This is a genomic window from Streptomyces sp. NPDC001594 (genome assembly GCF_042893675.1).
In the GTDB taxonomy this organism is placed as follows: Bacteria; Actinomycetota; Actinomycetes; order Streptomycetales; family Streptomycetaceae; genus Streptomyces.
Map to the genome: position 1 here is coordinate 281,057 of NZ_JBIAVB010000009.1, position 57,671 is coordinate 338,727.

The 57,671-nt window shown below is 76.8% G+C and carries 13 protein-coding genes (2 of these 13 running past the window's edge); 3 read left to right on the forward strand and 10 right to left on the reverse strand.

Annotated elements, in window-relative coordinates:
- The 9 genes from ACFY0O_RS20180 to ACFY0O_RS20220 all read right to left on the reverse strand — a co-directional run.
- Window positions 1-6,418, reverse strand: the 5' portion of a protein-coding gene (locus tag ACFY0O_RS20180; RefSeq protein WP_388948157.1) for a type I polyketide synthase. Its footprint begins 9,200 nt before the window's first position; only the first 6,418 of its 15,618 coding nucleotides appear in the window; the start codon lies at window positions 6,416-6,418; its stop codon lies off the left edge, out of view.
- Between the two features lie 45 nt (window positions 6,419-6,463).
- Window positions 6,464-17,344, reverse strand: coding sequence for a type I polyketide synthase (locus ACFY0O_RS20185; RefSeq protein ID WP_388948159.1), 10,881 nt, complete (start codon window positions 17,342-17,344; stop codon window positions 6,464-6,466).
- A 196-nt stretch (window positions 17,345-17,540) separates the two neighbouring features.
- Window positions 17,541-40,919: a type I polyketide synthase gene (locus ACFY0O_RS20190; RefSeq protein ID WP_388948161.1), complete on the reverse strand. Its 23,379-nt coding sequence runs from the start codon at window positions 40,917-40,919 to the stop codon at window positions 17,541-17,543.
- Window positions 40,920-41,053: 134 nt separating this feature from the next.
- Window positions 41,054-42,682: a GMC oxidoreductase gene (locus ACFY0O_RS20195; protein ID WP_388948163.1), complete on the reverse strand. Its 1,629-nt coding sequence runs from the start codon at window positions 42,680-42,682 to the stop codon at window positions 41,054-41,056.
- A gap of 122 nt (window positions 42,683-42,804) precedes the next feature.
- Window positions 42,805-43,017 carry a ferredoxin gene (locus ACFY0O_RS20200; protein ID WP_388948165.1) on the reverse strand — a complete coding sequence of 71 codons (213 nt, stop codon included), beginning with the start codon at window positions 43,015-43,017 and terminating at the stop codon, window positions 42,805-42,807.
- The gene (locus ACFY0O_RS20205) at window positions 43,014-44,192 is read right to left on the reverse strand and encodes a cytochrome P450 (RefSeq protein WP_388948167.1); all 1,179 of its coding nucleotides are present in this window, start codon (window positions 44,190-44,192) and stop codon (window positions 43,014-43,016) included. The genes ACFY0O_RS20200 and ACFY0O_RS20205 overlap by 4 nt, the downstream gene beginning before the upstream one ends.
- A gap of 322 nt (window positions 44,193-44,514) precedes the next feature.
- Window positions 44,515-47,490, reverse strand: coding sequence for an AAA family ATPase (locus ACFY0O_RS20210; RefSeq protein WP_388948169.1), 2,976 nt, complete (start codon window positions 47,488-47,490; stop codon window positions 44,515-44,517).
- The gene (locus ACFY0O_RS20215; RefSeq protein ID WP_388948170.1) at window positions 47,487-50,360 is read right to left on the reverse strand and encodes an AAA family ATPase; all 2,874 of its coding nucleotides are present in this window, start codon (window positions 50,358-50,360) and stop codon (window positions 47,487-47,489) included. Before ACFY0O_RS20215 ends, ACFY0O_RS20210 begins: the two co-directional genes overlap by 4 nt.
- 712 nt (window positions 50,361-51,072) lie before the next feature.
- On the reverse strand, window positions 51,073-53,892 hold the full coding sequence (locus tag ACFY0O_RS20220; RefSeq protein ID WP_388948172.1) for a LuxR C-terminal-related transcriptional regulator: 2,820 nt from the start codon (window positions 53,890-53,892) through the stop codon (window positions 51,073-51,075).
- 367 nt (window positions 53,893-54,259) lie between these two features.
- Here ACFY0O_RS20220 and ACFY0O_RS20225 point away from each other — a divergent pair, with 367 nt between their 5' ends.
- From ACFY0O_RS20225 to ACFY0O_RS20235, 3 genes are all read left to right on the forward strand, one after another.
- Window positions 54,260-55,069, forward strand: a complete 810-nt coding sequence (locus ACFY0O_RS20225) for a 4'-phosphopantetheinyl transferase family protein (protein WP_388948174.1) — start codon at window positions 54,260-54,262, stop codon at window positions 55,067-55,069.
- Between the two features lie 82 nt (window positions 55,070-55,151).
- Entirely contained in the window at window positions 55,152-56,009 is an 858-nt protein-coding gene (locus ACFY0O_RS20230; RefSeq protein WP_388948176.1) for a DUF3626 domain-containing protein, read from the forward strand.
- Window positions 56,010-56,184: 175 nt separating this feature from the next.
- Complete coding sequence (locus tag ACFY0O_RS20235; protein ID WP_388948178.1) at window positions 56,185-57,606, forward strand: oxygenase MpaB family protein; 1,422 nt, start codon at window positions 56,185-56,187, stop codon at window positions 57,604-57,606.
- A 62-nt stretch (window positions 57,607-57,668) separates the two neighbouring features.
- Here ACFY0O_RS20235 and ACFY0O_RS20240 read toward each other — a convergent pair whose 3' ends face one another.
- Window positions 57,669-57,671, reverse strand: the end of a protein-coding gene (locus ACFY0O_RS20240) for a GNAT family N-acetyltransferase (protein ID WP_388948180.1). 1,074 nt of this gene lie beyond the right edge of the window; 3 of the gene's 1,077 nt are visible here — the last part of the coding sequence; its start codon lies beyond the right edge, outside the window; its stop codon occupies window positions 57,669-57,671.

Consider the following 57,671-nt stretch of genomic DNA (forward strand, 5'->3'; position numbering starts at 1 on the left):
GGGGGGAGATCCCGAAGAACTCGGGGTCGAACCCGTCCGCGTCGTGCAGGAACCCGCCTTCCCTGACGTAGCTGGTGCCGGGATGGTCGGGGTCGGGGTGGTAGAGCGCGTCGAGGTCCCAGCCCCGGTTGACGGGCAGGCCGGTGATGGCGTCGGTGCCTTCGGCGAGGAGGTTCCAGAGGTCCTCGGGACCGCGGACCTCGCCGGGCAGCCGGCAGCTCATGGCGACGATGGCGACGGGTTCCTCGGCGCCGGTGGCGGGGGTGCGGCCGGGCGTGGCGGGCGCGGCGGTGACGACGGCCGTGCCGGGGTGGCCGCCGGGGATCTCGTCCAGGAGGTGGGCGGCGAGGGCGGCGGGGGTGGGGTGGTCGAAGACGGCGGTGGCGGGCAGGCGGACGCCGGTGGCGGCGGACAGCCGGTTGCGCAGTTCCATCGCGGCCAGCGAGTCGAAGCCCAGCTCGCGGAAGGCCCGGCCGGGGTCGACGGCCTCGGGGGTGGTGTGGCCGAGGACGGCGGCCACCTGGTTGCGTACGAGGGTGAGCACGGTGTCCTCGCGCTCGGCGGGCGGCAGCGACGCCAGCCGGGACAGCTCGGCGGAGAGGCCGCCGGGGCCGGGAGCGCCGCTCAGGGCGGCACGGCGGGCGGGGGTCCGCACGAGTGCGCGCAGCAGGGCGGGCACGGGGCTCGCCGACTGGCGGCGCAGTGCGGGCAGGTCGAGGCGTACGGGGGCCAGGGCCGCGTCGTCCAGGGTGCGGGCGGTGTCGAGGAGGCGCAGGCCCTCGTCGGCGGTGAGCGGGACGAGTCCGGCGCGGGCCATGCGCCGCAGGTCCTCGTCGGCGAGCTGGGTCTGGTCGCCGCGTTCGTCCCAGACGCCCCAGGCGAGGGCGGAGGCCGGCAGGCCCTGGGCGCGGCGCTGGTGGGCGAGGGCGTCGAGGAAGGCGTTGCCCGCGGCGTAGGCGCCCTGTCCAGCGCCGCCGAGGGTGCCGGCGAGGGAGGAGAAGAGGACGAAGGCGGCGAGGTCCAGGCCGCGGGTCAGTTCGTGGAGGTTGAGTGCGGCGTCGACCTTGGGGCGCAGGACCAGGTCGAGGTCGTGCGGGGTGAGGGTGTCGACGAGTCCGCCGGCGACGACGGCGGCGGCGTGGACGACGGCGGTGAGCGGGCGGTCTGCGGGGATGGCCGTGAGGAGGGCGGCGAGGGCGTCCCGGTCGGCGGCGTCGCAAGCGGCGACGGTGACGGTCGCACCGAGTGCGGTGAGCTCCTCCTGGAGTGCGGCCGCTCCTTCGGTGTCGGGGCCGCGGCGGCTGGTGAGGAGGATGTGGCGGACGCCGTGGGTGGTGATGAAGTGGGCGGCGACGAGGCGGCCGAGGGCTCCGGTACCGCCGGTGATCAGTACGGTGCCCTGCGGGTCGAGGGCGGGGGTGGTGGCGGGCTCGGCCGCGACGGGGACGCGCGCCAGCCGGGGGACGGTCATCCGGCCCTCCCGCAGGGCCAGTTGGGGTTCGCCGGTGGCGAGGGCGGCGGGCAGGCGGCGCAGGGAGTCCGGGGTGCCGTCGGTGTCGGCGAGGACGAGCCGGTCGGCGTGTTCGGACTGGGCGGAGCGGACCAGGCCCCAGACGGGGGCGTGGTCGGGTCGGGTGTCCGGGGTGCCGTCGGGGTCCTCGCCGGGGGCGGCGACGGCGTCGCGGGTGAGGAACACCAGCCGGGAGGCGGCGAACCGGTCGTCGGCCAGCCAGTCCCGCAGCAGGGCCAGGGCGTGCCGGGCGGTCTCGCGGACGGTGTCGGCACCGGCCCCGCCGGCGGTCGTGGGCAGGACGGCGGTCACGGTCGCGGGGACGGGAGCGCCGGCGGTGACGGCCGCGGCCAGGGCGGCGAGGTCGGGGTGGACGTCGGGCCCGGCGCCGCCGCTCGCCAGGGCGTCGGCGGTCTCCCGGAGGGCCGTCTCGGCGAGGGCCGTCTCGGCGAAGGCCGTCTCGGCGAAGGCCGTCTCGGCGAGGGCCGTCTCCCCGGGTCCGGCTCCGGGGGTGCTGCCGATGAGGGCCCAGGGCCCGGCGGGGGGCGCGGTGTCGGCGAGGGGGTGCGCCGGCCAGTCCACCCGGTAGAGGGAGGGGTGGTGGTCGGTGAGCGCGGCCCGCAGGTGTTCCTCGTGGACCTCCCGGAAGGCGAGGGCGCCGATGGCGGCCACGGCCCGGCCGGTGTCGTCCGAGGCGGTCAGGGTCACGGTGTCGGTGCCGGCCGGGGCCAGCCGGATCCGCAGCCGGGTGGCTCCGGTGGCGTGCAGGCGTACGTCCTCCCAGGAGAAGGCCATCCGTCCGGTGCCCATGTCGCCGAGCGGGCCGAAGCCGACGGCGTGCAGGGCGGCGTCCAGCAGGGCCGGGTGCAGCCCGTACCGGCCGGCGTCGGCGCGGGCGTCCTCGGGGAGGGCGACCTCGGCGAACACCTCGTCGCCGAGGCGCCAGGCGGCCCGCAGGCCCTGGAAGAGGGGGCCGTAGGCGAAGGAGCGGGCGGCGAGTCCGGCGTAGAAGCCGCCGAGGTCGACGGGGGCCGCGCCGGCGGGCGGCCAGTCGGCGTCCGGTCCGGGGGGCGGGGTGCCGGGGGCGGAGTTCAGCACGCCGGTGCCGTGGCAGGTCCAGGCCTCTTCGACGGCCGCCGTGTCGGGGCGGGAGTGGACGGCGAAGCGCCGGTCGCCGGACCCGTCGTCCGGGCCGACCGCCACCTGGACGAGGACGCCGCCCTGCTCGGGCAGGACCAGCGGTGCCTGGAGGGTGAGTTCGGCGAGGTGGTCGCAGCCGAGGTGGTCGCCCGCCCGGACGGCGAGCTCGACGAAGGCGGTGCCGGGCAGGACGACCGCGCCCAGCACCTCGTGTTCGGCCAGCCAGGGGTGGGTGTGCGTGGACAGCCGGCCGGTCAGCAGCAGGCCGTCGGCGTCGGCGAGGGTGGTGACGGCGCCCAGCAGGGGGTGGTCCGCCGGGGCGAGGCCCAGGCCGGCCGCGTCCGCCGGGGTGCGCGGGGCGTCCAGCCAGTAGCGCTCGTGCTGGAACGCGTACGTGGGCAGCGGGATCCGGCGGGCGTCCGGGGCGGCCAGGACCGCCGGCCAGTCGAGGGCGACGCCGTGGGCGTGGGCCTCGGCGGCGGAGCGCAGGAAGCGGGCGGTGCCGCCTTCGCCGCGGCGCAGGGTGGCGAGGGCGACGGCGGAGCCGCCCAGGTCGTCGAGGGTCTCCTGGATGCCGACGGTCAGCACCGGGTGGGCGCTGACCTCGATGAGGGCGCCGTGTCCGTCGCGGACGAGGGCGCGGGTGGCCTCGTCGAAGCGGACGGTGTGGCGCAGGCTGCGGTACCAGTAGTCGGCGTCGAGCCGGTCGGTGTCGAGGGCGCCGCCGGTGACGGTGGAGTAGAACGGCACCTCGCAGGCGCGGGGGGTGATGTCGGCGAGCGCTTCGAGGACCTGTTCGCGGACCTCTTCGACGTGCGCGGAGTGGGAGGCGTAATCCACGGCGATCAGCCGGGCCCGGATCCCGTCGGCGTGCAGGGCGTCGCGGAGCTCGGCGAGGGCGTCGCCGTCACCGGAGACGACGATGGAGGACGGGCTGTTGACGGCGGCGACGGACAGCCGCTCGCCCCAGGCGGCCATGCGGGGGGTGAGCCGGTCCAGGGGCAGGGAGACGGAGAGCATGCCGCCCCGGCCGGACAGGACGGTCAGGGCGCGGCTGCGCAGGGCGACGACCTTGGCGGCGTCCTCCAGGCTGAGCGCGCCGACGACGGCCGCGGCGGCGATCTCGCCCTGGCTGTGTCCGGCGACGGCCGAGGCCTCGACCCCGTAGGAGCGCCAGAGTTCGGCCAGCGAGACCATCACCGCGAACAGGACGGGCTGGACGACGTCGACCCGGTCGAAGCCGGGGGCGCCGGGGGCGCCGCGCAGGACCTCGGTCAGCGACCAGTCGACGTGCGGGGCGAGGGCTTCCTCGCACGCGCGGACGCGGGCGGCGAAGACGGGGGCGGTGTCGAGGAGTTCGACGGCCATGCCGGCCCACTGGGAGCCCTGGCCGGGGAAGACGAACGCGGGCCGGAGGGTGTCGGTGGCGGCGGCGCGCACCACGTCGGTGCCCTCGGGGGCGGGTGCGCCGGGTTCGGCGGCCGCGTCGGCGAGGAAGTCCAGGGCCCGGTCCAGGCCCGCCCGGTCGGCCGCGAGGAGGACGGCGCGGTGGGCGAAGGCGGTGCGGGTGGTGGCGAGGGAGTGGGCGATGTCGACGGCCGCCGGGGCGGTGGGCAGGGCGGCCAGGTGGGCACGGAGCCGGGCGGCCTGCGCGGCGAGGGCAGCCGGGGTCTTGGCGGAGAGCGGCCAGGCGATGAGCGGGGGACGCCGTCCGCCGTCCGGCGAGCCGCCGCTGCCGACGAGGGCCGCCGCGCGGTCGGCGATGGCGGAGCCGAGGGTGCCGGCGCGGTCGGCGATGGCATGGCCGAGGGTCGTGGCACGGCCGGCGATGGCCGTGACGGCGGCACTGCCGACGGTGGCGGCCGCGGCGGTGGCCCGGTCGGCGATGGCGGCGGCACCATCGGCGAAGCCCGGGGCGTGCGCGGCGCTGCCCGTGGCTTGCCCGGCGGTGGACTCGCCGGCGGAGCCCGGGGCCTGCGCGGCGCCGGCGCCCTCGGCCGTAGCCGGGGCTCGTTCGGCGGGGGCGGCGGCCTGATCGGTGGCGGCCGAGTCGTGCGCGGTGCCCGCGCCCTCGGCCGTAGCCGGGGCTCGTTCGGCGGGGGCGGCGGCCTGATCGGTGGCGGCCGAGTCGTGCGCGGTGCCCGCGCCCTGAGCCGTGGCCGGGGGCCGCCCGGCGGGGGCGGCGGCCTGATCGGCGGTGGCCGGGGCGTGCGCGGTGTCGGCGCGCTCGGGCCGCTCGGTGGTGGCCGGGGGGTGCTCCGTCGGGGCGCCGTCGGCTGTCGCCGGGGCTCGCCCGGTGGTGCCGTCGGCCGTCGCCGTGGCGGGTGCCGTGGCGGTGGGGGTGCTCGGGCTGGCGGGGGGCGGGGTGTCGGTGGGGAGGTGTTGTTCGAGGACTACGTGGGCGTTCGTCCCGCTCACGCCGAAGGCGGAGACGGCCGCGCGGCGGGGGCGGCCCGGTTCCGTCTCGGGCCAGGCGGCGTTCTCCGTGACCAGCGAGACGGCCCCCGAGGACCAGTCGACGTGCGGGGTCGGCTCCTGCGCGTGCAGGGTCTTCGGCAGGATGCCGTGGCGCAGGGCCTGCACCGTCTTGATGACGCCCGCGACACCGGCCGCGGCCTGGGTGTGCCCCAGGTTGGACTTGACGGAGCCCAGCCACAGGGGCCGGTCGCCGGGCCGTTCCCGGCCGTAGGCGGCGAGCAGGGCCTGGGCCTCGATCGGGTCGCCGAGGGTGGTGCCGGTGCCGTGCGCCTCGACGAGGTCCACGTCGGACGGGGACAGCAGGCCGTTGGCCAGGGCCTGCTGGATGACCCGTTGCTGGGCGGGCCCGTTGGGGGCGGTGAGGCCGTTGCTGGCGCCGTCCTGGTTGACGGCGGAGCCGCGGACCACGGCCAGTACCGGGTGGCCGAGCCGGACCGCGTCGGAGAGGCGCTCGACGAGCAGCATGCCGACGCCCTCGGACCAGCCGGTGCCGTCGGCCGCCGCGGAGAACGCCCGGCAGCGGCCGTCGGGCGAGAGCCCGCGCTGGCGGCTGAACTCCACGAAGGTGGTGGGGCCGGCCATCACGGTGACGCCGCCCGCGAGGGCGAGGTCGCATTCGCCCTGCCGCAGGGCCTGGACGGCCAGGTGGAGCGCCACCAGGGAGGAGGAGCAGGCCGTGTCGATCGTGACGGCCGGCCCCTCCAGGCCGAGGGTGTAGGCGATGCGGCCGGAGACCACGCTGCCGGTGTTGCCGGTGCTGACGTACCCCTCGATGCCCTCGGGCATGGCGGGCAGGCGGGAGACGTAGTCGTGGTACATGACTCCGGCGAACACGCCGGTGCGGCTGCCGCGCAGGGACTGCGGGTCCAGTTCGGCGCGCTCGACCGCCTCCCAGGAGGCTTCGAGGATCAGCCGCTGCTGGGGGTCCATGGCGAGGGCCTCGCGCGGGCCGATCCCGAAGAAGGCGGCGTCGAACCCGGCCGCCCCGTGCAGGAATCCGCCTTCGCGGGTGTAGGTGGTGCCGGGGTTCTCGGGGTCCGGGTCGTACAGCGCGTCGAGGTCCCAGCCCCGGTCGGTGGGGAAGCCGGATATCGCGTCGCGGCCCGCCTCGACCAGGTCCCACAGGTCCTCGGGGGACTCGACGCCGCCGGGGAAGCGGCAGCTCATGCCCACGATCGCGATCGGCTCGCGGTTCCTGCCCTCGGCCTCGCGCAGTCGCCGGCGCGCGTGCCGCAGGTCGACGGTGGCGCGCTTGAGGTAGTCGCGGAGCTTGTTCACATCGGTCGTCATCTGGGTTTCTGTTCCTCAACGCGAAGGGATGGGCGTGCTGGTCGATCAGTGGGTGTCGAGCTCGCCGTCGAGCAGGTCGAAGAGTTCCTCGTCGGAGGCCTCGGCCACCTCGGCCTCGGCGCCGTCCCCGGCATCGGTTCCGGGGGCCGTCGCGCCGGGAGCGGAGCCGGGACCGGCGGAGGCCTCGCGCCATTTCGCGAGGAGCACCTCCAGCCGCAGGGCGGCGGTGGCGCGCGCGGCCCGGTCCTGCGGGGCGCGGGCGAACGCGGCCTCCAGGCGGTCGATCTCGGCGAGCAGCGAGGGGGCCGCCGCCTCGCCGTCCGGCCCGTCGGCGGGCAGCGCGGCCGCCAGGTGGCCGGCGAGGGCCTCCGGGGTGGGGTGGTCGAACAGCAGGCTCGCCGGGAGGCCGAGCCCGGTGGCGGCGCCCAGGTGGTTGCGGAGTTCGACGGCGGTCAGCGAGTCGAAGCCGAGGTCCCGGAAGGCCTGGGAGGCGCCGACGGCCTCGGCGGAGGTGTGGCCCAGCACGGCGGCCACCTGGGTCCGGACCAGTCCGAGGAGGATCCGCCGGCGCTTCTCGTCCGAGGCGCCCGCCAGCTGTGCGGCCAGCCGGCCGGTCCCGTCCGCGGGGTCGGCCGCCGGGCGGGCCGGGGTGCGGACCAGGCCGCGCAGCAGGGCCGGGACGGGCCGGGTGGCGGCGTCGCGGCGCAGGGCGGGCAGGTTCAGCCGTACGGGCAGCAGCACGGCCCCGGCGCCGTCGTCGGCGGCCGTCGTGTCCGCCGCCACGGCGACGGCCGCGTCGAAGAGGGCGAGGCCCTCGTCCGCGGCGAGCGGCGGGACGCCCGCCCGGGCCATGCGGGCGAGTGCCCCCGTACCGGCCGCGCCCAGCATTCCGTGCGGGCCCCCGGCGTCCGCCCAGGGGCCCCAGGCCAGGGAGAGGGCCGGGAGTCCCGCCGCCCGCCGGGAGCGGGCCAGGGCGTCCAGGCAGGCGTTGGCGGCGGCGTAGTTGGCCTGGCCGGCGGTGCCGAAGGTGCCGGCGAGCGAGGAGAACAGCACGAAGGCCGCGAGGTCCCGGTCCCGGGTCAGTTCGTGCAGGTGGAAGGCCGCGTCCGTCTTGGGGGCGAGGACCCGGTCGAGGCGTTCGGGGGTGAGCGAGCCGACGAGGGCGTCGTCGAGGACCCCGGCCGCGTGCACCACGGCGGTCAGCGGGTGTGCGGCGGGGACCGTGTCGAGCAGGGCGGCGAGCGCGGTCCGGTCGGCCGCGTCGCAGGCGGCCAGGGTCACCTCGGCGCCCAGCGCGCCCAGTTCGGCGGCCAGGTCGGCCGCGCCGTCGGCGTCGGGCCCGCGGCGGCTGGTCAGCAGGAGGTGCCGGGCGCCGTGGGCGGAGACCAGGTGCCGGGACACCAGCCGGCCCAGGGCGCCCGTCGCGCCGGTCACCAGGACCGTGCCGTCCGGGTCCAGGCCCAGGGGGGCGGCGGGGGCGGCGGGCACGCGTGCCAGGCGGGGCACGAGCACCGCGCCGTCCCGGACGGCGCACTGCGGCTCCCCGGTGGCCAGGGCCGCGGCCACCCGGGCGGGCGGCGTCCCGTCCGGTGCGGAGCCGGTCTCCGGGTCCGCGTCGAGGTCCACGAGGACGAAGCGTCCGGGGTGTTCGGACTGGGCGGACCGGACCAGACCCCACACGGCGGCGTGGGCCGGGTCCACCCGGGCCGCGTCCCCGGCGCCCGCGGAAACCGCGTTGCGGGTGACGAGGACCAGCGTCGAGGGCTCCTGCTCCCCCGCCGCGTCGGCCGCCGCCCACCGCTGTACGAGGGCCAGCGCGCGGGCCGTCGCGTACCGCACGGCGGCGGGCGTCCGCGCCGGGCGGTCCGGGAGCTCGGCGTCCAGGAGGACGACGTGCCCGGCGGCCGGGGTCAGGGGCGGGACCTCGGCCGTGGGTGCCTCGGTCCACTCGACGCGGAAGAGGGCGTCGCGGAAGCGTCCGGCCCGTGCGGCGGCGAGCTGCTCGGCGGAGACCGGCCGCAGGACCAGGGAGTCGACCCGGGCCACGGTCCGGCCGCCGGGGTCGGCTGCCAGCAGGGACACGGCGTCCGGGCCCGCGGGGGCGAGGCGGACCCGCAGGGCGGTGGGGCCGGCGGACGGGGCGGCGGTGACGCGGACCCCGGCCCACGAGAAGGGGACCCGCGCCTGGCCGGCGGAGGAGCCGGCCTCCGCGCCGAGCAGGCCCTCGTCGAGGGCGACGGCGTGCAGGGCCGCGTCGAGCAGGGCCGGGTGCAGCCCGAATCCGGAGACGTCGGTCCCCTCGGGCAGGGCCAGTTCGGCGAAGACCTCCCCGTCCCGGCTCCAGGCGGCGCGCACGCCCCGGAACAGCGGACCGTAGTCCAGCCCGAGGCCGGCCATCCGCTCGTACAGGGCGTCCGGGGACCCTTCGGGGAGGGGGACCGCCCCCGCCGGGGGCCACTCGGCCGGGGCGTCGCCGCCGTCGGGGGCCGGGGCGGCGGACAGGGTGCCGACCGCGTGGCCGGTCCACGGCTCGTCGGCGGGCGCGCCCTGCACCCGCGAGTGGATCTCCAGGGCGCGGCGGCCGTCGGCGTCGGGGGCCGCGACCCGGACCTGGAGCTGCACGGCCCCGTCCTCGGGGATGACGAGCGGCGCCCCCAGCGTGAGCTCGTCCAGCCGGTCGCAGCCGACGCCCTCGGCGCGGGCGGCGTGCAGGGCGAGGTCCACGAAGGCGGTGCCGGGGAGGAGCACGGCGCCCAGGACGGTGTGGTCGCCGAGCCAGGGGTGCGTCGCGAGCGAGAGCCGGCCGGTCAGGACGAGCCCTTCGCCGTCGGCGAGCGGAACGGCCGCGCCCAGCAGCCGGTGGTCCGCCTCGGCCAGCCCGGCGGCGCTGACGTCACCGGGGGCGGGGGCCGCCGCGAGCCAGTGGCGGGTGCGCTGGAAGGGGTAGGTGGGCAGGTCGGTGCGACGGGCGCCGCGGCCGGCGAAGTAGGCGTCCCAGTCGACGGGCGTGCCGTGGACGTGGAGCCGGGCCAGGGCGGCGGCGACGGCCGGGGCTTCGGCCCGGTCGGAGCGGAGCAGGGCGACGGCCACCGCGTCCTCGCCCCCGGCCTCCTGGGCGAGGGCGGTCAGGGCGCCCGCGGGGCCGACCTCCAGGTAGGTGCGGACCCCTTCGGCGGCCAGGGTGGTGAGGGCGTCGGCGAAGCGGACGGCCTCACGGACGTGGCGGACCCAGTACGCGGCCGAGCCGAACTCCTCGGCCGGGACGATCCCGCCGGTGAGGGTGGAGACGACCGGCAGGGCGGGGACGCCGAAGGAGAGAGACTCGGCCACGGTGCGGAACTCGGCCAGCACGGGGTCCATCAGCGGCGAGTGGAAGGCGTGGGAGACGGTCAGCGACTTGGTCCTGCGGCCTTCCGCCGCCAGCTGCCCGGCCAGCTCCGCGACCGCGTCCTCCGCGCCTGAGAGCACCACCGAGGCGGGCCCGTTGACGGCGGCGATCCCGGCCCGGTCCTCGAACCCGGGGAGCAGGGCCCGCACTTCCTCCTCCGAGGCCTCGACCGCCACCATGACCCCGCCGGGGAGCAGAGCCTGCATCAGCCGGCCACGGGCGGCCACCAGCTTCGCCGCGTCCTCCAGCGAGAACACACCCGCGACGTGCGCCGCCGCGAACTCCCCGACGGAGTGCCCGGCCAGGAAGTCCGGACGCACGCCCCAGGACTCCACCAGCCGGAACAGGGCCACCTCCACCGCGAACAACGCCGGCTGGGCGTACCGCGTCTCGTTCAACGTCTCCGCGTCCTCGCCGAACACCACCTCCCGCAGCGGGAGTCCGAGGTGCGGCTCCAGGGCCGCGCACACGGCGTCGAAGGCCTCCGCGAACACCGGGAAGGCGGCGTGCAGTTCGCGGCCCATACCGAGGCGCTGGCTGCCCTGGCCGGAGAACAGGACGGCGAGCTTCCCGCCACCGGGGGCGGCCACGGCCCGGACCAGCGCGTGCGAGGGGGTGCCCTGCGCCAGAGCGGTCAGGGCCTCCAGCCGTCCGGCCGGATCCGGTGCGAGGACGGCCGCCCGGTGGTCCAGGGCGGCCCGGCCGGTGGCCAGGGACCAGGCCACGTCCACCGGCGCCCGGTCGGGGTCCTGGGCGTACGGCAGGAGTGCGCGGGCCTGGGCGCGCAGGGCCTCGGGGGCCTTGGCGGACAGCAGCCACGGCGCCGCGAAGGGTGCGGCGCCGCCGGGCCGGGCGGCCTGTTCCCGGGCCTCTTCCGGGGCCCGCTCCGGGGCCTGTTCCAGGATGACGTGGGCGTTGGTGCCGCTGAAGCCGAACGAGGAGACGGCCGCCCTCCGGGGACGCGGGCCGTCCGTCCACGCGACGGGCCCGGTGAGGAGGCGCAGGGCGCCGGAGCTCCAGTCGACGTGCGGGGAGGGCTCGTCGGCGTGCAGGGTCGGGGGCAGGATGCCGTGGCGCATCGCCTCGACCATCTTGATGACTCCGCCGACGCCGGCGGCGGCCTGGGTGTGGCCGATGTTGGACTTCAGGGAGCCCAGCCACAGCGGCCGGTCCGCCTCGCGGTCCTGGCCGTAGGTGGCGAGGAGGGCCTGGGCCTCGATCGGGTCGCCGAGCCGGGTGCCCGTGCCGTGCGCCTCCACGGCGTCCACGTCCGCGGTCGCGAGCCTGGCGTTCGCCAGGGCCTGCTCGATGACCCGTTCCTGCGCCGGCCCGTTGGGGGCGGTCAGGCCGTTGGAGGCGCCGTCCTGGTTGACCGCGCTGCCCCGGACCACCGCGAGGACCGGGTGTCCGTCACGCAGGGCGTCCGAGAGCCGTTCCACCAGCAGTACGCCCACGCCTTCCGCCCAGCCGGTGCCGTCGGCGCCGGCGGAGAAGGCCTTGCAGCGGCCGTCGGCGGCCAGCCCGCGCTGGCGGCTGAACTCCACGAAGGCGCCGGGGCCGGCCATCACGGTGACGCCGCCCGCGAGGGCGAGGTCGCATTCCCCCTGCCGCAGGGCCTGGACGGCCAGGTGCAGGGCGACCAGGGAGGAGGAGCAGGCGGTGTCGACGGTGACGGCGGGTCCCTCCAGACCGAAGGTGTAGGAGAGCCGGCCCGAGATGACGCTGCCCGCGTTGCCGGTGCCGAGGAAGCCCTCCACCCCGTCGGGCACCGTCTGGAGGGAGGAGGCGTAGTCGTGGTACATGACGCCGGTGAACACCCCGGTGCGGGAGCCGCGCAGGGTGGCGGGGGCGATGCCGGCGCGTTCGAAGGCCTCCCAGGAGGTCTCCAGGAGGAGCCGCTGCTGGGGGTCCATGGCGAGGGCTTCGCGCGGGGAGATGCCGAAGAAGGCGGCGTCGAAGTCGCCCGCGTCGTACAGGAATCCGCCGCGCAGGGTGCTGCTGGATCCGGTGGCGCCGCCGCTCGCGGAGAGCAGGTCGAGGTCCCAGCCCCGGTCTTCGGGGAAGCCGCCGATGGCGTCGGTGCCGGCGGTGAGCAGCCGCCACAGGTCTTCGGGGGACCGCACGCCGCCGGGGTAGCGGCAGCCCATGGCGACGATGGCGACGGGTTCGTCCGTGGCCGTCCCGGTGGCGGCGGCCGGGCGGGTGCCGGCTTCGGGCCGCGGGGCGTCCGTCAGCCGGTGGAGGAGGTGGCGGGCGAGGGCGTCCGGGGTGGGGTGGTCGAAGACCAGGCCGGCGGGCAGTCGTACGCCGGTCGCGGAGGCGAGGCGGTTGCGCAGTTCGACGGCGGTCAGCGAGTCGAAGCCGAGCTCGCGGAAGGCCTGGCCGGGCGGGACGGATTCGGGGCGGTCGTGGCCCAGTACGGCGGCGGCGTGGGTACGGACGAGGTCGGACAGCAGGGCGGTGCGGCCGGCTTCGGGGAGCGAGTCCAGCCGGTCTGCCAGCGCGCCGCGGACCCGGTCGGGCGCGGTGGCCGCGGCGGCCTGCGTGCGGCGCACGGGGGCGGGGACGAGGGTGCGCAGCAGGGCGGGCAGGGTGCCCGTGCGGGCCTGCTCGCGCAGGACGGGCAGGTCCCAGCGGACGGGTACGAGGAGGGGGTGGGCGCTGTCCAGTGCGCGGTCGAGGAGCGCGAGGCCCTCGTCCGTCTCCAGGGCGAGGAGTCCGGAACGGCCGATGCGGCGCCGGTCGGCCTCGGCGAGGGCGGCGGTGAGCGTGCTGCTGCTCTCCCACAGGCCCCAGGCCAGGGAGAGCGCGGGCAGTCCGGCCGCGCGGCGGTGCTGGGCGAGGGCGTCGAGGGCGGCGTTGGCGGCGGCGTAGTTGCTCTGGCCGGGGTTGCCGAAGACTCCGGCGGCGGAGGAGAACAGGACGAAGGCGGAGAGGTCCAGGTCGCGGGTGAGGTCGTGGAGGTGGAGCGCGCCCTCGACCTTGGGGGCGAACACGCGCCGGATCCGCTGCGGGGTGAGGGCCGGGAGCACGCCGTCGTCGGTGGTGCCCGCCGCGTGGACGACGGCGGTCAGCGGGTGGGCGGCGGGGAGGTCCGCCAGCAGGGCGGCGAGCGCCGGCCGGTCGGTGACGTCGCAGGCCGCGGTGGACACCACGGCTCCGTGGGCGGTGAGTTCGGCCGCGAGCTCGCGCGCCCCGGGGGCGTCGGGGCCGCGGCGGCTGACCAGCAGGAGCCTGCGGACGCCGTGCCGGGTGACGAGGTGGTGCGCGACCAGGCGGCCGAGCGTGCCGGAGGCGCCGGTGACCAGGACGGTGCCGTGCGGGGGGAACACCGGGGCGGGGGTGTCCTCCGGCGGGGCTTCGGCGCGTACCAGGCGGGGCGCGAGGAGAGTTCCCGCGCGCAGGGCCAGCTGCGGTTCGCCCGTGGCGGCGGCGGAGGCGAGCAGGGCGGGGTCCGCGTCCGCGCCGCCGGGTTCGGTGTCGAGGAGGAGGAAGCGGCCGGGGTTCTCGGACTGCGCCGAGCGGACCAGCCCCCAGACGGCGGCCTGTGCGGGGTCGGCGCCCTCCGCCGGCCCGGTGGAGACGGCGCCCCGGGTGAGGACCAGCAGCCGGGAGTCGGTGAAGCGGGCGTCGGCGAGCCACTCCTGGACGAGGGCGAGGGCGGCCTGCGCGGCCTCGGCGGGCCGGTCGGCCTGGGGAACGCCGGCCCCGGCCGGCGCCGTGACGGCCACCGCCACGGTGGCGGGGACCGGCGCGTCCTCGGCGGGCAGGGCGGCGAGCGAGTCGAGCACGGCGACCGGGGTGGGCCCGGTGCCTTCCGCGGCGGGGGCCGCGGGGGTCCACTCCGGCCGGAACAGCCCGTCGCCGCCGGTGCCCGCCGCGGCGGCCAGCTGCCCGGCCGTCACGGGGCGCAGCGCGAGGGAGTCCACGGAGAGCACGGGGCGCCCCGTGCCGTCCGCGAGGAGCAGGGTGACGGCGCCCTCCGCGTCCGGTGCGGGTGCCAGGCGGAGCCTGAGCGTGCCCGCTCCGGTCGCGTGCAGGGTGACCCCGTTCCATTCGAAGGGGATACGGGGGCCGTCGTGCGGGCCGGTGCCGGCGAGGCCGGCGGTGTGGAGGGCGGCGTCGAAGAGTGCGGGGTGCAGTCCGAAGCCGGTGGTGGGGGTGCCGTCCGGCAGGGCGATCTCGGCGAACAGTTCCGCGCCGCGCCGCCAGCCCGCGCGGACGCCGCGGAAGAGGGGCCCGTACTCCAGGCCGAGGGCGGCCATCCGGTCGTAGAGGGCCTCGGGGTCGGCGGGTTCGGCGTCGGCCGGGGGCCAGGGGGTGAGCGCGGAGGGGTCCGGGAGGGCGGCGGGGGCGGTGGTGAGCAGACCGGAGGCGTGGCGGGTCCAGGTGTCGGCGGCGAGGGTCTCGTCGGGCTGGGAGTAGAGCCGTACGGCGCGCCGGCCGTGGGCGTCGGCGGCGTCCACGACGGCCTGGAGCCGCACGCCGCCCTGCGGGGGCAGCGGGAGCGGTGCCTCCAGGGTGAGGTGCTCGATCCGGCCGCAGCCGACCTGGTCCCCGGCGCGGACGGCCAGTTCGACCAGGGCGGTGCCCGGCAGCAGGGGGGTGCCCAGGACGCGGTGGTCGGCGAGCCAGGGGTGGGTGGCGAGGGAGACGCGGCCGGTCAGCAGGACGCCCTCGCCGTCGGTGAGGGTGAGGACGGCGCCGAGGAGGGGGTGGTCGGCGGGGCGCAGGCCCGCGCCGGAGAGGTCGCCGGTGGCGGGCCGGGTCTCGAGCCGGTACTCCTCGCGCTGGAAGGCGTAGGTGGGCAGGTCCACGGGGCGGGCGCCGCGGCCCGCGAAGACGGCCGGCCAGTCGACGGGGGTGCCGTGGACGTGGAGGCGGGCGAGGGCGGCGGTGACGGCCAGGCCGTCGGGCCGGTCGGCGCGCAGGGCGGGGACCACGACCGCGTCCTGGTCGAGGAGGTCGGCGGCCAGGGCGGTCAGGACGCCGCCGGGGCCGATCTCCAGGAAGGTGCCGGCCCCTTCGGCGGCCAGGGAGGCGACCGCGTCGGCGAAGCGCACGGCCTCGCGGGCGTGCCGCACCCAGTACCCGGCGGAGCCCAGCTCCTCGGCCGGCACGGGACGGCCGGTCAGGGTGGAGACGACGGGCAGGGCCGGGGCGGCGCAGGACACGCCGTCGAAGGCCCGGCGGAACCCGTCCAGCATCGGCTCCATCAGCGGCGAGTGGAAGGCGTGGGAGACCGGCAGTTCCCGGCTCTTGCGGCCCTGGGCGACGAGCGGTGCGACGACCGCGGCGACGGCCTCGGCGGTGCCCGAGACCACCACGGACGAGGGCCCGTTGACGGCGGCGACGCCCGCCCGGTCCGCATACCCGTCCAGCAGCTCCCGTACCTCCTCCTCGGAGGCCTCCACGGCGGTCATCACCCCGCCGGCGGGCAGGGCCTGCATGAGCCGGGCCCGGGCGGCCACCAGCCGGGCCGCGTCCTCGAGGGTGAACACCCCGGCGACATGGGCGGCGGCGAGCTCGCCCACCGAGTGTCCGGCCAGCAGGTCCGGGCGGACGCCCCAGGACTCCACCAGCCGGAACAGCGCGACCTGGAGGGCGAAGAGGGCCGGCTGGGCGTTGACCGTGCGGTCGAGCGCGCCGGGGCCGGGCGCGAACACCGCCTCCTTGACGGGGTGTTCGAGGTGCGGGTCCAGGGCTGCGCAGACGGCGTCGAAGGCCTCGGCGAACACGGGGAACGCCGCGTACAGTTCGCGGCCCATGCCGGGGCGCTGGCTGCCCTGGCCGGAGAAGAGGAACGCGGTGCGGGCGCGGGGCAGGACCACGCCCGTGGCCGTGCTGCCGTCCGCCGTGTCGGCGGGGGTCTCGCCGCGGGCCAGCAGGTCCAGGGCGCGGCGCAGGCCTTCGGGGTCCGCGGCGACGATCGCGGCGCGGTGGTCCAGTGCGGCCCGGGTGGTGGCCGTGGCCAGGCCGAGGTCGGCGAGGGCCTGTCCGGGGTGGTCGGCGGTGTGGCGCAGGAGGCGGGCGGCCTGCCCGCGCAGGGCGGCCGCGGTCTTCCCGGACAGCAGCACGGGCGTGTACCCGGACCCGGTGGCCGACGGCGCGTGCGCCTCGGGGGCGGGCTCGGCGTGCGGGGGTTCCTCCAGGACGACGTGGGCGTTGGTGCCGCTGAACCCGAACGAGGAGACGGCGGCCCGGCGGGGCCGCTCGCCCTCCGTCCACGGGACGGGCTCGGTGAGCAGGCGTACGGCGCCCGAGGACCAGTCGACGTGCGGGGACGGGGAGTCCACGTGCAGGGTCCTGGGGAGCAGGCCGTGGCGCATGGCCTCGACCATCTTGATCACTCCGCCGACTCCGGCGGCGGCCTGGGTGTGGCCGATGTTCGACTTGAGGGAGCCGAGCCACAGGGGGCGTTCGGCCGGGCGGCCCTGTCCGTAGGTGGCGAGGAGGGCCTGGGCCTCGATCGGGTCGCCGAGGGTGGTGCCCGTTCCGTGGGCCTCCACGGCGTCGACGTCGTCGGGGGTCAGCCGGGCGTCGGCGAGGGCGTGGCGGATGACGCGCTGCTGGGAGGGGCCGTTGGGGGCGGTGAGGCCGTTGGAGGCGCCGTCCTGGTTGACGGCGGAGCCGCGGACGAGGGCGAGGACGGGGTGGCCGTTGCGGCGGGCGTCGGAGAGGCGTTCCACCAGGAGCATGCCGAGGCCCTCGCCCCAGCCGGTGCCGTCGGCGGCGGCCGCGAAGGGCTTGCAGCGGCCGTCGGCGGCGAGGCCGCGCTGGCGGCTGAAGTCCACGAAGGAGGTGGGGGTGAGCATGGTGGTGACGCCGCCGGCGAGGGCCAGGTCGCATTCGCCCTGGCGCAGGGCCCGGACCGCCAGGTGCAGGGCGACGAGGGAGGAGGAGCAGGCGGTGTCGACGGTGACGGCGGGGCCTTCGAGGCCGAAGGTGTAGGACACGCGGCCGGAGACCACGCTGGCGGCGCTGCCGGTGCCGATGTGGCCGTCGACGTCCTCGACGGCCTGCTGGAGCAGGGCGGAGTGGTCGTGGTACATCACGCCGGTGAACACGCCCGTCCGGCTGCCCTTGAGGGAGGTCGGGTCGATGCCGGCCCGTTCGAAGGCCTCCCAGCAGGATTCCAGCAGGAGGCGCTGCTGGGGGTCCATGGTGAGGGCCTCGCGGGGCGAGATCTCGAAGAGGCCGGCGTCGAAGAGGCCGATGCCGTCGAGGAATCCGCCCTCGCGGACGTGGCTGGTGCCCCGGGTGTCCGGGTCGGGGTCGTAGAGCGCTTCCAGGTCCCAGCCCCGGTCCGCGGGGAAGGCGGTGATGGCGTCGCCGTCCTCGGCCAGGAGCCGCCAGAGTTCCTCGGGGGTGGTGATGCCGCCGGGGAAGCGGCAGCTCGTCGCGACGATGGCGATCGGTTCGTGCCGGGCCTCGTCGAGGTCGCGCAGCCGCTCGCGGGCGTCGTGGAGGTCCGCGGACACCCGCTTGAGGAAGTAGCGGAGTTTTTCCTCGTTGTTGTTCGCCTGAAGGTCAGTCACCTTGGGTCACCTTTTGCATCGAGCCCGAGCTGGCCGTGGGCCGTGGGCGGTGGGGCCGTGGGGCCGTGGGGCCCGGACGGTCGGGGGCCGGGGCCGGGGCCGGGGCCGCGGGGGCCGCGTCGGCGGGGGGAGGGATGGGGGCCGGAGCCGGCCGGGAGGGGCGGGTGCGGGGCGCGCGGCCCAGCACCCGGGCGGGTCAGGAGATCCCGAACTCCTTGCCGATGAAGTCGAACATCTCGTCGTCCGTCGCGGTGTGGAGGCCGTCCGCGACGCCGGCGGCGCCGTCCGCCTCCTCCGGGCCGGCGGGCGCGGCCCACCGGTCCAGCAGCCGGCGCAGGTGCGCCGTGACGGTTTCGCGCAGGTCCGCGTCGGCGGTCTCCGTGCCCCGCAACCGCGCGTCGACCCGGTCGAGTTCGGCGAGCAGCCCGGTGACGTCCGCGTCGGCCGGTGCGGCCTCGGCCTCCAGGTGGCCGGCGAGTTCGGCGGGGGTGGGGTAGTCGAAGACGAGCGTGGACGACAGCCGCAGCCCGGTGTCCCTGCCCAGCCGGTTGCGCAGCTCGACCGCGGTCAGCGAGTCGAAGCCGAGGTCGCGGAGCGCCTGGCCGGGCCGCACCTCCCGGGCCGAGGCGAGGCCCAGGACCGCGGCCACGTGCTCGCACACCAGGTCCAGGACCAGGGTGCGCCGTTCGGCCCCGGCCAAACCGGACAGCCGGGCCGCCAGGTCCCCTCCGCCGGTGCCGGACGGGCCGGCCGCCGGGTCAGCTCCCCCGCCGGCGGCGGGGCGCCGCGCCGGGAGGCGGACCAGGGAGGTGAGCAGGGCCGGCAGGGTGCCGGCCGCCGCCTGCCGCCGCAGCTCCGCCTGGTCCAGGCGGACCGGGACGAGCGCGCTCCGCGTGTGGGCCGTCGCGGCGTCGAAGAGGCCGAGGGCCTCCTCGGTGCCCAGGGGCAGTACGCCGCTGCGGGCCATCCTGCCCCGGTCGGCCTCGGTCAGCCGGCCGGTGATGCTGCTGCTCTCCTCCCACAGCCCCCAGGCCAGGGACACGGCCGGCAGGCCTGCGGCCCGGCGCTGGCGGGCGAGGGCGTCCAGGAAGGCGTTGGCCGCCGCGTAGTTGGCCTGGCCCGCCGCGCCGAAGACTCCGGCGGCGGAGGAGAACAGGACGAAGGCGGAGAGTTCCAGGTCGCGGGTGAGCTCGTCCAGGTGCAGGGCGGCGTCCACCTTGGGGCGGAAGACGTGGTCGATCCGGTCCGGCGTGAGACCGGTGAGGATCCCGTCGTCGGTCACACCGGCCACGTGCACCACACCGTTCAGGGGGTGTCCCTCGGGTACCGAGCCCAGCAGCCGGGCGAGCGCCGCGCGGTCGGCGGCGTCGCAGGCGGCCACCGTGACCCGGGCTCCCAGGGCGGTGAGCTCCGCTTCCAGTTCGGCCATGCCCTCGGCGGCGGCGCCCCGGCGGCTGGCGAGCAGCAGGTGGCGCACCCCGTGCCCGGTCACCAGGTGCCGTGCGACGTGCCGGCCGAGCAGGCCGGAGGCGCCGGTGACGAGGACCGTGCCGTCCGCGGTGAAGGCGGGTGCGGCCTCGCCGGGGGCGGGCGGCTGCCCGGTCCGGGCGAGCCGGGGGACGAGGACCGTTCCGCCGCGGACGGCGAACTGCTCCTCGCCCGGGACCGGCGGGCCGGACAGGGCGGACGGGGCGGACAGGGCGGCCAGTGCGAGCAGGGCACGGGCGGACGCCGGGTCCCGGTCGAGGTCGACGAGGACGATGCGCCCCGGGTGCTCCGCCTGCGCCGAACGCACCAGCCCCCAGACGGCGGCCTGCGCCGGGTCCACCTCCTTGTCCCGCTCCTCCTCCCCCGGGCCCCCGGCCGCGACGGCGTTGGCGGTCAGCACGGCCAGCCGGGAATCGGCGTACCGGCCGTCGGCGAGCCAGCGCTGGAGCAGCGCCAGGGTGCGGTGGGCCGTGGCGTGGACGCGGGCCACGGGGTCGTCCCGGTCCGGCTCCACGGCGACGGCCGCGAGGAGGACGGCGGGCGCCGGGCGCCCGGCTCCGTCGGCCGGATCCGCCAGACCGGTGCGGAAGACGACGTCCAGGCCGGACTCCTCCAGCGCCGCGCGCAGACCGTCGTCGCCGCCGACGAGGGTCCACGGCTCGCGCGGACCGTTCACGGGGTCCTCCGGGGTGAGGGGAAGGGGGGTCCAGTCGATCCGGTAGAGCGAGTCCGGCGACCCGTCCGCCCGCCCGGCCCGGGCCAGCTGCTCCGCCGAGACGGGCCGCAGCACCAGGGAGTCCACGGAGGCCACGGGACGGCCGGCTTCGTCGGCGGCCAGCAGGGACACCGCGTCGGGCCCGGCCGGGGCGATCCTGACGCGCAGGACGCGGGCGCCGGTGGCGTGGACGGTCACCCCGTTCCAGGCGAACGGGATCCGGCCCCGGCCGGCGTCGGGCAGCAGGCCGCCGAGCCCGATCGCGTGGAGGGCCGAGTCCAGCAGGGCCGGGTGGACGCCGAAACCGGCGACGGCGGTCTCCTCGGGCAGCCGTACCTCGGCGAACACCTCGTCGCCGCGCCGCCACAGCCCGTGCAGGCCCTGGAACACGGGCCCGTACCCGAAGCCGAGGGCAGCCAGGGCCTCGTACGCGCCGCCGGTGTCCAGGGGCTCGGCCCCGGGGACCGGCCATGCGGCGGCGGAGTCCTCCAGCGGCCCCCGGGCGCCCACGGACACCACACCGGTCGCGTGGCAGGTCCACGGCTCGGTGGCGTCGGCGGTCTCGGGGCGGGAGTAGACGCCGACCGTACGGTGGCCGGTCGCGTCGGCGCCGCCGACGACGGCCTGGACCTGTACGGCCCCGTCCTCCCGGAGCAGGAGGGGCGCGCCGAGGGTCAGTTCGTCCACTCGGTCGCAGCGCACCTCGTCGGCCGCGCGGAGCGCCAGGTCGACCAGTGCGGTGCCGGGCAGTAGGACGGTGTCCATGACCGTGTGGTCGGTGAGCCAGGGGTGGGTGGCCGGGGACAGCCGGCCGGTGAGGAGGGCCCCTTGGCCGTCGGCGAGGGGGACGGCGGCCCCCAGGAAGGGGTGTTCGGCGTCCACGAGCCCGGCGGCGGCCACGTCGCCGGCCGGTGCGACCGGGTCGAGCCAGTAGCGCCGGTGGTGGAAGGCATAGGTGGGCAGGTCGACGGGTTGGCCGGCCGGTCCGGTGTGGAGGGCCGCCCAGTCGACGGGGGTGCCGTGGACGTGGAGGAGGGCGAGGGCGGTGGTGACGGCCAGGCCCTCGGCACGGTCGCCGCGCAGGACGGGGACGACGGTGGCGGCCCGCTCGTCGAGGAGTTCCGCGGTGAGGGCGGTCAGGGTTCCCCCGGGCCCGATCTCCAGGAAGGTGGCGGCCCCTTCGTCCGCGAGGGTGGTGACGGCGTCGGCGAAGCGGACGGCCTCGCGGGCGTGGTTCACCCAGTAGTCGGCCGAGCAGAACTCCTCGGCAGAGACGATCCCTCCGGTGACGGTGGAGACCACCGGGACCTTCGGGGGCTCGAACGAGACCGATTCCACGACCTCCCGGAAGGCGTCGAGCATCGGGTCCATCAGCGGGGAGTGGAAGGCGTGCGACACGGTCAGGGCCTTCGTCTTACGGCCGTCGGCCGTGAGCTGGTCCACGACCGATGCCACCGCGTCCTCGGCGCCCGAAACCACCACGGCGGTGGGCCCGTTGACGGCGGCGATGCCCGCACGGTCCTCCAGCCCGGCCAGCAGCCCGTGCACCTCCTCCTCGGAGGCCTGGACTGCGACCATCACACCGCCCGACGGCAGCGCCTGCATCAACCGCCCACGCGCCGCCACCAACCTCGCCGCGTCCTCCAGCGACAACACACCCGCCACATGAGCCGCGGCGAACTCACCGATCGAATGCCCCGCCACGAAGTCGGGACGCACCCCCCAGGACTCCACCAGCCGGAACAACGCCACTTCCACGGCGAACAATGCCGGCTGAGTGAACCGCGTCTCGTTCAGCAACTCCACGTCTTCGCCGAACACCATCTCCCGCAAAGGGAGTTCCAGGTGCGGATCCAGAGCGGCGCACACCGCGTCGAAAGCGGCGGCGAACACCGGGAAGGCCTCGCACAGTTCACGCCCCATACCCAGCCGCTGGCTCCCCTGCCCCGAGAAGAGGAACGCGGTTCCGCGCCCGTCGGCGGGGCCGCCGGGCTCGGCTGCGCCCCGTACGACACCGGGCGCCGAACGGCCCGCGGCGAGGGCCTCCAGGCCCGCGAGCAGCTCCTCCCGGCCGGTGCCCACGACCGCGGCGCGCAGCTCCATCGAGGCGCGCGACAGGACGAGTGACCGCCCGATGTCGGCGAGCCCGAGGGCCGGGTGCCCGGTGACGTGGGCCGCGAGGCGCAGTGCCTGGCCCCGCAGGGAGGTCTCGTCCTTGGCCGACAGCACCCAGGCGACCGCACCCGGTTCATCAGCGGCGGTGCCGGCCGCGGCCGGCTCGGGCTCCGCGCCCGGTACGTGCTCCAGGACGACGTGGGCGTTGGTGCCGCTGACGCCGAAGGAGGAGACACCCGCCCGGCGCGGACGGCCACCGTCATCGGCCCACTCGCGGGCCTCGTTCAGCAGTCGTACCGATCCGGTGGACCAGTCGATGTGGGGGGACGGTTCGTCGGCGTGCAGGGTCTTGGGAAGGAGGCCGTGGCGCATCGCCTCCACCATCTTGATCACGCCCGCCACGCCGGCTGCGGCCTGCGTGTGCCCGATGTTGGACTTCAACGAGCCCAGCCACAGCGGCCGGTCCGCGTCGCGGTCCTGCCCGTAGGTGGCGAGGAGGGCCTGGGCCTCGATCGGGTCCCCGAGCGTGGTGCCCGTCCCGTGCGCCTCCACCGCGTCCACGTCCGCCGCCGACAAACCGGCCTGGGCCAGCGCCTGGCGGATGACCCGCTGCTGCGCGGGACCGTTCGGCGCGGTCAGGCCGTTCGACGCACCGTCCTGGTTGATCGCCGAGCCGCGGACCACCGCGAGCACCCGGTGACCGTTGCGGCGGGCGTCGGAGAGCCGCTCCACGAGCAGCATGCCCACGCCTTCCGCCCAGCCGGTGCCGTCCGCGTCGGCGGAGAAGGCCTTGCAGCGGCCGTCGGCGGCCAGCCCGCGCTGGCGGCTGAACTCCACGAAGGTGTTCGGCGTCGCCATGACGGTGACACCGCCGACCAGGGCCATCGAGCACTCGCCCTGCCGCAGCGCCTGCGCCGCCAGGTGCAGGGCGACGAGGGACGAGGAGCAGGCCGTGTCCACCGTCACCGCCGGGCCTTCCAGGCCGAAGGTGTACGAGAGCCGGCCAGAGGCGACGCTCCCGGACGTGCCCATGCCGAGGTGTCCTTCGAGCCCTTCGGGTACGGTCCCGCCGAGCTGGGAGCCGTAGTCGTGGTACATGACGCCGGCGAACACCCCGGTGCGCGAGCCCTTCAGGGACGCCGGGTCGATCCCGGCCCGCTCGAACACCTCCCACGAGGTCTCCAACAGCAACCGCTGCTGCGGATCCATCGCCAACGCCTCACGCGGCGAGATCCCGAAGAAGGCGGCGTCGAACTCGCCCGCCCCGTAAAGGAAGCCGCCCTCACGGGCATAACTCGTCCCCGCATGGTCCGGATCCGGGTGGTACAGCGCATCGAGCGCCCAGCCACGGTCCACCGGGAACCCGCCGACAGCGTCACCACCCTCGGAAACCAACCGCCACAGATCCTCCGGGGAACGCACCCCACCCGGATACCGGCAACTCATCCCGACGATCGCGATCGGATCGTCGACAGCCGCCACCTGAACCGCAGTCGCGGCATCCGCCGCGTCGGCGTCCGGACCCAGCAGCTCGGTCAGCAGCAGGCGGGTGAGTGCGTCGGGGGTCGGGTGGTCGAAGACGAGGGTCGCCGGCAGCCGCAGCCCGGTGGCGGAGTTGAGGGTGTTGCGCAGCTCGACGGCGGTCAGCGAATCGAAACCGAGGTCCCTGAACTGCCGGTCCACCGCCACCGAACGGGTGGACGCGTGGCCGAGTACCGCTGCCACCCGGGTGCGCACCAGGTCGAGGACGAACGCGTACCGCTCCCCCCGGGGCAGAGCCGCGAGCCGGTCGGCCTGTGTGGTCTGCCCGGCGCCCGTCCGCGGGGCGCCTTCGAGGCTGCGCCGTACGGAGGTGCGGACCAGTTTCCGCAGCAGCGGGGGCAGGGTGCCCGCACGGGCCTGGGTCTGCAGCGAGGCGGTGTCCAGGCGGACCGGGACCAGCGCGGGCCGCTCGGAACGGCAGGCGGCGTCGAAGAGGGCGAGCCCTTCCGCCGCCTCCAGGGCGATCAGCCCGGAGCGGCTGATCCTGTGCCGGTCGGCCGCGGCCAGCCCGGCCGTGAGCGTGCTGCTCTGGGCCCACAGGCCCCAGGCGAGGGACACCGCGGGCAGCCCCTGGGCCCGGCGGGATTCGGCCAGGGCGTCGAGGTAGGCGTTCGCGGCGCTGTAGTTGGCCTGTCCGGCGCTGCCGAGGGTGCCGGCGGCGGAGGAGAACAGGACGAAGGCGGACAGGTCGGCGTCGCGGGTCAGTTCGTGGAGGCCCAGGGCCGCGTCGGCCTTCGGCCGGAACACCCGGTCGACCCGGTCGGGGGTGAGGGCGGCGACGGTTCCGTCGTCGGTGACCCCGGCCGCGTGGACCACGCCGGTCAGCGGATGCGCGGCGGGAACCGTCGCGAGCAGGGCGGCGAGTGCGGCGCGGTCCGCCACGTCGCAGGCCACCGTCCGTGGTTCGGCGCCCAGTTCCCTCAGCTCCTGCTCGAACTCGGCCGCCCCGGGGGCGTCCTGGCCCCGGCGGCCGGCGAGCAGCAGGTGCCTCACTCCGTACGCGGTGACCAGGTGGCGGGCGACGAGCCGCCCGAGCGTGCCCGACGCACCGGTGATCAGTACCGTTCCGTCGGCCGTGAAGGGCGCGGGGGCGTCCTTCTGCGTCCGGGCCGCGTCGTCGGCCCGGACGAGCCGCGGGACGAGCAGGGCCCCGTCACGGAGGGCCACCTGCGGTTCGCCGCAGGCCACGGCCGCCGACAGCAGGGCCGTGCCGTCTCCTTCGGCGTCCACCAGCAGGAACCGGCCGGGGTTCTCCGACTGGGCCGAGCGTACGAGGCCCCAGACGGCCGCCTGGGCGGGGTCCACGGCGCTCGCGCCGGCTCCGGTGGCGACCGCGCCGCGCGTGACGATCACCAGTCGCGAGGCGGCGAACCGGTCCTCGCGCAGCCACTCCTGGACGAGTTCCAGTGCGCGGCGCGTCACGGAGGCCGGTGCCGCCCCCTCCCCCGCGTCCTCGGGCGGCGAGGCCAGGGCGACGGCGACCGTCTCGGGCACGGCGCTCCCGTCGAGGTCGACGAGGCGCTCGCACCACACCGGCGCGGCACCCTCCGGCCCGGAAGCCGGCTCGCACGTCTCCCACGCCACCCGGAACAGGGCGTCCCGCAGGCCCGCACCGCCCCGCGCGGCCTCGTCGTCCCCGGCGAGCTGCTCGGGGGTGATCGTGCGCAGGAGCAGCGCGTCGACCGAGGCGACGGGCCGTCCCCGGTCGTCGCCTATCCGCAGCTCGACCGCGTCCGGCCCGGACGCGGCCCGGGTCAGGCGGACACGGAGGGTCTCGGCACCGCTGCCGTAAACGCTCACGCCGTTCCAGGCGAAGGGGAGCCGGCCGGTGTGGTCGCCGCCGGGGAACTCCCCGACGCTCAGGGCGTGGAGGGCGGCGTCGAGGAGGGCGGGGTGCACGGCGAACCCGTCGACCGGCGTCCCTTCGGGGAGTGCGACCTCGGCGAACAGCTCCTCGTCCCCGCGGCGCCAGACGGCGCGCAGCCCCTGGAACACCGGGCCGTAGTCGAAGCCGGATTCGGCCAGCCGGTCGTAGCAGTCCTGGAGGGCCAGGGCGGTGGCGCCGGCGGGGGGCCACGCGTCGCCGTCCGGCTGCGGCGGGGTGCGGTCGGTGTCGGGGACGAGGAAGCCCGTCGCGTGACGCGTCCAGGAGTCGTCCCCGTCGGCCTCGGCACGGGAGTAGATCTTCACCGGCCGCCGCTCCGCGGCCTCTTCCTCGGCTCCGACGACGACCCGGAGCTGGACCGCGCCCTGTTCCGTGAGGACCAGGGGTGCGGCGAGGGTCAGTTCCTCGATCCGGCCGCAGCCGAGTTCGTCACCGGCTCGTACGGCCATCTCCAGGAAGGCGGTGCCGGGCAGCAGGGTCACGCCGGAGACGGCGTGGTCCGCCAGCCAGGGGTGGGTGGCGAGGGACAGCCGCCCGGTGAGGAGGGCGCCGGCCCCGTCGGGGAGCAGAGCCGTGGCACCGAACAGCGCGTGGCCGGCGCCGGCCAGTCCGGCGGCGGCGACGTCCCCGGTGGCGGCGGGGGCGTCGAGCCAGTAGTGCTCGTACTGGAAGGGGTAGGTGGGCAGGTCGACGCGGCGGGCGCCGCGCCCGGCGTGGACGGCCTCCCAGTCGACGGGGGTGCCGTGGACGTGGAGCCGTGCCAGGGCGGTGGTCACGGCCAGGTCCTCGGCACGGTCGCCGCGCAGGACGGGGACGCTGAGGGCGCGCTCGTCGAGGAGCTCCTGGGCGAGGGCGGTCAGGACGCCGCCGGGGCCGATCTCCAGGTAGGTCCGCACCCCTTCGAGGGCCAGGCAGTCGACCGCGTCGGCGAAGCGGACTGCCTCACGGACGTGGCTGACCCAGTAGTCGGCCGAGCAGAACTCGTCGGCGGAGACGGTCCGGCCGGTGAGGGTGGAGACGACCGGGACCTGCGGCGGCTCGAAGGAGACCGATGCGACGACCTCCCGGAAGGTGTCGAGCATCGGGTCCATCAGCGGCGAGTGGAAGGCGTGCGAGACGGTCAGGGCCTTCGTCTTGCGGCCGTCGGCCGTGAGCTGGTCCACGACCGACGCCACCGCGTCCTCGGCGCCCGAAACCACCACGGCGGTGGGCCCGTTGACGGCGGCGATGCCCGCACGGTCCTCCAGCCCGGCCAGAAGAGGTCGCACCTCCTCCTCGGAGGCCTGAACGGCGACCATCACACCACCCGACGGCAGCGCCTGCATCAAGCGACCACGCGCCACTACCAGCCTGGCGGCATCCTCCAACGACAGCACGCCCGCCACATGGGCCGCGGCGAACTCACCGATCGAATGCCCGGCTACGAAGTCGGGACGCACGCCCCAGGACTCCACCAGCCGGAACAACGCCACCTCGACCGCGAACAACGCCGGCTGGGTGAACCGCGTCTCGTTCAGCAGGTCCGCGTCTTCGCCGAACACCACCTCACGCAGCGGGAGTTCCAGATACTCGTCGAGGTGTGCGCACACCGCGTCGAAGGCGTCCGCGAACACCGGGAGGGCCTCGTACAGTTCACGCCCCATGCCCAGCCGCTGGCTCCCCTGCCCCGAGAACAGGAATGCCACCCGGCTGCCGCCGACGGACGCACCCTGGGGGGTCTCCCCCCGCCGGAAGGCTGTGGCCGTGGGTCGGCCCGCAATCAAGTCCTCCAGGGATTCGACCAGTTCCTCCCGGTGTGTGCCCACGACGGCGGACCGGAGGTCCAGGGCGGATCGCGGGGCGAGGGACAGGGCGACGTCCAGGGGGCGGAGGTCGGGGTGGGCGGTGAGGTGCGCGAGGAGGTGTCCTGCCCGGGCGCGCAGCGCCGCCGGGTCCTTGGCGGACAGCGGCCAGACGACGGCCCGGTCCGGGGCCGGCGTGCCCGCGGTCGGGGCCTCGTGCGTCGCGGGCTGTTCGAGGACGACATGGGCGTTGGTGCCGCTGACGCCGAAGGAGGAGACACCCGCCCGGCGCGGACGGCCCGCCTGCTCCGCCCACTCCCGGGCCTCGGTCAGCAGCCGCACCTCCCCCGCCGACCAGTCCACGTGCGGCGACGGCTCGTCCACGTGCAGGGTCTTCGGCAGCACCCCGTGACGCATCGCCTCGACCATCTTGATCACGCCCGCCACGCCGGCCGCGGCCTGCGTGTGCCCGATGTTGGACTTCAGCGAGCCCAGCCACAGCGGCCGGTCCGCGTCGCGGTCCTGCCCGTAGGTGGCGAGGAGGGCCTGGGCCTCGATCGGGTCCCCGAGCGTGGTGCCCGTCCCGTGTGCCTCGACCGCGTCCACGTCCGCCGCCGACAAACCGGCCTGGGCCAGCGCCTGGCGGATGACCCGCTGCTGCGCGGGACCGTTCGGCGCGGTCAGGCCGTTCGACGCGCCGTCCTGGTTGATCGCGGTGCCCTTGACCACGGCCAGCACCTGGTGACCGTTGCGGCGGGCGTCCGAGAGCCGCTCGACCAACAGCATGCCCGCGCCCTCGGCCCAGCCGGTGCCGTCGGCGCCGGCGGAGAAGGCCTTGCAGCGGCCGTCGGCGGCCAGCCCGCGCTGGCGGCTGAACTCCACGAAGATGTTCGGGGTCGCCATCACCGTCACGCCGCCGACCAGGGCCATCGAGCACTCGCCCTGGCGCAGCGCCTGCGCCGCCAGGTGCAGGGCGACGAGGGACGAGGAGCAGGCCGTGTCCACCGTCACCGCCGGCCCTTCCAGGCCGAAGGTGTAGGCCACGCGGCCGGAGGCGATGCTGCCCGCGCTGCCGTTGACGAGGTAGCCCTCGAAGCCCTCGGGGGCGACGGAGAGCCGGGAGCCGTAGTCGTGGTACATGACGCCGGCGAACACCCCGGTCCGCGAGCCCTTCAGGGACGCCGGGTCGATACCGGCCCGCTCGAACACCTCCCACGACGTCTCCAACAGCAACCGCTGCTGCGGATCCATCGCCAACGCCTCACGCGGCGAGATCCCGAAGAAAGCGGCGTCGAACTCGCCCGCCTCATACAAGAACCCACCCTCACGGGCATAACTCGTCCCCGCGTGATCCGGATCCGGATGGAACAGGCCCTCCAACGCCCAGCCACGGTCCACCGGGAACCCGCCGACAGCGTCACCACCCTCGGAAACCAACCGCCACAGATCCTCCGGGGAACGCACCCCACCCGGATACCGGCAACTCATCCCCACGATCGCGATCGGATCGTCGACAGCCGCCACCTGAACCGCAGTCGCGGCATCCGCCGCGTCGGGGGCGGCGCCGAGGATCTCGGTGCGCAGGTGGCGGGTGAGGGCCAGGGGGGTGGGGTGGTCGAAGACCAGGGTGGCGGGCAGTCGGGTGCCGGTGGCGGCGCCCAGCAGGTTGCGCAGTTCGACGGCGGTGAGCGAGTCGAAGCCGAGGTCCTTGAAGGGGCGTTCGGGCTCGACCTGGTCGGGCGAGGCATGGCCGAGGACGGTGGCGACCTGGGCGCGTACGAGGTCGCCCAGGACGCGGTCCTGCTCGGCCTCGGGGAGGCCGTGCAGGGTGGTGGCCAGGGCGGAGGCGCGCTCGGCGGGTGCCGCGGCGGAGGCGCCGGGGCCGCTGTGGGCCGGGCGGACGGGGGACTTGACCAGCCCGCGCAGCAGGGCGGGGACCTTGCCCTCGGCCGCCTGGACGCGCAGTCCCGCGTGGTCCAGCGGCGCCGGGAAGAGGACGTCGGCTCCGGCCGCGCATCCGGCGTCGAACAGGGCGAGGCCGGTGGCGGCGTCCATGGCGGCGAGGCCCATGCGGCGGATCCGCGCGAGGTCGGCGGAGTCCAGCTTGCCGGTCATGCCGCTGCCGTCGGCCCACAGGCCCCAGGCCAGGGACACGGCGGGCAGGCCGGCCGCGTGGCGCTGCTGGGCGAGGGCGTCCAGGAAGGCGTTGGCGGCCGCGTAGTTGGCCTGGCCGGCGCCGCCGAGGGTGGCGGAGACCGACGAGAACAGCACGAACGCGGACAGGTCCGTGTCGCGGGTGAGCTCGTGCAGGTGGAGGGCGGCGTCCACCTTGGGGCGCAGCACGTGGTCGACGCGGTCCGGGGTGAGGGCCGCGACGATGCCGTCGTCGGTGACGCCCGCCGCGTGGACCACGGCGGTCAGCGGGTGCTCGGCGGGGACCGTCGCGAGGAGCCCGGCCAGGGCGGGGCGGTCGGCCACGTCGCAGGCGGCGGTGGTGACCCGGGCGCCGAGGGCGGTGAGTTCGGCTTCGAACGCGGCCGCGCCTTCGGCCGCGGGGCCCCGGCGGCCGGTGAGCAGGAGGTGGCGGACGCCGTGCTCGGTGACGAGGTGGCGGGCGACGAGCCGGCCGAGGGTGCCGGTGGCTCCGGTGACCAGGACGGTGCCTTCGGCCGGGAAGCCCTGGCGCTGCGGGGTCTCGTCGGCCGGGCGGCCGGTGTGGGGGGCCAGGCGCGGCAGCAGGACGGTGTCGCCGCGCACGGCGAGCTGGGGTTCGCCGGTGGCCAGGGCGGCCCGCAGGGCCTCCCGGCCGGGTCCGGCGGACGGGTCCGCGCCCGGTTCCACGTCGAGGAGGACGAAGCGTCCGGGGTTCTCCGACTGGGCCGTGCGGAGCATGCCCCAGACGGCGGCCTGGGCCGGGTCCAGCGCGGCCCGCTCGGCGGGGCTGGTCGCGACCGCGTGGCGGGTGACGACGACGAGCGGGGTCCCGTCCGGGTGCTCCTCCGCGAGCCACTGCTGGATCACGGCGAGCATCCGGTGGGCGGTGGCCCGTACGGCTTCGGCGGCGTTCTGCGGTGCCGCGTCGGGGTCCGGGCCGGCGAGGGCCACCACGCAGTCGGGTTCGGGGGTGTCGGCGGGCACCTGGACGGGGGTCCAGTCGAGCCGGAGGAGGCTGTCGGTGCGGGGGGCCGCCGCCGCGCGCAGCCGGTCGGCGGAGACCGGGCGCAGGACGAGGGCGTCGACCGAGGCCACGGTCTGCCCCGCCGTGTCGGCGACTAGCACGGAGACGGTGTCCGGGCCGGCCGGTGTCAGCCGGACGCGTACGGCGGGGGCGCCGGTGGCGTGCAGGGTGACCCCGCTCCAGGAGAAGGGGAGCAGGCCCTGGCCGGTGGCCGTGCCGGACAGCAGGCCGAGCCAGGAGGCGTGGAGGGCGGCGTCGAGGAGGGCCGGGTGCAGTCCGAACGCGCCCGCGTCGGGCGCGGTGGGGGCGGGCAGGGCCGCCGCCGCGTACAGGGAGTCGCCGAGCCGCCAGGCCTCCGTGAGGCCCCGGAAGCCCGGCCCGTAGCCGAAGCCCAGGTCGTCGAGGAGCTCGTAGAGGTGGTCGGTGGCGACGGGTTCGGCTCCGTGCGGGGGCCAGGCCGCGAGCTCGGGCGCAGCCTGGGGCCGGGCCGCCGGCGGTTCGGGGGTCAGGGTGCCGCCGGCGTGCCGGGTCCAGTCGGCGGACGTGGCGGGGTCCTCGGGGCGGGAGTGGAGCTCCAGGGCGCGGCGGCCCGCGGGGTCGGGGGCGCCGACGGTGAGGCGGAGCTGGACGCCGCCGTGTTCGGGCAGGACGAGCGGGGCCTCCAGGGTGAGGTCCTCCAGGTGTGCGCAGCCGGCTTCCTGCCCCGCCCGCAGGGCCAGTTCGACGAAGGCGGTACCGGGGACGAGGACGGTTCCGGAGACGGTGTGGTCGGCGATCCAGGGGTGGGTGGCCAGGGAGAGCCGGCCGGTGAGCACGGCGGAGCCGTCCGGGAGCACGACGGTGGCGCCCAGAAGGGGGTGTTCGGTGTCGCTGACACCGATGGCGGTGGGGTCGGCGGCGGCCGGGACGCGCAGCCAGTAGGTCTCGCGCTGGAAGGGGTAGGTGGGCAGGTCGACGCGGCGGGCGCCGCGCCCGGCGAAGACGGCCTCCCAGTCGACGGGGGTGCCGTGGACGTGGAGCCGTGCCAGGGCGGTGGTCACGGCCAGGTCCTCGGCACGGTCGGCCCGCAGGACCGGGACCGTGACGGTCCGCTCGTCCACGAGCTCCTGGGTCAGGGCGGTCAGGACCCCGCCCGGGCCGATCTCCAGGAAGGTGCCGGTGCCCTCGGCGGCGAGGGTGGTCACCGCGTCGGCGAAGCGGACGGCCTCACGGACGTGGCTGACCCAGTAGTCGGCCGAGCAGAACTCGTCGGCGGAGACGGTCCGGCCGGTGAGGGTGGAGACGACCGGGACCTGCGGCGGCTCGAAGGAGACCGATTCCACGACCTCCCGGAAGGCGTCGAGCATCAGGTCCATCAGCGGGGAGTGGAAGGCGTGCGAGACGGTCAGGGCCTTCGTCTTGCGGCCTTCCGCCGTGAGCTGGTCCACGACCGACGCCACCGCGTCCTCGGCGCCCGAAACCACCACGGCGGCGGGCCCGTTGACGGCGGCGATGCCCGCACGGTCCTCCAGCCCGGCCAGAAGAGGTCGCACCTCCTCCTCGGAGGCCTGAACGGCGACCATCACACCACCCGACGGCAGCGCCTGCATCAACCGCCCACGAGCGGCCACCAGCCTGGCGGCATCCTCCAACGACAGCACACCCGCCACATGGGCCGCGGCGAACTCACCGATCGAATGCCCCGCCAGGAAGTCAGGGCGTACACCCCAGGACTCCACCAGCCGGAACAACGCCACCTCGACCGCGAACAACGCCGGCTGAGTGAACCGCGTCTCGTTCAACAGCCCCGCGTCCTCACCGAACACCACCTCCCGCAGCGGGAGTTCCAGATGTCCGTCGAGGTGCGCACACACCGCGTCGAAGGCGTCCGCGAACACCGGGAAGGCCTCGTACAGTTCACGCCCCATGCCCAGGCGCTGGCTCCCCTGCCCCGAGAACAGGAAGGCGGTCCGGCCCGGTTCGTGGCCGGTGGCGGGGTCGGTGCTGCCGGTGACGAGGAGGGGTGCGGTGTCCGCCGTGTGCTCGTCGGCCAGGGTGTCCAGGGCGCGGAGCAGTTCGGCCCGGTCTGTGCCGAGGAGGGCCGCGCGGTGCTGGAGGGCGGCCCGGCCGGTGGCGAGGGAGAGGCCGATGTCGGCCGGGGTGGCGTCCTGGAGCCCGGGGTGTTCGGTGAGGTGGGTGCGCAGGCGGCGGGCCTGGGCGCGCAGGGCGGTGGGGTTCTTCGCGGACAGCAGCCAGGCGACCGCGGTCCGCGCCGTGTCGGTGGCCGGGGCGGCGCCCGGGACCGCGGCGACGGTGTCGTCGTCCTCGGCCGGGGCGGGGGCCTGTTCGATGATCACGTGGGCGTTGGTGCCGCTGACGCCGAAGGCCGAGATCCCGCCCCGGCGGACGTGGTCGGCGGACTCGGGCCAGGCCACGGGGGCGGAGAGCAGTTCGACCGCGCCCGTGGACCAGTCGACGTGCGGGGTCGGGGCGTCCACGTGGAGGGTGCGGGGCAGTTCCGCGTGGTGCAGGGCCAGGACCAGCTTGATGACGCCGGCGACGCCGGCGGCGGCCTGGGTGTGCCCGATGTTGGACTTCAGGGAGCCCAGCCACAGCGGCCGGTCCGCGTCACGGTCCTGGCCGTAGGTGGCCAGGAGGGCCTGGGCCTCGATCGGGTCGCCGAGCCGGGTGCCCGTGCCGTGGGCCTCGACCACGTCGATGTCGGCGGGGGCGAGGCCCGCGTCGTCGAGGGCCTGGCGGATGACCCGTTGCTGCGAGGGCCCGTTGGGGGCGGTGAGCCCGTTGGAGGCGCCGTCCTGGTTGACGGCGGAGCCCTTGACGACGGCCAGGACCCGGTGGCCGTTGCGGCGGGCGTCGGAGAGCCGCTCCAGCAGGACCATGCCCGTGCCCTCGCCCCAGCCGGTGCCGTCGGCCGCCGCGGCGAAGGCCTTGCACCGGCCGTCGGGGGCCAGTCCGCGCTGCCGGCTGAACTCGACGAAGATGCCGGGGCCGGACATGACCGTGACACCGCCCGCGAGGGCGAGTTCGCATTCGCCGCGGCGCAGGGACTGGACGGCCAGGTGGAGGGCGACGAGGGAGGAGGAGCAGGCCGTGTCGACGGTCAGCGCGGGCCCCTCCAGGCCGAAGGAGTAGGCGAGGCGGCCGGAGACGACGCTGGCGGCCCGGCCGGTGAGCAGGTAGCCCTCGACGCCTTCGGGGGCCCGGCGCAGGCCTGAGGCGTAGTCCTGGCCGTTGGAGCCGATGAAGACGCCGGAGCGGCTGCCCTTGAGGGTGGCGGGGTCGATGCCGGCGCGTTCGAAGGCCTCCCAGGTGGTCTCCAGGAGGAGCCGCTGCTGGGGGTCCATGGCGAGGGCTTCGCGCGGGGAGATGCCGAAGAAGGCGGCGTCGAAGTCACCGGCGTCGTGGAGGAACCCGCCTTCGCGGGCGTAGGTGGTGCCGGGGTGCTGCGGGTCGGGGTGGTAGAGGGAGTCGAGGTCCCAGCCGCGGTTGTCGGGGAAGGCGGAGAGGGCGTCCTCGCCCTCCGCCAGGATCCGCCAGAGGTCTTCGGGGGAGGTCACTCCGCCGGGGAAGCGGCAGCTCATCGAGACGATGGCGATGGGCTCGTCCTCGGCCGGGCGGGTGGTGGTGACCGGGGCGGAGGGGCCTGCGTGCGGGCCGCCGAGGAGCTGGGTGTCGAGGTGGGCGGCGAGTTCGGCCGGGTTCGGGTAGTCGAAGACGACGGTGGTGGGCAGTCGCAGACCGGTGGCGCCGGCCAGCCGGTTGCGGAGCTCGACGGCGGTCAGCGAGTCGAACCCGGTCTCGCGGAAGGCCCGCCCGGGCTGGACGGCGTCGGCGCCGAAGTGGCCGAGGACGGTGGCGGCCTGGGTGCGGACGAGTTCGACCAGGGCGCGGAGCCGTTCGGGCCCGGTGAGCCCGGCCAGCTGTCCGGCGAGCCCGGCGGCGCCGGCCGCGGGGCCGTTCGCCGCGGTGGGCGTGGCGTCGGCGTCGAGGATCGCGCGGGCTTCGGGGAGGCGGTCCAGGAGCGGGTAGTGGCCGGTGTGGGCGAAGGCGCGGACGAAGCGCTCCCAGTCGATGTCGGCGATGGTGACGGCCGTGTCCTGCTGTTCCACGGCGCGGGCCAGGGCGGCGATGCCGAGGTCGGCGGGCATGGGGAGGATGCCGCGCCGGGTGAGGTGTTCCTCCGCGTGGCGGCCCATCATGCGTCCGCTGCCCCAGGAGCCCCAGGCGATGGCGGTGGCGGGCAGGCCCTGGGCGCGGCGCTGGTGGGCGAGGGCGTCGAGGTGGGCGTTGGCGGCGGCGTAGCCGCCCTGGCCGCCGTTGCCGACGGTGCCGGCGATGGAGGAGAACAGGACGAAGAAGTCGAGGTCGTGGCCGGCGGTGAGCTCGTGCAGGTGGACGGCGGCGTCGGCCTTGGGGCGCAGGACGTGTTCCAGCCGGTCGGTGGTCATGCCGTCGAGTACGCCGTCGTCGAGGGCCCCGGCGGTGTGGATGACGCCGGTGAGGGGGTGTTCGGCGGGCAGGGAGGCGAGGAGCTCGGCGAGGGCGGTGCGGTCGCCGGCGTCGCAGGCGGTGACGGTGGCGCGGCAGCCGAGGGCGGCGAGTTCCTCGCGGAGTTCGGCGGCGCCTTCGGCGGCGGGGCCGCTGCGGCTGGTCAGGACGAGGTGGGCGGCTCCGGAGCGGGCCAGCCAGCGGGCGACGTGCGCGCCGAGGGTGCCGGTGCCGCCGGTGACCAGGACGGTGCCGTGGGGGCGGGCGAGGGTGTGCTCGCCGGTGGGGGCGGCCGCGTCGGCGGTGGCGCGGACGAGGCGCCGGGCGAGGAGGCCGGTGGCGCGGACGGCGACCTCGTCCTCGCCGCCGGGTTCGGCGAGGAGCCCGGTGAGCAGGTCGAGGGTGCGGGCGTCGAGGGTTTCGGGCAGGTCGACGAGGCCGCCCCAGCGCTGGGGGTACTCGGCGCCGGTGACCCGGCCGAGGCCCCAGAGCTGGGCCTGGGCGGGGTGGCGGGGCGGGTCGGCGGGGCCGGTGGCGACGGCGCCGGAGGTGGCGCACCACAGGGGTGCGCCGACGCCGGTGTCGCCGAGGGCCTGGACGAGGGCCAGGGTGGCGGCGAGGGCGGCCGGGACGTGGTGTCCGGGGGCGTCGGCGGGGTCTTCGGCCAGCAGGGAGAGCACGCCGGTGACCGCGTCGGCCTCCAGGGCGGCCTCGGTGAGCCGGTCGGTGAGGAGGGCGGCCACGTCCTGCCGGCCGGGGTGGACGGCCGGGTCGAGGGCGACGCGTTCGACGCGGGCGCCGCGGGCGGTGAGGGCCTCGTGGACGGCGGTGGCGGTGTCGGATCCGGCGTGGGCGGTGGTGGTGACGAGCAGCCAGGTGCCGGTGAGCGGGGCGCGGCCGGCGCGCCGGGCGCGGGTCTCGGTGGGGGTCCAGGCGATCCGGTAGCGCCAGCCGTCGATGCGGGCGGTCCGGGTGGAGCGGCGGCGCCGGTCGGCGAGCCGGGTGACCATGGTGTCGAGGGTGGCGTCGGGGGCCAGGTCCAGTGAGCTGGTCAGGGCGCGGACGTCGGAGCTCTCGACGGCCTCCCAGAAGCGCGCCTCCTCCTCGCCGTAGCCGGCGCCGGTCGCGGGGGCGGCCGGGGCGGCGGTGTCGAGCCAGAAGCGGCGGCGCTGGAAGGGGTAGGTGGGCAGGTCGACGGGGCGCGGGCGCAGGCCGGCGAAGGCGGCGGCCCAGTCGGCGGGCACGCCCCGGGTCCAGGCCTCGCCGAGGGAGGTGAGGAAGCGGGCGGGGCCGCCGTCGCCGCGGCGCAGCGAGGGGATGACGTCCACGGTGGCGGCGGCGTCCTCGGCGGTCTCCTGGAGGCCGATGGCGAGGACGGGGTGCGGGCTGCACTCGACGAGGACCTGGTGGCCGTCGGCGATCAGGCGGCGGGCGGCCGGCTCGAAGCGGACGGTGGTGCGGAGGTTGGTGTACCAGTAGGCGGCGTCGAGGGTGGCGGAGTCGACGGGTTCGCCGGTGACGGTGGAGTAGAACGGCACGCTCGGGGCGAGCGGGGTGATGCCGGCGAGGGCCTCGGCGAGTTCGGCCTCGATGAGCTCCACGTGGGCGGAGTGGGAGGCGTAGTCGACGGGTACGCGCTTGGCCCGGACGCCGTCGGCGGCGCAGGCGGCGAGGAGTTCGCCGAGGGCGTCGGCGTCACCGGAGACGACGGTGGAGCGGGGGCCGTTGATCGCGGCGATGCCGAGGCGTTCGCCCCACTGTTCCAGGCGCCGGGTGACGTCGGCGAGGGGTTCGGGGACGGAGACCATCCCGCCGAGTCCCGCGAGGCGGGCGAGGAGGCGGCTGCGCAGGGCGACGACCCGGGCGGCGTCGTCCAGGCCGAGGGCGCCGGAGACGGCGGCGGCGGCGATCTCGCCCTGGGAGTGGCCGATGACGGCGGAGGGCTCGACGCCGAAGGAGCGCCACAGTTCGGCGAGGGAGACCATGACCGCCCAGAGGGCGGGCTGGACGACGTCGTCGGCGCTGTCGAGGGCGGGGGCGCCGGGGGCGCCGCGCAGGACGTCCTCCAGGTGCCAGTCCACGTACGGGGCCAGGGCGCGGCCGCAGGCGGCGATCCGTTCGCGGAAGACGGCGGAGGTGTCGAGGAGTTCGACGGCCATGCCGACCCACTGGGAGCCCTGGCCGGGGAAGACGAAGGCGGTGCGGCGGCCGTCGGCGGCGGTGCCGTGGACGGTGCGGGGCGTGGAGCCGCCGGCGGCGAGGGCGCGCAGGCCCTCGGTGAGTTCGGCCTCGGTGGCCCCGGTGACGACGGCACGGTGGGCGAAGGCCGTACGGGTGGTGGCGAGGGCGTGGCCCGTGTCGGCGGGACGGCGGCCGGGGTGGGCGGCGGTGTGCGCGAGCAGGGCCTCGGCCCGCGCGGCCAGCGCCTCGGGGCTCCGCCCCGACAGGATCCAGGGCACGACGGGTGCCTCGGGCGGGGCGCCGCCGGCCGGGCCGGAGCCCGCCGCGGCGTCGTGGGCCGGGGCGGTTGCGGGGGGTTGTTCGGTCGGACGGGGTTCGGTGGGGGGCTCTTCGATGACGGCGTGGGCGTTCGTGCCGCTGATGCCGAACGAGGACACGCCGAACCGGCGCGGGCGGCCGGTCGCGGGCCACTCCACGGCGTCGGTCAGCAGCCGGACCCGTCCGGCGCTCCAGTCCACGTGCGGGGAGGGGACGTCGGCGTGCAGGGTGCGGGGCAGGACTCCGTGCTGGAGGGCCAGGACGGACTTCATGACGCCGGCGATGCCCGCGGCGGCCTGGGTGTGGCCGATGTTGGACTTCAGGGAGCCCAGCCACAACGGCCGGTCCGCGTCTCGGCCCTGGCCGTAGGTGGCGAGGAGGGCCTGGGCCTCGATCGGGTCGCCGAGCCGGGTGCCCGTGCCGTGCGCCTCCACCGCGTCCACGTCCGCCGCCGTCAGCCCGGCGTTGGCCAGCGCCTGGCGGATCACCCGCTGCTGCGCGGGGCCGCTGGGGGCGGTGAGTCCGTTGGAGGCGCCGTCCTGGTTGATCGCGGAGCCCCGGACGACGGCCAGGACCTGGTGGCCGTTGCGGCGGGCGTCGGAGAGCCGCTCCAGCAGGACCATGCCGGCACCCTCGGCGAGGCCGAAACCGTCGGCGTCGGCGGAGAAGGCCTTGCAGCGGCCGTCGGGGGCGAGCGCGCGCTGCTTGCTGAACTCGACGAAGGAGCCGGCCGTCGGCAGCACGGTGACCCCGCCGGCCAGGGCCAGGGAGCATTCGCCGGTGCGCAGCGACTGCGCGGCCAGGTGCAGGGCGACGAGGGACGAGGAGCAGGCGGTGTCGACGGTGACGGCGGGGCCCTCGAAGCCGAAGGTGTAGGCGAGGCGGCCGGAGGCGACGCTGACGCTGTTGCCGGTCAGCAGGTAGCCGCTGATGTCCTCGGGTGCCTCGTGGAGGCGGGGGCCGTAGTCCTGGTTCATGGCGCCGACGAAGGTGCCGGTGCGGGTGCCGCGGAGGGTGGCGGGGTCGATGCCGGCGCGTTCGAGCACCTCCCAACCGGTCTCCAGGAGGAGCCGCTGCTGGGGGTCCATCGCGAGGGCCTCGCGCGGGGAGATCCCGAAGAACTCCGGGTCGAAGTCGGCGGCTTCGGCGAGCATGCCGGCTTCGCGCTGGTAGTAGCGGCCGGGGCGGCCCGGCTCGGCGTCGTAGAGGCCCTCGACGTCCCAGCCGCGGTCGGCGGGCAGCGCGGACACGGCGTCGGCGCCCTCGCCGAGCAGCCGCCACAGGGCTTCGGGGCTGTCGGTGCCGCCGGGCAGCCGGCAGCTCATGGCGACGATGGCGACGGGTTCGTCCCAGGCGCCGGCGGTGGTGGTGTCCGCGTCGGCCGGGTCCTCGTGGGTGCCGAGGGCTTCGGCGAGGACCCGGCGGGTCAGGGCGGCGGGGGTGGGGTGGTCGAAGACGACGGTGTGGGGCAGGAGGAGTCCGGTGGCCTCGTTGAGGCGGCCGCGGAGTTCGACGGCCGTCACGGAGTCCAGGCCCAGGTCGCGGAAGGCCTGCCCGGGGGCGACGGCGTCCGGGCCGGGCAGTCCCAGCAGGGCGGCGGTGAGGGAGCGGACGAGGGCGGCGGCGGTGTGCTCGCGTTGGATCTCGGGCAGCAGGGCGAGGCGGGCGGCGGGGGCACGGCCGGCGGCGGGCCGCTGGAAGGGGTACGTCGGCAGCTGGACGCGGCCCGTGGCGGCGTCGGCGGGGAAGGCGGGCGCCCAGTCGACGTCGATGCCCTGGACGCAGGCCTCGGCGAGGGCCGTGCGCAGGCGGCGGAGACCGCCCTGGCCGCGGCGGAGGGTGGCGACGGTGACGGCGTGGCGTCCGGCGGCCGCGGCGGTTTCCTGCACGGCAGCGGTCAGCGTCGGGTGGGGGGCGATCTCCACGAAGGCCTCGTGGCCGTCGGCCAGCAGGGCGTGGGTGGTCTGCTCGAAGCGGACCGGGCGGCGCAGGGCCTCGGTCCAGAAGCCGGTGTCGAGGGTGCGGCCGTCGACGAGGCCGCCGGTGGCGGAGGAGTAGAGCGGGGTGTGGCCGGCGCGGGGGGCGAGGCCGGCGAGGGCGGCCAGCAGCCGGTCGCGGACGGCGTCGACGTGGGGCGAGTGGGCGGCGGCGCCGAGGCGGACGCCGCCGCAGCGGATGCCGTCGGCCTCCAGTGCGGCGCGCAGGGCGCGTACGGCGTCGCCGTCACCGGAGACGACGTGGGAGCCGGGGCCGTTGTGGGCGGCGACGCAGAGTTCCCCGGCCCAGGGGGCGAGGCGCTCCTGGAGGAGGTGGCCGGGCAGGCTCACGGCGAGCATGTCGCCGCCGTGCCCGGCGAGTTCGGCGAGGGCCACGCCCCAGGCGTGGACGGTCCGGGCGGCGTCCTCCAGGGTGAGGACGCCGGCCAGGTGGGCGGCGCCGATCTCGCCGACGCTGTGGCCGGCGTAGGCGCGGGGGCGGACCCCGTGGGCGTGCCAGGTCTCGGCGAGGGCGACCTGGACGCCGAAGGTGGCGGGCAGGCTGACGTCGGGGGTGTCCGGGCCGGGGGCGCCGGGGGCGCCGCGCAGCACGTCGGTGAGGAGCCAGCCGGTGAAGGGGGCGAGCGCCTCCTCGCAGCGCAGGGCGGCGGCACGGAACTCCGGCGAGGAGTCGAGGAGTTCCCCGGCCATCGCGGGCCACTGCCCGCCGATGCCGGACAGGACGAACGCGGTGGGGCGGCCGGTGGCGGTGCCGCGGACCGCGTCGGCGGGGAGGACGCCGTCGGCGAGGGCGGCGAGCGCTTCGAGGCGGCGGTCCGGTGCGTCGCCGAGGAGCACGGCGCGGTGCGGGAACCGGTGCCGGGTGGTGGCGAGGGCCCGGCCCACGGCGGCGGGGTCGAGGCCGGGGTGCGCGGTGAGGTGCTCGTGCAGCTGCCGCGCCCGCGCACGCAGCGCCTCGGGCCCGGCGGCGGAGAGGACCCACGGCACCGGCTCCCCGTTCGGGGCGCCGGCGGCTGCGGGACCGGGCACGGCACCGGGTCCCGCCCCGGCAACGACGGGGCGGTCGGCCCGGGCGCCACCGGTCCCGGCGCCGACGGCTGCGGGACCCTCCGGGGCCCCGGCGGTGTTCGGGTCCTGACCGCCGACCGCGTCGGCCCCGGTGCCGGTGCCAAGTACGGCGGGTCCCGCGGCGGCCACGGGGGCCTCGGGGGCGCCGGAGGCGGCACGGGCGTCCGCGCCGGACCCCGCCGCACGGCCGACCGCGTCGGCCCCGGGGCCGGGTACGGCGGGATCCTCGGTCTGCGGGCCGGTGGTGGTGAAGTGGCCGTCCGCGTCGAGTACGGCCAGGATCCGGTCGTGCGCGGGCCGGGCCGTGGCGAGGGGCTTCAGGACGATCGCGCCGTAGCCGCCGGGCGAGGTGTCCTGGCCGCCCGGCAGGTGTACGCCGGGGCCCGCGGCCACGGCGAGGGCCGTCTCGCCCCGGGTGAGGCTGGCGTGGGCCGCGCGCAGCGCGCCGGCGGCGGTGGGGAGGCCGTGCAGCACCGGGGTCTCGCCGGAGGCGAGCCGCAGGACGGCGCCGACCGCGGCGGCCGCGGCTTCGTCCGGCTCCGGCTCGCCGGGCTCGCCCGGGGTGGCGAGGAAGACGCCGGCGCGCGGGGCCGTGGCCGGGACGGCGCCGGCGTCCTCCAGCGCCTCCCACCAGGTCTCCGCCGCGGCCGGCCCGTGCGGCAGGGCGCCGGCCGGCACGGGGTCCGACGGGTCCGCGGCGGCCTCCGCGAGGAACTCCGCGTCGAACGCCCCGTCCGTGCCGGTGTCCTCCGGCCGACGGTGCGCCGATCCGATCGCCACGATCACCTCGTGCGCGCCGTTCCCGGACTCCTCCGGCATAGCGACAGACTCCCGCATCATGTGTGCTCCATCGACCCGTTGACCTACTGCTGACTGGCTGGTTCCGCAGCGCCTCGGGGCGTGCGGGCATGCCGGGGAGGGACCCCGTGCTGTTCCCCTGCGCGCGCCGCCGGTTACGCGGCGGTGACGTCCTGCCGGATGACGCGCTCGATGTTCCGTTCGGCCAGGGCGGTGATGGTGACGAACGGGTTCACGCCGATGGAGCCGGGGATGAGCGAACCGTCGGTCACGTAGAGGTTCTTGTAGCCCTTGACCCGGCCGTAGTCGTCGGTGGCCCGGCCGAGGACGCAGCCGCCGAGCGGGTGGTAGGTGAAGTCGTCGGAGAAGGCCTTCACCTGCTTGCCGAAGAGGTCGTAGCGGTACATCGTCGTGTTCGCCCGGTTGATGCGGTCGAACAGCGACTTCGCGGCGTTGACGGCGGGGGTGTTCTGGTCGCGGGTCCAGCGCAGGGCCGCCCGGTCGGTCGCCGCGTCGTAGGCGAAGGTGCCGCGTTCGGGGTTCTTGGTGATCGCCAGGTAGAGGCTGACCCAGGTCTCCAGGCCCGCCGGCATGGGGGCGATCTCGGCGAAGACGGGGTTCTGGGGGTTGTCCCAGTCGTCGATGCCGAGCGCGGGGATGGAGGACTGGTTGGCGCCGGTGGGGTTCCACACGTGGTTGGCGCGGGCGGTCATGATGTTGCCGTTGGGGCCCCAGCCGGCGCCGATCTCGGAGCTGAGCTCCGGCAGGGTGCCGGTCTCACGGGCGCGCAGCAGCAGTTCGGTGGAGCCGAGGCTGCCGGCGCCGAGGAACAGGTGGCGGCAGGAGATCTCCTTGGTGGCCAGCAGCCGGCCGTCGGCGTCGCGCTGCTCGACGGTGAGGAGGTAGGTGCCGTCCTTCTGCTGCCGGATGGTCTTGGCCTGGTGCAGGGTCTCGATGGTGACCTTGCCGGTGCCCAGGGCGGCGGCGAGGTAGGTCTTGTCCAGGCTCTGCTTGCCGTGGTTGTTGCCGTAGATGACCTCGGCGGCCAGCGCCGACTTGGGGACTTCCCCGGCCGCCTCGCGCCGCATGTGGTCGAAGTCGTAGACGTTGGGGACGTGGACGGTGCCGAGGCCCGCCTTCTGGGCCTGGTCGCGGGAGACCCGGGCGAACTTGTACCACTCGGTGCTCTCGAACCAGCCGTTGTCGATGTGGTTGACGCGGAGCATGGAGTTGGCGCGCGGGAAGTAGCGGTCGTACATCTCGGCGGAGTCGACGCGCGGCAGCACCTCCTCGAAGTAGGAGCGCTTCGGGGCCACCGCCATACCGCCGTTGACGAGGGAGCCGCCGCCGACGCCGCGGCCCACGTAGACGGACATCTGGTCGAAGTTGACCCGGTCCAGGACGCCGGCGTACGGGTCGATGTCGCGGTTGGCCAGGTCCAGCCAGAGGAAGCTGCCCAGGGGGGCCTCGGTGCGGTTCTTGAACCAGCTGGAGCGCTTGTCGGGCTTGAGCATGCCGGCGAAGACGTTGCCGTCGGGGCCGGGCTGGTTCCACAGCTGGCCCATTTCGAGCATGACCGTGCGGACCCCGGCCTCGCCCAGGCGCAGCGCGGAGACGGCGGCGCCGTAGCCGGTGCCGATGACGACGGCGGGAACGAAGGCGGTGCCGTCGGCGCGGTCGGCGGCCAGGGCCCGGGGGGCTCCGATGGTGGTGGTGCCCGCGAGGGCCGCCGCGCCGAGGGCCGTCAGTCCGAGCAAGCGGCGGCGTGACAGGTGCTGTTCCACGGTGTGTACCTGACTTTCGGGAGGAATGGGACGGATGGTGGCGTGCGGACGCCCGCGTGCGGCGGGTGCGGGAGGGCGTCGGCGCGCGGGACGGCCTCGGGGGGAGGCGGGCGGCGGGAGCGTCAGCCGGCGGTGTGCAGGGTGATCGCGGCGCAGGGGCACTGGTCGGCGGCCTCGCGCACGGCGGCGTGCGCGGCGGCGGGCGGCCCGGGGTCGAGGAGGACCACGAGGCCCTCCTCGCACTGGTCGAAGACCTCGGGGGCGATCAGGGCGCACATGCCGGCGCCGCAGCACAGCCGCCGGTCGGCCGCGACCCGCAGGGGGCCGCCGCTCACCAGGCGACGGGCAGCGCGTACACGCCGTAGACCTGCATGTCGTGGCGGAGCCGGATCTCCTCGGGCGGGCAGGCCAGGCGCAGCCGCGGGAAGCGTTCCAGCAGGGCGGTGAAGCCGACCCTCAGCTCGATGCGGGCCAGTTGCTGGCCGAGGCACTGGTGGATGCCGTGGCCGAAGCCGAGGTGGCCGGCCGCGCGCCGGGTCACGTCGAAGGACTCGGGGTCCGGGAACCGCTCGGGGTCGCGGTTGGCGGCGGCGAGGGAGACCATCACGACCTCCCCCTCATTGATGAGGGTGCCCTCGATCTCCACGTCCTCCAGGGCGGCCCGGGTGGGGCCGTGGTGGACGATGCTGAGGAAGCGCAGGCTCTCCTCGACGGCGCCCTCGATCAGGGACGGGTCGGCGCGCAGCGCGGCCAGCTGCTCGGGGTGTTCCAGCAGGGCGAAGGTGCCGAGGGCGAGCTGGTTGGCGGTGGTCTCGTGGCCGGCGACCAGCAACAGGAAGGCGATCGAGGTGAGTTCCTCGTCGGTGAGGTCGGGGTCGGCGGTGATCAGGCCGCTGAGGATGTCGTCGGCGGGCTCGGTGCGCTTGAGGCGCACCAGGCCGCCCAGGTAGGCCCCGAGCTCCAGGAAGGCGGCGGTGACGTCCTCGGTGGACTCGCCGAAGCTGCTCCAGACGTGGGTGTGGTGCTGGAAGGAGGCGCGGTCCGCGTAGGGCACGCCGAGCAGTTCGCAGATGACGAGGGAGGGGATGGGCAGCGCGAAGTGCTCGAAGAGGTCTGCGGGCGAGCCGAGGCGCTCCATCTCGTCGAGCCGCTCCGCGGTGATCTTCTCGATCCACTCGGTGAGCAGGCGCATGCGGCGGACGGTGAACTGCCCGACCAGCAGCTTGCGGTAGCGCTGGTGCTCGGGGTCGTCGTGCTGGATGAACATGCCGGGGGGCGCGGCCGGGGCCTCGTCCAGGGTCGCGGCGCGCGGGACCGGCGGGTGCTTGAGCTCACCGCGGGCACTGAAGCGGGCGTCGGCGAGGACGGCCCGGGCGGCGGAATATCCCGTGACGAGCCAGCCGAGATGGCCGTCGGCGAATTCCATGCGGGTCAGCGGTTCGGTCCGGCGCAGCGACCGGGTCTCCGGGGGCGGGTTGAAGTATCCGTCCCGGACGGTGGAAAAGGTCACCGGTAAACCCTGGCTCATACATGCCCTTCCATGGCCGGCCGTAATACGGCTCGAATGATTCGGAAACGCGGCCTCAACACGGCGTCAACGCATCCTCGACAAGGCTCGCTGCAATTCGAACTGCGTTGTCCGCGCAGTTCGATCAGCGCCACCTCGAAGGTATGGAGACGGGGTGAAAGGTGTCAACGAAATCAATCCCGCGCGCGCTAACCCTGTGGGCGCGGGCCGGGGGGTACGGTTACGGGCGGTACCGGGGGGCTTCGGTTCGGTACGGTACGGGCGCCCGCCGCCCCCCTCTCCTCCCCCGCCGCCCGCCGGGGGCTCAGGGGCCCTCCGGGGACAGCAGCTGTGCCATGGGGGCCAGTTCGGCACGGCCGTCGATGCGCAGCTTGCGGTAGGCCTGGGTGAGGTGCTTCTCGACCGCCCGGGCGCTGACCTCCAGCCGTTCGGCGATGGCCCGGTTGGAGGTGCCGCGGGCGGCCAGGGCGGCGACGCGGCGCTCGGTGCGGGTCAGGGCGGCGACCGCGTCCGCGCCCTGACAGCCGGCGATGGTGTGCAGGGCCCGGCCGGCCCGGTCGGCGATCCAGGGCGCCCCGCACCGCAGTCCCTGTTCCCGGGCGTGGGTGAGCCGGTGCTCGGCCTCCGCCTCCTGGCCGGCGGTCAGCAGCCGTCTGCCCAGGAGCAGGGAGGTGCGGGCCTGTTCGAGGAGGTGGGCGGTGCGTTCCAGGGCGGCCGCGGAGTCGCGCAGCAGGGCGAGCCCCGGTTCGCCCCCGGTGACGGCGCCCCGGCCGCGCAGGGCGCGGCCGATGGCCACCGGGCTGCCCCAGGCCAGGGCGCGTGCGTACTCCTCGTCCATGAGGTCGTGGGCCTGGCCGGGCCGGCCCATCCGGTAGTGGAGCGCGGAGACCCAGGAGCGCCAGGGCGCTACGGCCGGGTTGCGCCAGTGGGCCCGTTCGGCCGTGCGCCCCCAGTCGAGGTAGCAGTCGAGGGCGGTCGGCAGGTCGTGGCGCAGGGCGGCGGCGGAACCGCGGACGAGGAGCCTGAGGGAGGGGAGGTGGCCGGGGGCGGGGTCCGGCGGGGAGCCCGCCAGGAGCCGTTCGCACAGGGCGGCGTCCCGGGCCTCCAGGGCGGCCTGGAAGACGGCGGCCAGGGTGCGCGGGGTGGCCCAGTCGGCGGCGCCCAGGTCGAGCGCCTCCGTGGCGTGGACGCGGGCCAGGGCGAGGTCGCCCCGGGCGAGGGCGAGGTGGGCGAGCTCGACGGCGGTCAGGGCCTGCGGGACGGTGGCGTGGTCGCGGCGGGCCCGGTCGTGGGCGGTGTGCAGCCAGGGGCCGATGGTGGCGAGGGAGTCCGCGGCGACCAGGACGTCGGTCAGCAGGGGCAGGGCGGTGTGGACGTGGCCGGGGGTGGCCGGCTCGTGCTGGAGCAGCCGTTCGGCGAGGGGCACCGCCTCGGCGGCCGTGACCCGCTGGGCCAGGACGGCCCCGTGCAGCAGGACGGTGACCCGTTCCCGGTCGGCGGCGCCGTCCAGCGGGGGGAGGGGGCCCAGGGCGCGCAGCCGGTCGGCGGAGGCGGCCAGTTCGGCCGGGCCTGCCACGGCGGCGTGCCGAAGGCGGGCCTCCAGCCGAAGGGCGCTGCGGCGGTCGGCGCCGGTGAGGCCCTCCGGGTCGCCCAGCGCGGCGGCGGTCCCGGCGACCGTGTCGAGGGTGGCGGGCGGGCAGTCGGCGAGGAGGAAGGGCGGTATCCGGCCCGCCACGCGGGCGCGGCCGGCCGGGTCCGGGAGGAGGAGCAGGGCCTGGGTGAAGTGGCGCAGGGCGGCCCTGGGGGCGAAGTCCCGTTCGACGGTGGCGAGTTCGACGAGGAGGTCGGCGCGGGCGGGTCCGTCGGGCGGGCTGAGGAGCAGGGCGCGGCGCAGGTAGCGGGCGGCGGCCTCCGGGTCCGTGCGGCGCAGGGCGGCGGTCGCGGCGGCCCGGAGTACCTCCTGCGCCCAGGGCTCCGGACAGGAGGACACGGCGAGCAGTTGCGCTGCGGCGCGTTCGGCGGGGTGCCCGCCCTGGTGCAGCAGGAGGGCGGCGCGCAGCCGGGCGGCCTCGGCCTCGGCGGGGGACATCGCCTCCTCCACGGCGTCCGCGACGACCGGGTGGACGAACCGGGGCACCGGACCCTCCGCCAACAGCCCGAGCCGCCGCAGCACCCGCACCGCCTCGGCCCGCCCGGTGGCGTCCAGCCCGGCGAGCCGGCCGGCGGGGTCCTCCCCGGCGGTCTCCGCACCCCTCCCCGCCACGGGGTCCTCCGCCCAGGTGGTGTCGCCGGGCACCCCGGGCACCCACGGCGTCCCGGTGCATCCGGCTTCCCCGGCCGGCCCGGCACGGCCCGGGTCACCGGCGTGCCCTGCGGTGCGGGTGGTGTCGGCGGCGGGGTCGGCTCCGGTGGGGGCGGCGTCGGCCTCGGTGGGGGCGGGAGGGTCGCCGAGGACGGCGAGGGCCGAGGCGAAGCGCCGGACCGGGGGGCGCTGGCCGCGCAGGACCACGGCGAGGCGTTCGCGCAGGGCGTCGGGGCGGATCCCGCGGATGTCCCGGGCGTCGGGCAGCCGTTCCCCGTGAGCCGGGGGCCCGGCGGCGGTCAGGGCGTCGAGGGTGGCCGTGAGCAGCAGGGGGTGTCCGCCGGTCGCCTCGTGGCAGGCGCGGGCGCAGGCCTGGTCCACGGGCCGGCCCAGCCGGGCGCCCACCAGGTCGGCGGTGGCCCCGACGGACAGCGGCCGCAGCCGCAGCACGCGGGCCGCGCGGCCGGTGAGGTGGTGGAGCCCGGGCGCGTCCTCACCGGGGTCCCCTTCGCGCAGGGCGGCGACCAGGGTCACGCGCAGCCGGGGCAGGCGTCCGGCCAGCCGGGCGAGCCAGCGCAGCGAGGCGGTGTCGGCCCAGTGGAGGTCGTCCACCAGCAGGAGCAGCGGTTTGCGGTCGGCGTGTCCGGCGACCAGGGCGAGCAGCTCGGAACCGGCGGGAGGATCGGCCGGCTGCCCGGGCGGGGTGACGGTACCTCCGGGGGCGGGCAGCAGCGGGGTCAGCAGCTGGCTGAGCACACCGAAGCCGAAGGCCTGCTCCTGCGGGGCTCCGCTGGCGGTGAGGACGCGGACGCCCCGGCGTTCGGCGAGCTCCGGCAGGGCCCGCAGCAGGGCGGTCTTGCCCATGCCGATGCCCCCGGTCACCACCGTCAGCGACCCGCCGCCCGCTCCGTGCCCCGTGGCGTCCAACGCCGCCGTGAGCAGGTCGAGTTCCTGTTGGCGGTGGAGCAGGGCGTTCATGTCGGTTCCTCCGTAGCGGTTCGTTCGAGTGCCGCGGCCAGCTGGGGACGCCCCCGGATGCCGAGCTTGCGGTAGGCCTTCGTCAGGTGCTGTTCCACGGTGCGGGGGGTGACGGCGAGTTCCCCGGCGATGGCCCGGTTGGGCAGGCCGTCGGCGGCGAGCGCCGCGACCCGGTACTCGGCGTCGGTGAGGCGGGCCGGTGCCGTACCGGCGGACCCGGACGCGGACGGGGGCTGGGGGCCGGCGGGTGCCGGGCCACGCCCGACGCCGTGCGGGGTGCGGCGTGCCCGGCCGGACCGCCCCGAGGCCGGCCCCGAGCCCGGCCGCGGGTCGCGCGGGGCTGCCGGGGCGGGTGTGCCCGGGTGCGGGGCGGAGGGTGCCGGGGTCCGGTCGGCGGCCAGCAGGGAGTCGACCGTGAGCTGTCCCGTGACGGGGGCCGTACCGAGGGCGACCAGCGCCTGCCGGTACCGCCATCCTGCGGCGCGCCCCCGGGCCCGGGCCGCCGCTCCGGGCGTGCCGGCCCCGCCGGGGCGCGGAGCCAGCGCCGTGGCCAGCGCGAGGGGTGAGCCCCACCGCAGGGCCAGTCGGCGTTCCTCGGCCAGCAGCCGCACCGCCAGCGGGTCGTCGGGGTCACGGGTCCGGGCGGCGGCCGAACGCCAGGGCAGCAGGGCTGGGTTGGCCGCCTGCCGGGCCAGCAGCCGGCGCCCGCACTCCAGCAGGTCGGCGAGGGCCCGGTCGCGCTCGCCCGCCGCGAGCCGGACCCGCCCGCGCGCGTAGAGGAGGTGCGCCCAGGCCAGACCGCCCTCGGCGGCGGGCGGCAGAGGCGTCTCCAGGATCCGGGCGGCGGCGTCCGCGTCCCCCCGGCGCAGGTCCAGCAGGGCCCGCAGGGCGAGGGGGGCGGGCGCCATCAGGGGGTGCCACAACCGGGCCGGCATGACCTCTTCGCACCGGTCGAGGGCTTCCGAGGCGGCGGCGTCCCGCCCGCCCCGCAGTTCGGCGAGGCAGGTGACGAGCAGGGCCGCGCCGGCGACCGGCCGGGCGTCGCGCCGTGCCGCGCACACCAGGATCCCGTCGAGAGCGCCGCGCGCCTCCTCCGTGTCCCCGCTGAGGACGAGCGCGTGCGCCGCGGCCGCCCGCACGGCCGGCGGGACGTGCGCGCGGGCCTCCGGGGCCAGGGCGGCCCGGGCGAGCGCCCTGGCCCCGCCGATGTCCTCGCCGCGCTGGGCGGTCAGCCAGGCGGCCACGGCGGCCTCGGCGGCCCGCTCGGGCCGGCCGCTCCAGGAACCGGCCGGAAGCGGCACGCAGCCGTCCTCCGGGTCGGGACGGCCCAGTTCGGCCAACGCGTGCAGGGCCCGCAGCCCGGAGTGCTCGGCGGAGCCCGGCTCCGCCCCGGCGGCGGCCCGGGCGATGCGGGCGGCGGGGGTGAGGAAGTCACCGCGGGCCACGAGGAGTTCCGCCGCGCGCAGCCGGGCCCGTACCGTGGCGGGGTCGACGGGAGCGGGTCCGGCCGCGCCCGGCGGCGGGTCCAGGGCGCGATAGAGGTGGCGGCTCGCGGCGTCGGGCGCGGTGGGGAGCACGGCCGTGGCCAGCTCGGTCAGCAGCCGGACCCGCAGGGCTTCCGGCACCGGCTCGCGCAGGGCTCGTTCCAGCAGCCGGACGGCCCCGGCGGTCCGGCCGGCCGCCCGCTCCTCGGCGGCCCGGCGGCGCAGTGCCGCCACCGCCCAGGGGGCGCCGACGGGGCCGGAGCCGAGCAGCATCCGGGTCACGGCACGGTCGGACAGGGCCGCCCGGTGGGCCCATGCGGCGGCCCGGGCGTGCAGTTCCTCCCGCGGCTCCGTGCCGAGGCCGGCCAGGACGGCCCGGGCGGCGGCCCCGCTGCGCAGGGCGGGGCGGGGGCCGTCGGCGAGCAGCCCGGTGCCGGACAGCAGGCTCAGGGCCCGGGCCGTGCCGGGGGCGCGGGGGCCGGGGGCCAGCGCTTCGATCAGGCCGGGGGTGCAGTCGGGTCCGGCGACGGCGATCGCGCGCAGGACGCCGAGGAGTTCCCCGGGCAGCAGGGGCAGGGTGCGCACCGTGCGCTCCCGGACGGCCTCCGCCGCGCTCTCCGCGAGGTCGGCGAGGTGTGCGGTCCGCGGGGGCCAGCCGTGCCGGACGAACCGGGCGGTGACCGACCGCAGCAGGGCGGGGTTCCCGTCGAGGCGGCGGACGGCCTCCGCCAGGAAGGCGGCGTCCACGGACCCGGGCCAGGTGTCGGCGAGGACCCGGCCGACGGCTTCGGCGGACAGCGGGGGGAGCTCCAGCACGTGCCGGGCCACGGAGCGGCCGTCGGCCAGCGGGCAGGGCTCTATCCGGTCGTACGGACCGGGCGGGGCGGCGCCGTTGCGGGAGGTGAGCAGCATCAGCGGTACGCCGGCCAGCCGCCGGGCCAGTGCCTGGAGCCCGCGCAGCGACGGCGTGTCGGCCCACTGGACGTCGTCGACGACCAGCAGCAGGGGGCGGCCGCGGGCGGCGGTGAGGAAGGCGGCGCACAGCTCGCCGGGGCGGGCTCGGTCGTGCGGGAGGTCCGGCCCGGCGGGGGTGGTCCCGGGGAGCAGCTGGCCGAGGAGCTGGGCGGCGAGCCCGTGGGGCAGGCAGGTCTCCTCGGGCGAGGCGGCCGCGGCGGCGACCCGGACGCCGGCGTCGGTGGCGAGGGCGGCGGCGTGGTCCAGCAGCGTGCTGCGTCCGATGCCGGGCGGCCCGCCGACCTCGACGAGCGCGGGCCGGCCGCGCCTCAGGTCGGCCAGCAGGCCGCGCAGCAGCCGGTCTTCGGCGTCCCGCCCGACGGGCACCGCCGGGCCGCCGGGTCCGGGCGGGGCGGCTGTCGTCCGTGGCATGGGCCTCGGTCCTCTCGTGTTCGTGTCGATGGCCTCCCCCGCCGGCCCGGCAGGGGCCCCGGGCGGGCACGCTTCCCCACCGGCCCGGGCCTACCCCGCTCCCCCGCACCCCCCGCCAGGTACTCCCGGCGGCGGGCGCGGGGCGCACCGCGTCCGGCCCCGGGCCACCGCACCCGGCCAGGCAGCCGAACTCGCACCCGCCCCGGCTTCCACCCCGGAACGGCACTGCCCCGCTCCCCGCGCCCGCGCCCGCCGCCGCACCTCCTGCCGGCGACGGGCGCGGGGGGCGCACCGCGTCCGGGCCCGGGCTACCGGACCCGGACGGGGAGCCGAACTGGGCCCCCCCCGGCTTCCCCCTGGAACGGGAATGCCCCGCTCCCCTGCCTCCCCGCCGGTCGCCGGCGCCCCGCGTCCGCCCCGGGGTTCGGGGCCCGGCCGGGCGGCCGAGCGCCACGTTCCGCCGGAGCGCTCCCGGCATCGGTTCCCCGTTCCGGCGTGTGCCGTGCACCGGCACGGACGTGGCGGCCCGGGCCGGGCCGGAAGAGCCGGCGCGCGTGGCCCGTGCGGGCCCTCACCTCTCGGTCCGGTCCGGTCGGCGGAGCCTCCCGGAGCCCCGCCGGGCCGGGCGCGACGCGGCGCGGGCCCGGGAACGCCGCCTGCGGTGCCGGCCGCCCGGAGCGCGGGTCTGGCGGCGGGGCGTCGGGGGCGCCGCCTAGGGCGGGGACGGTACGCCGTCCGCCGGGCGGGACGTGGCGGCTCGGGTGCGGGGGGCGAGGCCGCGCGGCAGGTCGGCGCGGCCGCGGACGTCGAGCTTGCGGTAGACGTTGGTCAGGTGCATCTCCACCGTGCGCGGGGTGATGAACAGCGCCTCCGCGATCTTCTTGTTGCTGAGGCCGCGCTGGGCCAGGGTGGCGATGCGGCGCTCGCTGGGCGTCAGGGAGTCCACGGGGGCGACGGCCAGCTGCGGCATGCGTCCCCCCGCGGTCACCAGCGTGTCGCGGGCGGTGGCGGTCAGCGCGTGGGAGCCGCAGCGGGTGGCGAGCCCGATGGCCTGCCGCAGGTGCCCCCGCGCGGCCCGGGCGTCGCCGAGCGCGAGCAGCTCCCGGCCCAACTGGTATTCGGCCCGGGCCAGTTCCAGCCGGGCCGGTGAGCCGGACAGGGTCTCCACCGCCTCGGCCAGCAGCTCCGTACGGGCCCGGCCCCCGACGACGGAGGCGGCCGCGACCAGGCCGAGCCCCAGGGCGCGCGGGGTGCCCCAGGCCCGGGTCCGGGCCACGGCGGTCTCCACCAGCCCGGCGGCCTCGGCTCCCCGGCCCAGCCTGCCGAGGGTGGTGGCGGTCGGCAGCCACCAGGGGGCGAGGACCGGGTTGGCGACGCCCGCCTCCTCCTGGCTGCGCCCGCACCGCCGCCACAGCTCCAACGCCCCTTCGAGGTCGCCGCGTTCGCGGCGGACCCGCCCCGAGACGTACAGGTAGAGGTGCCATTCCCACACGCTGCGGTCCAAGTGGCCCGCGGTGCGGGCGAGTCCGTCGAGCACGGCGCCGGCCCGGGCGGCCTCCCCCTGGGAGAGCAGTACGGAGCCCAGCGCGAGGTGGGCCAGGGGCGGGGCTCCGGCCGGGCCGCTGACCTCGGTGGCGGCCCGGGCGTCCCGCGCGGCGCCGGGGACGTCGCCGATGCCGTGCAGGATCAGGGAGCGGCCGGCCAGCGCGGCCCGCCGGGGCCACAGCGGGGGGTGGTCCTGCGCCGGCGACAGCACCCGGTCCAGGGCGCCGAGGGCCTCGTCCACGCGGTCGGCGAGCGCGAGTACGGCGGAGGAGCAGAACACCCCCCAGCCGGCGGTGCCGGGTTCGTCGGAGCGCAGCGCCCGGCGGGCCAGGGCGGCGGCGCGGGCCGCGGATCCGCCGTCCAGGGCGGCGAAGGCGCTGAGGGCCGCGAGCAGACGCCGGTCGGCCGGGCCGTGCCCGGTCGGTACGGGCAGGGCGGCGGCCCGGACGCCGGCGGCGGGGAGTGCCGTCCGGTCGTTGACGGCGCTGGCCAGCAGGGCGGATTCGACGGTCGTGCGCAGGTCCCGGCAGGCGGGGTCGGCCCCGGCGTCCGGGAGGCGGGACAGACCCTCCAGGACCCCTTCCAGCAACCGCATCCCCTCGGGGGCCCGGCGGGTGCCGAGCGCCATCATGGCGTACTGCACGGCCACGGGGGCCTGCCGGCGCGGGTCGGGGGTGAGGGCGAGGGCCTGGCGCAGGTGCCAGAGGGCGTGGGCCGGGGTGACGACGGTGCGGCTGGCGGCGCGGGCCAGTTCCACGTGCAGGCCGCCGCGTTCGGCGTCCGTGAGGCCGCGGCCGGCCTCGCCGCGCAGCCAGCGGCCGGCCGCCCGGACGGTCGCCCGGGTGGGCGCCTCGGCGGCGGCGTCGCGCAGGACGGCGAACATCCACGGCTCGTCGGCCCGGTCCAGCGCGGCGAGTTGCTCGGCGACCTCCGGGGCGGGGCGTCCGGCGTCGCTGAGGACCCGGGCGGCGCGGATGCGCAGGTCCCGCAGCCCGGGCTCGGACAGGGTGGCGAGGACCACGCCGCGGACGTCCTCGCGCATGTACGGCGGGGTGCCCGGCAGGACGGCCCCGATCCGGCGCAGGCCCTTCAGGGCGCAGGTCACGGCCCCGACGTCCAGTCCGCAGAGCGCGGCGAGCAGGTCGGGGGCGGCCTCGCCGAGCACCGCGAGGGCGGTGGCCACCTGCCGGGCCCGGCGGGGGCCGGCGGCCAGCAGTTCGGGGACCCGGGCGGCCGTCACGCCCCGGTGGACGGCGTCCAGCCGGTGCACGGCTTCCGCGCCGGGCGGGATGCCGAGGGTGCGCAGGGTGGTGAGCACCCGGTCCACCAGCAGCGGGTTGCCTCCGGTGAGTTCGGCGCAGCGCCGGACGAACCGCTGGTCCGCGGGTGCGCCGCAGATCCCGGTGGTCAGGCGGGCGATGGCCGCTTCGGTGAGGGGGACGGGGTCCAGGAGGGTGCAGCGACCCCGGGCGGTGATCTCGGCGAGCACGGGGGTGCCGGGGCCGGGGGCGTCGGTGCGCTGCGCGAGGATCAGGAGCAGGGGCCGGGCGGCGGCGTGGCGGAGGATGAACTCGGCGTGGCGCAGGGAGGTTTCGTCGCACCATTGGGCGTCGTCGACCAGCAGGGCCAGGGGTCCGGCGGCGAGGAGGCCGAGGGCGCGGCGGTGGAGCTCCTGCCGGTCGTGGTGGAGGTCGCGGGGGCCGGCCGGCGCCCCGGGCGGGGGCGGCAGCAGCACGTCCACGGTACGGGTGCGGGCGGGACCCTCGGGTAAGCCGGCGGCCTGCCGTACGGTCCATCCGGCGGCGGCCAGGCGCTGCCGCGCGAGGGTCAGCAGGCGCGTCCTGCCGATTCCGGCGGGGCCCCTGACGAGGACGGCCCGCGCGCTGCCCGCCCGGGCTTCGGCGGCGTCGCCCAGCAGGGTCTCGAGTTCGGGGGTGGGGTCGTCCGGGATCAGGCCCGGGCCCTGCGCCATTCCAGCGGTGAACACCAACGCATTTCCCTCTTCCTTCGCGGAACCGCCTCCGGTCATCCGGCGGTACGACGCCGGAATGTCCCTGCGTGACCAAGATCGTAGGGGATGCGCCCCGAGGACTTACGGCCGATCCAATCGATTTGAGCCAGAATGTACTGGACCTTGGCCGAGGCACATGCCACCGCGAGCCTCCCGGCCCGGGGTGAACCGCACGCATTTCGGCCTTTCCGCGAAGCCGAATTCCGCAATTCCCATGGAACGACGGGCTCCGCACGGAACGCCGGCTTCACGCGCAGCCGGTATCCGGCCATCGATTCCCGTTCTCCCGGCTGGGTTATCGTGCCGGGACAGCTTGTTGGCCGCCGACCCGCCGGAGTGTTGCGTGCTGTCCCACCTGGAGCTGTCCTGCCCTCCGCCGGGCTGGCCGCCCGTCCCCTGGCCGGGGCCGCGTCCCCGGCCGGCCGGGGACGCGCCGGACCTGTGGCTGTTCCACGTCCCGGACTCCGCCCTGCGTTCCGTGGTCCTCGACCGGTCCCCGCTGGACGCCCGGGAACGCGCCCGGGTCGCCGCCTTCGTGTACCCCCTGCACCGGGACCGCTACGTGGCCGCGCACCTCGCGCTGCGCCGGGTGCTGTGCGCCTACGAGGGCGTCGCGCCGGGCGAGTTGACGTTCGTGCGCCGCTCCTGCCCCTGCTGCGGCGGACCGCACGGCCGCCCGGCCCTGGCGGGCGTCGGCGCTCCGCACTTCTCCCTGTCCCACACGGGCGACCTGGTGCTGATCGCGGTGGCCGGCCGCCCGGTGGGCGTGGACGTGGAGGCGCTGCCGGACCCGCAGCGGGCGGCCAGCGTGGGCGAGGCCCTGCACCCGGCCGAGCGGCGGGCGGTCCACGCCGCCCAACCGGCCCTGCGGCCAGCCGTGTTCGCCCGGCTGTGGGCTCGCAAGGAGGCCTACCTCAAGGGGCTCGGCACGGGGGTGGGCCGCAGCCCGGACCTGGACTACCTCGGCGATCCCGGCGTCGGGGCCCCCGCCCGGCCGTCGGGCTGGACGGTCCGGGACGTGCCGGTGGGCCCGGACCACGCGGCGGCGGTGGCCCTGGAGCAGCCGGCGGACGCCGCCCCCGAGGTCACCGTCCGCACGTACTACCTCGGGGCCCTGGACGCCACGACCGCCGAGGCCCTGACCACCGCCTGAGAGCGGAATCCCGGGCCCGGGGCGCGGGGCTCCGGGGAAATCCCGCGTGCGCCGGATGATCACACGGGGCGACACTGGGCGGATGGACCACACAGCCTCCCAGCGGACGCCCCGGGAACGGGCCCTCCGGCACGTCACGGAACTGGCGTCGGGCCCTCCCGTCGACCCCGCGCTGCGCGTGACCCTCAACTTCCACCCGGACCGGCCGCTCCGGGGCACGGCGATCCTGGACGCGCTGGCCGAGGACGGCGTGTACCGCTCCCAGTTCGTCACGGGGACCGGCAACGGCGGACTGACCGCCCACCCCGGCGGTGACCGGTGGCGCTGGGAGAGCCGGATCTTCGCCGGGGCGTACGACGACGCGGCCGCGCACGAGCGGCCCGTGTACGGCGCGCTGAACTTCCGCCACAAGCCGGTCGGCGGGGCACCGCGCTTCGGCTCCGCGCACTTCCGGCTGGCGGCCGGCACGCTGGAGCGGACCACGTTCTGCTACCCGGACAGCTTCCTCGAACCTTCGCACTTCGGCGTAGCGGCCCGCATGGGTCTGCTCGAACTCGCCCTCGCCGACGACCAGGACGCCCTGGACGACTACGTCGAGGCCCAGGTGCACGGCCCCGTCCGCCTGGACCGGCACGTGGAGGCCCTGGTCCTGGACCCCTGCTTCCGGGGGACGCCGGTCGAGGCCGCGGCCCAGCGCCTGGGCTGCCCGGTGGAATGGCACGCGGGGTTCCGGCTCACGGTCGGGGAACTGCGGCGCCATCCCGGCTACCGCGGGCAGGAGTTCGTCGACCTGGGGGCGGAGATCGCGCAGGACGGCGTGCTCGATCCGCGGATCGTGGGAGAGGCCGCCGGGAGCGACCGTTTCGACCCCCAGGCCGTCAAGCGGGTCTGGCACTACCTGGCACGCTTCGGCTCCCCGGGAACGCCGGAACGCCCCTGACTCCGCCGCCCCGCACGCACGCCGGGCGACGCGGGACCTCCGGGGCGGGGGCGGGCGGGCGTTCGGGGGAACGCCCGTGAGGATGGACGCCGGGGTCCGGGTCGGCCGAACGGGCGGCGGGGGCGTTGTAGGGGTGTTGTGGCTCCCGCGCCGAAAGGAAACTTCAGTGCCCCCTGTGAGTCCTGTGACCCCCGTGCCCTCCGTGCCCCCTGCGGCCTTACCCGCCGCCGAGACCCTCCTGAAGCGGACCCTCGGCGAGCGCCGCATCGCGCTCGTGGCCTGGCGGTTGCTCGTGCTGCAGATCGCCCATCCCGTCGTCGCCGCGGGCATGGACCGGTACTCCACCTACCGCGCCCACCCCTGGCGGCGGATCGAGCACACCATGGAGAGCGGCAGCCGGCTGTTCTTCGCCGGGCCCGAGGAACGGCGCCTGGAGGTGGCCCGCCTCCAGCGGACGCACCGGCGCATCCAGGGCACGGACGCGGCCGGGCGGGCGTACAGCGCGCAGGACCCCGAGGTCCGCGGCTGGGTGATGGTGACCCTGTACGAGTCCATGACCGCCATGCGCGAGCTGTCCGGGCATCCGCTTACGCCCGCCGAACTCGACGTGCTGTACGCGGAGTTCCTGGACGTGTGTGCCGCCCTCGGGATTACGCGGGAGGTGCTCCCGGGCAGCGCGGCCGAGGTCCCGGCGTACGTGGAGCGGACCGTCCGGGAGGTCCTGGAGGACGGACCCGAGGTCCGGCACATGCTCCACGGGCTGCTCCGCGAAGCCCCCGTCCCGCGCCGACTGGGCCGGCTGGCGCCCGCCTGGCCGCTGCTGCGGGTGGTGATCGCCCGGGCGGTGACCACCCTCACGGTCAGTGATCTGCCGCCGGCCTGGCACGAGAGGTTCGGGACCTCCCGCGGGCCTGCGGGCGCCGCGCTGTCGTGGACGCTGCACCACGGGCTGCGCCACGCCATGGCCCTGGCCCCCGACCGGGTGCGCTACCGCCGCCGGTCGGTGAGCGGCGCCCCCGCGCCGGCGCGTCGGTCGGTGCCGCGGGCGCGCAGCGGCGTGGACGCGCGGCCGGCCCGGCTGGAGGCGTTCTTCCGCCGGGTGCTGGACCAGACCGGCAACGGCCGGGTCGACTCCGCCGACCTGCAGGCCATGGTGCACACCATGTGCTGGCGGCTCGAACTGCCCGCCGAGCGGGAGGACGAGGTGTACGCCGCCTTCGAGGACTGGTGGGCCCGGCTCCGGGAGGCGGCCGACTCCGACGGTGACGGGGGCGTGGAGTGCGGGGAGTTCGTCTCCGCGATGCTGGCCGGGGTGGACCGTGACCCGGCGTACCTGGAGAAGGGCCTCGTACCGGCGGTGCGGGCGCTGTTCCGGGCCGCCGACCGCGACGGCAGCGGCTACCTGGGGGCGGACGAGTACCGGCTGCTGTTCGGGGGGCCGCGGGTGCACCCGGCCGAACTGAACGACGGTTTCCGGGAACTGGACGCCGACGGGGACGGACGGGTCGAGGAGGCGGAGTTCGTGGCCGCGTTCTGCGACTTCTTCACCGCCCGCACCGACACCACCGCCGGAACGGGACTCCTCGGCCGAGCCTGAAGCCCGACCCCCGACGGGGCGCCGGACCCCGGCCGGGAACCGGGGCCCCGGGCCGGCGGCGGTCA

Bases quoted from the DNA above. Each gene is read 5' to 3' on its own strand.
- ACFY0O_RS20230 (WP_388948176.1), top strand. From the start codon at position 55,152: ATGGACCACACAGCCTCCCAGCGGACGCCCCGGGAACGGGCCCTCCGG.
- ACFY0O_RS20210 (WP_388948169.1), bottom strand. From the start codon at position 47,490: ATGAACGCCCTGCTCCACCGCCAACAGGAACTCGACCTGCTCACGGCG.
- ACFY0O_RS20190 (WP_388948161.1), bottom strand. From the start codon at position 40,919: ATGCCGGAGGAGTCCGGGAACGGCGCGCACGAGGTGATCGTGGCGATC.
- ACFY0O_RS20215 (WP_388948170.1), bottom strand. From the start codon at position 50,360: ATGCCACGGACGACAGCCGCCCCGCCCGGACCCGGCGGCCCGGCGGTG.